This window comes from Streptomyces sp. NPDC001843 (assembly GCF_042891955.1).
Classification (GTDB): domain Bacteria; phylum Actinomycetota; class Actinomycetes; order Streptomycetales; family Streptomycetaceae; genus Streptomyces.
Genome location: NZ_JBIATQ010000005.1, coordinates 1 through 57,671, shown reverse-complemented (window position 1 = coordinate 57,671; position 57,671 = coordinate 1). Strand labels below are relative to the sequence as shown.

Annotated in this window: 48 protein-coding genes (1 of these 48 running past the window's edge); 31 read left to right on the top strand and 17 right to left on the bottom strand. The window is 71.5% G+C overall.

Going from position 1 to position 57,671, the window contains the following annotated elements:
* A protein-coding gene (locus ACFYZQ_RS14460) for an IS701 family transposase (protein ID WP_389146402.1) crosses the window boundary here: on the top strand, window positions 1-780 show its 3' portion. The gene continues 417 nt to the left of window position 1, outside the view; only the last 780 of its 1,197 coding nucleotides appear in the window; its start codon lies off the left edge, out of view; its stop codon occupies window positions 778-780.
* A 178-nt stretch (window positions 781-958) separates the two neighbouring features.
* Here the strand turns inward: ACFYZQ_RS14460 and ACFYZQ_RS14455 are convergent, their stop codons facing one another.
* On the bottom strand, window positions 959-1,264 hold the full coding sequence (locus ACFYZQ_RS14455; RefSeq protein ID WP_389146398.1) for a hypothetical protein: 306 nt from the start codon (window positions 1,262-1,264) through the stop codon (window positions 959-961).
* 92 nt (window positions 1,265-1,356) lie between these two features.
* Between ACFYZQ_RS14455 and ACFYZQ_RS14450 the strand changes: the two genes are divergently transcribed.
* Complete coding sequence (locus tag ACFYZQ_RS14450; protein ID WP_389146396.1) at window positions 1,357-2,175, top strand: rhomboid family intramembrane serine protease; 819 nt, start codon at window positions 1,357-1,359, stop codon at window positions 2,173-2,175.
* A gap of 220 nt (window positions 2,176-2,395) precedes the next feature.
* On the top strand, window positions 2,396-3,010 hold the full coding sequence (locus ACFYZQ_RS14445) for an NADH oxidase (RefSeq protein ID WP_389146393.1): 615 nt from the start codon (window positions 2,396-2,398) through the stop codon (window positions 3,008-3,010).
* A 52-nt stretch (window positions 3,011-3,062) separates the two neighbouring features.
* Here the strand turns inward: ACFYZQ_RS14445 and ACFYZQ_RS14440 are convergent, their stop codons facing one another.
* The 4 genes from ACFYZQ_RS14440 to ACFYZQ_RS14425 all read right to left on the bottom strand — a co-directional run bounded on the left by ACFYZQ_RS14440 (window position 3,063) and on the right by ACFYZQ_RS14425 (window position 7,631).
* The gene (locus tag ACFYZQ_RS14440; protein ID WP_389146391.1) at window positions 3,063-3,674 is read right to left on the bottom strand and encodes a DNA-binding response regulator; all 612 of its coding nucleotides are present in this window, start codon (window positions 3,672-3,674) and stop codon (window positions 3,063-3,065) included.
* A gap of 66 nt (window positions 3,675-3,740) precedes the next feature.
* Window positions 3,741-4,907 (bottom strand): sensor histidine kinase, encoded by a 1,167-nt coding sequence (locus tag ACFYZQ_RS14435; RefSeq protein ID WP_389146388.1) that lies wholly within the window; start codon window positions 4,905-4,907, stop codon window positions 3,741-3,743.
* A gap of 178 nt (window positions 4,908-5,085) precedes the next feature.
* Window positions 5,086-7,404, bottom strand: coding sequence for a TOMM precursor leader peptide-binding protein (locus ACFYZQ_RS14430; RefSeq protein ID WP_389147350.1), 2,319 nt, complete (start codon window positions 7,402-7,404; stop codon window positions 5,086-5,088).
* Between the two features lie 38 nt (window positions 7,405-7,442).
* Window positions 7,443-7,631 (bottom strand): hypothetical protein, encoded by a 189-nt coding sequence (locus ACFYZQ_RS14425; RefSeq protein ID WP_389146385.1) that lies wholly within the window; start codon window positions 7,629-7,631, stop codon window positions 7,443-7,445.
* A 540-nt stretch (window positions 7,632-8,171) separates the two neighbouring features.
* Between ACFYZQ_RS14425 and ACFYZQ_RS14420 the strand changes: the two genes are divergently transcribed.
* The gene (locus ACFYZQ_RS14420) at window positions 8,172-8,525 is read left to right on the top strand and encodes an ArsR/SmtB family transcription factor (RefSeq protein WP_389146383.1); all 354 of its coding nucleotides are present in this window, start codon (window positions 8,172-8,174) and stop codon (window positions 8,523-8,525) included.
* A gap of 268 nt (window positions 8,526-8,793) precedes the next feature.
* On the top strand, window positions 8,794-9,750 hold the full coding sequence (locus ACFYZQ_RS14415; protein ID WP_389146380.1) for an ArsR/SmtB family transcription factor: 957 nt from the start codon (window positions 8,794-8,796) through the stop codon (window positions 9,748-9,750).
* A gap of 255 nt (window positions 9,751-10,005) precedes the next feature.
* Here ACFYZQ_RS14415 and ACFYZQ_RS14410 read toward each other — a convergent pair whose 3' ends face one another.
* Genes ACFYZQ_RS14410 through ACFYZQ_RS14400 form a run of 3 tightly spaced genes read right to left on the bottom strand, consistent with a single transcriptional unit; the run spans window position 10,006 to window position 13,388 of the window.
* A complete protein-coding gene (locus ACFYZQ_RS14410) occupies window positions 10,006-10,527 on the bottom strand; it encodes a flavin reductase family protein (protein ID WP_389146378.1) in 522 nt (173 codons plus the stop codon).
* Entirely contained in the window at window positions 10,524-11,807 is a 1,284-nt protein-coding gene (locus tag ACFYZQ_RS14405; RefSeq protein WP_389146375.1) for a cation:proton antiporter, read from the bottom strand. The genes ACFYZQ_RS14410 and ACFYZQ_RS14405 overlap by 4 nt, the downstream gene beginning before the upstream one ends.
* Before the next feature lie 30 nt (window positions 11,808-11,837).
* Complete coding sequence (locus tag ACFYZQ_RS14400) at window positions 11,838-13,388, bottom strand: tryptophan halogenase family protein (RefSeq protein WP_389146372.1); 1,551 nt, start codon at window positions 13,386-13,388, stop codon at window positions 11,838-11,840.
* Between the two features lie 373 nt (window positions 13,389-13,761).
* On the opposite strand from ACFYZQ_RS14400, the gene ACFYZQ_RS14395 reads away from it, so the two are divergent.
* Both ACFYZQ_RS14395 and ACFYZQ_RS14390 read left to right on the top strand, forming a co-directional pair.
* Entirely contained in the window at window positions 13,762-14,562 is an 801-nt protein-coding gene (locus ACFYZQ_RS14395; protein ID WP_389146370.1) for a BTAD domain-containing putative transcriptional regulator, read from the top strand.
* Between the two features lie 221 nt (window positions 14,563-14,783).
* A complete protein-coding gene (locus tag ACFYZQ_RS14390; RefSeq protein WP_389146367.1) occupies window positions 14,784-15,752 on the top strand; it encodes a LysR family transcriptional regulator in 969 nt (322 codons plus the stop codon).
* A 6-nt stretch (window positions 15,753-15,758) separates the two neighbouring features.
* Here the strand turns inward: ACFYZQ_RS14390 and ACFYZQ_RS14385 are convergent, their stop codons facing one another.
* From ACFYZQ_RS14385 to ACFYZQ_RS14370, 4 genes are read right to left on the bottom strand one after another with little or no spacing between them, the layout of a single operon-like run.
* Window positions 15,759-18,314: an FtsX-like permease family protein gene (locus tag ACFYZQ_RS14385; RefSeq protein ID WP_389146364.1), complete on the bottom strand. Its 2,556-nt coding sequence runs from the start codon at window positions 18,312-18,314 to the stop codon at window positions 15,759-15,761.
* Window positions 18,314-19,105 (bottom strand): ABC transporter ATP-binding protein, encoded by a 792-nt coding sequence (locus tag ACFYZQ_RS14380; RefSeq protein ID WP_389146361.1) that lies wholly within the window; start codon window positions 19,103-19,105, stop codon window positions 18,314-18,316. Before ACFYZQ_RS14380 ends, ACFYZQ_RS14385 begins: the two co-directional genes overlap by 1 nt.
* Window positions 19,106-19,163: 58 nt before the next feature.
* On the bottom strand, window positions 19,164-19,403 hold the full coding sequence (locus tag ACFYZQ_RS14375) for a hypothetical protein (RefSeq protein WP_389146358.1): 240 nt from the start codon (window positions 19,401-19,403) through the stop codon (window positions 19,164-19,166).
* Window positions 19,400-20,122 carry a 4'-phosphopantetheinyl transferase family protein gene (locus ACFYZQ_RS14370; RefSeq protein WP_389146355.1) on the bottom strand — a complete coding sequence of 241 codons (723 nt, stop codon included), beginning with the start codon at window positions 20,120-20,122 and terminating at the stop codon, window positions 19,400-19,402. The genes ACFYZQ_RS14375 and ACFYZQ_RS14370 overlap by 4 nt, the downstream gene beginning before the upstream one ends.
* Window positions 20,123-20,359: 237 nt before the next feature.
* Between ACFYZQ_RS14370 and ACFYZQ_RS14365 the strand changes: the two genes are divergently transcribed.
* From ACFYZQ_RS14365 to trpC, 11 genes are read left to right on the top strand one after another with little or no spacing between them, the layout of a single operon-like run.
* Window positions 20,360-20,620 carry an acyl carrier protein gene (locus tag ACFYZQ_RS14365; RefSeq protein ID WP_389146352.1) on the top strand — a complete coding sequence of 87 codons (261 nt, stop codon included), beginning with the start codon at window positions 20,360-20,362 and terminating at the stop codon, window positions 20,618-20,620.
* Window positions 20,621-20,654: 34 nt separating this feature from the next.
* Window positions 20,655-21,929, top strand: a complete 1,275-nt coding sequence (locus tag ACFYZQ_RS14360; protein WP_389146349.1) for a beta-ketoacyl-[acyl-carrier-protein] synthase family protein — start codon at window positions 20,655-20,657, stop codon at window positions 21,927-21,929.
* Window positions 21,926-22,726 (top strand): alpha/beta fold hydrolase, encoded by an 801-nt coding sequence (locus ACFYZQ_RS14355; protein ID WP_389146346.1) that lies wholly within the window; start codon window positions 21,926-21,928, stop codon window positions 22,724-22,726. Before ACFYZQ_RS14360 ends, ACFYZQ_RS14355 begins: the two co-directional genes overlap by 4 nt.
* A complete protein-coding gene (locus ACFYZQ_RS14350) occupies window positions 22,723-23,688 on the top strand; it encodes a hypothetical protein (protein ID WP_389146343.1) in 966 nt (321 codons plus the stop codon). The genes ACFYZQ_RS14355 and ACFYZQ_RS14350 overlap by 4 nt, the downstream gene beginning before the upstream one ends.
* Window positions 23,685-24,809 carry a beta-ketoacyl synthase N-terminal-like domain-containing protein gene (locus ACFYZQ_RS14345; protein ID WP_389146341.1) on the top strand — a complete coding sequence of 375 codons (1,125 nt, stop codon included), beginning with the start codon at window positions 23,685-23,687 and terminating at the stop codon, window positions 24,807-24,809. The genes ACFYZQ_RS14350 and ACFYZQ_RS14345 overlap by 4 nt, the downstream gene beginning before the upstream one ends.
* A gap of 11 nt (window positions 24,810-24,820) precedes the next feature.
* Window positions 24,821-25,219 carry a 3-hydroxyacyl-ACP dehydratase FabZ family protein gene (locus tag ACFYZQ_RS14340; protein WP_389146339.1) on the top strand — a complete coding sequence of 133 codons (399 nt, stop codon included), beginning with the start codon at window positions 24,821-24,823 and terminating at the stop codon, window positions 25,217-25,219.
* Window positions 25,216-25,725, top strand: a complete 510-nt coding sequence (locus tag ACFYZQ_RS14335) for a 3-hydroxyacyl-ACP dehydratase FabZ family protein (RefSeq protein ID WP_389146337.1) — start codon at window positions 25,216-25,218, stop codon at window positions 25,723-25,725. The genes ACFYZQ_RS14340 and ACFYZQ_RS14335 overlap by 4 nt, the downstream gene beginning before the upstream one ends.
* Window positions 25,722-26,471: a 3-oxoacyl-[acyl-carrier-protein] reductase gene (gene fabG / locus ACFYZQ_RS14330; RefSeq protein WP_389146336.1), complete on the top strand. Its 750-nt coding sequence runs from the start codon at window positions 25,722-25,724 to the stop codon at window positions 26,469-26,471. Before ACFYZQ_RS14335 ends, fabG begins: the two co-directional genes overlap by 4 nt.
* Window position 26,472: 1 nt before the next feature.
* The gene (locus ACFYZQ_RS14325) at window positions 26,473-27,183 is read left to right on the top strand and encodes a 2-hydroxychromene-2-carboxylate isomerase (RefSeq protein ID WP_389146334.1); all 711 of its coding nucleotides are present in this window, start codon (window positions 26,473-26,475) and stop codon (window positions 27,181-27,183) included.
* 17 nt (window positions 27,184-27,200) lie between these two features.
* Window positions 27,201-28,277 (top strand): hypothetical protein, encoded by a 1,077-nt coding sequence (locus ACFYZQ_RS14320; RefSeq protein ID WP_389146332.1) that lies wholly within the window; start codon window positions 27,201-27,203, stop codon window positions 28,275-28,277.
* Between the two features lie 31 nt (window positions 28,278-28,308).
* Complete coding sequence (gene trpC / locus ACFYZQ_RS14315) at window positions 28,309-29,136, top strand: indole-3-glycerol phosphate synthase TrpC (RefSeq protein WP_389146329.1); 828 nt, start codon at window positions 28,309-28,311, stop codon at window positions 29,134-29,136.
* Window positions 29,137-29,341: 205 nt separating this feature from the next.
* On the opposite strand, the gene trpD is transcribed toward trpC, so the two are convergent.
* Entirely contained in the window at window positions 29,342-30,400 is a 1,059-nt protein-coding gene (gene trpD / locus ACFYZQ_RS14310) for an anthranilate phosphoribosyltransferase (RefSeq protein ID WP_389146326.1), read from the bottom strand.
* Between the two features lie 137 nt (window positions 30,401-30,537).
* On the opposite strand from trpD, the gene ACFYZQ_RS14305 reads away from it, so the two are divergent.
* Window positions 30,538-31,926, top strand: a complete 1,389-nt coding sequence (locus tag ACFYZQ_RS14305) for a PLP-dependent aminotransferase family protein (RefSeq protein ID WP_389146323.1) — start codon at window positions 30,538-30,540, stop codon at window positions 31,924-31,926.
* Here ACFYZQ_RS14305 and ACFYZQ_RS14300 read toward each other — a convergent pair.
* Together ACFYZQ_RS14300 and ACFYZQ_RS14295 are read right to left on the bottom strand one after the other, a co-directional pair.
* Window positions 31,904-32,530 (bottom strand): anthranilate synthase component II, encoded by a 627-nt coding sequence (locus ACFYZQ_RS14300; protein ID WP_389146320.1) that lies wholly within the window; start codon window positions 32,528-32,530, stop codon window positions 31,904-31,906. The genes ACFYZQ_RS14305 and ACFYZQ_RS14300 overlap by 23 nt on opposite strands.
* A gap of 31 nt (window positions 32,531-32,561) precedes the next feature.
* Window positions 32,562-34,073: an anthranilate synthase component I family protein gene (locus ACFYZQ_RS14295; RefSeq protein WP_389146317.1), complete on the bottom strand. Its 1,512-nt coding sequence runs from the start codon at window positions 34,071-34,073 to the stop codon at window positions 32,562-32,564.
* 227 nt (window positions 34,074-34,300) lie between these two features.
* On the opposite strand from ACFYZQ_RS14295, the gene ACFYZQ_RS14290 reads away from it, so the two are divergent.
* Window positions 34,301-35,698, top strand: a complete 1,398-nt coding sequence (locus ACFYZQ_RS14290; protein ID WP_389146314.1) for a class II 3-deoxy-7-phosphoheptulonate synthase — start codon at window positions 34,301-34,303, stop codon at window positions 35,696-35,698.
* Here ACFYZQ_RS14290 and ACFYZQ_RS14285 read toward each other — a convergent pair.
* Window positions 35,644-36,315, bottom strand: coding sequence for a thioesterase II family protein (locus ACFYZQ_RS14285; RefSeq protein ID WP_389146312.1), 672 nt, complete (start codon window positions 36,313-36,315; stop codon window positions 35,644-35,646). The genes ACFYZQ_RS14290 and ACFYZQ_RS14285 overlap by 55 nt on opposite strands.
* A 52-nt stretch (window positions 36,316-36,367) precedes the next feature.
* Window positions 36,368-37,075 carry an aspartate/glutamate racemase family protein gene (locus tag ACFYZQ_RS14280; RefSeq protein WP_389146309.1) on the bottom strand — a complete coding sequence of 236 codons (708 nt, stop codon included), beginning with the start codon at window positions 37,073-37,075 and terminating at the stop codon, window positions 36,368-36,370.
* A 234-nt stretch (window positions 37,076-37,309) separates the two neighbouring features.
* On the opposite strand from ACFYZQ_RS14280, the gene ACFYZQ_RS14275 reads away from it, so the two are divergent.
* From ACFYZQ_RS14275 to ACFYZQ_RS14225, 11 genes are all read left to right on the top strand, one after another.
* A complete protein-coding gene (locus tag ACFYZQ_RS14275) occupies window positions 37,310-38,041 on the top strand; it encodes a DUF4097 domain-containing protein (protein WP_389146306.1) in 732 nt (243 codons plus the stop codon).
* A gap of 149 nt (window positions 38,042-38,190) precedes the next feature.
* Complete coding sequence (locus ACFYZQ_RS14270) at window positions 38,191-39,120, top strand: 3-oxoacyl-[acyl-carrier-protein] synthase III C-terminal domain-containing protein (protein ID WP_389146303.1); 930 nt, start codon at window positions 38,191-38,193, stop codon at window positions 39,118-39,120.
* Between the two features lie 17 nt (window positions 39,121-39,137).
* Window positions 39,138-40,523 carry an ATP-grasp domain-containing protein gene (locus ACFYZQ_RS14265; RefSeq protein ID WP_389146301.1) on the top strand — a complete coding sequence of 462 codons (1,386 nt, stop codon included), beginning with the start codon at window positions 39,138-39,140 and terminating at the stop codon, window positions 40,521-40,523.
* The gene (gene lysA, locus ACFYZQ_RS14260) at window positions 40,520-41,818 is read left to right on the top strand and encodes a diaminopimelate decarboxylase (protein ID WP_389146298.1); all 1,299 of its coding nucleotides are present in this window, start codon (window positions 40,520-40,522) and stop codon (window positions 41,816-41,818) included. Before ACFYZQ_RS14265 ends, lysA begins: the two co-directional genes overlap by 4 nt.
* A 30-nt stretch (window positions 41,819-41,848) precedes the next feature.
* Window positions 41,849-42,118 (top strand): acyl carrier protein, encoded by a 270-nt coding sequence (locus tag ACFYZQ_RS14255; protein ID WP_389146295.1) that lies wholly within the window; start codon window positions 41,849-41,851, stop codon window positions 42,116-42,118.
* A gap of 2 nt (window positions 42,119-42,120) precedes the next feature.
* Window positions 42,121-42,993, top strand: a complete 873-nt coding sequence (locus tag ACFYZQ_RS14250) for a hypothetical protein (RefSeq protein WP_389146292.1) — start codon at window positions 42,121-42,123, stop codon at window positions 42,991-42,993.
* Window positions 42,990-43,736, top strand: coding sequence for a hypothetical protein (locus tag ACFYZQ_RS14245; protein ID WP_389146290.1), 747 nt, complete (start codon window positions 42,990-42,992; stop codon window positions 43,734-43,736). Before ACFYZQ_RS14250 ends, ACFYZQ_RS14245 begins: the two co-directional genes overlap by 4 nt.
* Complete coding sequence (locus tag ACFYZQ_RS14240; protein ID WP_389146287.1) at window positions 43,733-44,908, top strand: acyl-CoA dehydrogenase family protein; 1,176 nt, start codon at window positions 43,733-43,735, stop codon at window positions 44,906-44,908. Before ACFYZQ_RS14245 ends, ACFYZQ_RS14240 begins: the two co-directional genes overlap by 4 nt.
* 112 nt (window positions 44,909-45,020) lie before the next feature.
* Window positions 45,021-46,070, top strand: a complete 1,050-nt coding sequence (sbnB, locus tag ACFYZQ_RS14235; RefSeq protein WP_389146284.1) for a 2,3-diaminopropionate biosynthesis protein SbnB — start codon at window positions 45,021-45,023, stop codon at window positions 46,068-46,070.
* A gap of 29 nt (window positions 46,071-46,099) precedes the next feature.
* Window positions 46,100-47,227, top strand: a complete 1,128-nt coding sequence (gene sbnA, locus ACFYZQ_RS14230; protein ID WP_389146282.1) for a 2,3-diaminopropionate biosynthesis protein SbnA — start codon at window positions 46,100-46,102, stop codon at window positions 47,225-47,227.
* Window positions 47,227-57,671, top strand: a 10,445-nt coding sequence (locus ACFYZQ_RS14225; RefSeq protein ID WP_389146279.1) for an amino acid adenylation domain-containing protein, incomplete at its 3' end; no start/stop codon positions are given. The genes sbnA and ACFYZQ_RS14225, both read left to right, overlap by 1 nt.

Genomic DNA, 57,671 nt, shown 5'->3' with positions numbered 1-57,671 from the left:
GCTCTGGTGGACCGGGAGCTCTACCTGCCCAAAGCCTGGACGTCCGATCGTGACCGCTGCCGGGCGGCGAAGATCCCCGACGAACGCGGCTTCGCGACCAAGGGAGAGCTGGCCCGGGACATCGTCCGTCGCTGCCTGGCCGCCGGCCTGCCCGCCAAGTGGATCACCGCAGACGAGGCCTATGGGCAGGACTGGAACTTCCGCCGCCTGCTTGAGCAACTCGACATCGGCTATGTGGTGGCGGTGCCCAAGTCGCAGCAGATCAAATCCCTGGCCGGCATCTGGCGCATCGACCGGCTCATCGAGGAAGCACCCGGTGATGCCTGGCAGCGGCTGTCCTGCGGTGACGGGGCGAAGGGGCCACGGATCTACGACTGGGCCGCGGCCAAGCTGCCTGCCAACATCGTCTTCGACCCCGACCCGCCAACCCACCACCGCTGGGTGATGGCCCGCCGCAGCCTGTCCGACCCCGCTGACCTGGCCTATTACCTCGCTTACGCACCCGTGGGTGTCGAGATCGCCGAGCTGGCCCGGATCGCCGGCTCCCGCTGGGCGATCGAGGAGTGCTTCCAGGCCGCGGAAAATGAGTGCGGCCTGGACGAGTACGAGGTCCGTCGCTATGTCGGCTGGTATCGGCACATCACTCTGGCCATGCTCGCCCATGCCGTCCTGACCGCACTCGCAGCACAGCCCCAGGCCGACGGCGATGCCGCAAAGGGGGCTGCAGAAACGGATCAGCCTCCGTCCCGCTCACCGTGGCAGAGATACGGCGGCTCCTGAACGCTCTCCTGCCCCACCCGCGAGCCGACCGCGATCCCGTCACCCACGCGCTGAAGTGGTCGGCCTGGAGAAGACGCCGCCAGGCGGTCGCCCGCCACTGCCATTACCGAAAACACAGCTCAGGACACGAACCGCTGCTGGAGTACTAGGGCTGCCGGATGATCAGTGTGACGGGCTCTCAGGCCGTACCGCTGATCCTCGGCAGGGAGGTCACTCCGGCGTTGGAGGTCATGTTCGAGCCGGAGGACGACATGGCCGCGGGCTGCTCCCCTGCCGGTTTGGCGTGCGCCGCGGACGCCCGGGTGGAGCGCAGCCGGTGGCTCACCGCCTCGTCCAGTGTGACCGGCCGCTGCATCTGCGCGGCCAGCCGCCCCGCCTCCTGGCCGAGCCGCGCGACGTCCTCCCAGGGGAGCCGCACCACGAGAGAGAGCTCCGCCTCGCCGTCGGGCGTGGCGTGCATGGGAGGAGTAACTCGGTCGTTCATCGCCTGATCCTCACGTCGGTTGAGGAGGGATACGCACACCCGCCCGGCGGCGTTCACCGATTCGTCCGCCGCATCGGGGGCAGTACTTGTGTGTGGTCATCCCCGTCCATGACGTGAACCCCGTGCGCCGCACCCCCTGGGTCACGTACGCGCTCATCGCCGCCAACGTCCTCGTGTTCCTCTTCACCCCCGGCATAGCCGGATCCGTGGCCGGGGGCAGCGACCTGGCCCAGCTGTGCCACCTCCAGGCCTTCATGGACCACTACGCCGCCGTACCCAGAGAGCTCATCCACCATCAGATGCCACGAGTGGTCCCGACGGGGGCCGTGGGCCTCGGCCCGCACGGTCCGGGCTGCGTGGTCGGGCCGCCGCGCTACGACAAGTCCGCGCCGCTGTCGGTGTTCACCGCGATGTTCCTGCACGGCAGCTGGCTGCACCTGCTGGGCAACATGCTGTTCCTGCTGATCTTCGGCAACAACGTCGAGGACCGGATGGGCCACATCCGGTACCTCCTCTTCTACGTCGTGTGCGGCTACGCGGCCGGGTACGGCTTCGCGCTGCTCAACGCCTCCTCCGGCGACCCGCTGATCGGCGCGTCCGGGGCGATCGCGGGGGTCCTGGGCGCCTATCTGGTGCTGTACCCGAAGGCCAGGGTCTGGGTCCTGGTCCCGTTTCTGATCTTCCTGCCGCTGCGGCTGCCCGCCTGGCTGGTGCTGGGCTTCTGGTTCGGGCTGCAGGCGGTGTACTCCTCCGGGCACGGCGTGTCCGGGGCCGGCACGGTGGCGTACGCGGCGCACGTCGTCGGATTCGTCGCCGGCATGCTGATCGCCTTGCCGCTGCGCCCCGGCACCCCGCCGCCACCGGAACCGCGCGGCCTGATCTTCGGACGGCGGGCGAGGCCGAGCTGGTGAGGGCGACCGGCCCGGCTCCCGAGAGGGATCTGGGTGTTCGGACCGCACCGGTCCGGACCGCCCGTACAACACGAGTGGCGCCGGGAATGCGTGAGAAATTCACGACACGCCCGTGAATGCATGGCTACCGTGCGGGGATCTTCGACCGGATACTCGAATGGATCGCCGTATGAAGTCAGGAAACCTCGTGTGGAGTATGGGCGAACCCCGGACAGTGCACTTGTGGTCGCTGAGAGAGGACGTCGCCATCGAACGTGAGGTGGACGGTGGCGGCCTCATTCTGACCGGGCCCTGGGGCAGGGAGCGCATCGCGGACGCGCACCCCGTGCTTCGTGAGGCTCTGTACCGGATGGAGCTCGGGCCCGTTCTCCTGAGCAACGTCGAGCCCACTCCGGACAGCCCCGTGACCAAGGCAAGTGTGTACCTGGTCCTGCTGCCCGCTCTCCAGCGGCTGTCCCATCTGGTGGTGCGCACTCTGGGACTCGTGGACCTGCGGGGACCGCTGCTCTCCGTCTGCCCGGTCACCCGGCCCGCACTGTTCGTACTGCCACGTCTGCCGGCCACCGGCCTGGTCCGATTACCTCAGGGCGTGTCACTCGTGGTGGACGCCCAGGGATTCCTGCTGGAGCGGGTCGGTTCCCAGTACCAGGTGCGGCTGCATCGTCCGGAAGCGGTGTGGGTGGTCGCCATGCTGGCCTTGCCCGTCGCCCCGGAGGCGGTGTCGCGGGCCCTGCCGCTGCCGCGGCCCGTGACGAGGGACATCCTGACGTACCTGGCGGCGGCGGGCATGGTGGTACGGGCCGAGGAGAACGGCATGAAGGGTGCGTTCGGGTGACCGAGCCCTCACCCCGCGGTCCGGCGTCGCCGGGCAGAGCGGCCCGGGGCAGTCACAGCAGCCAGTCGGCGTCGCGCGCGATTTTGATGGCGTCCACACGGTTCCGTGCGTTCAGCTTGGTCACCACGGTGGTGAGGTAATTGCGGACGGTACCCAGAGAAAGTCTGAGCTGTCCCGCTATCTCGATGGGTTCCAGCCCTTCCGCGGCGAGTCGCAGCACCTCCGTCTCCCGTGCGGTGAGAGGGCTCTCCGAACCGTTCCACGCGGAGAGAGCGAGCTGGGAATTGATCACCCGCTGGCCGGCGACCACGCTGCGGACCGCGGCGGCCAATTCGTGCGGCGGTGCGTCCTTCAGCAGATAGCCGGAGACCTGGGCCGCCAGTGCGCGACGAAGCGCTCCTGGGCGCCCGAGGCTGGTGAGGATGAGAGTCCGGCATTCGGGCAGGCGTTCGTGCAGAAACGCCGCGGCGGTCAGACCGTCCATACCGGGAAGGTCGATGTCGATGATGGCGACATCCGGCTGGTGCCGCAGAGCGGCCGACAGGATCTGGTCGCCGCGCTCCAGTTCGCACACCACCTCGAGATCGTCCTCCAGGTTCAGCAGGGCCACCAGTGCTCCACGCACCATGTTCATGTCCTCGGCCAGCAGGATGCTGATCGGCATGATGACTTTCCTCTCTCAGCGGGCCGCGGTGACCGGCGGGCTCACATGTCTCGGTGTCCGGGCGCGTCAGGCGGCCGGGTCCTGGATGGGGAGCTCGCCGTGGCCCGGGGCGGCCAGCCGTCGGCGGGGGCTCGCGGGCGCCTCGGCGGTCAGCCGGAACGTGTCCCCCGGACCGCGTGAGACGGTGAGTCTGCCGGACGCCATCTGCAGCCGCGTTCTGAGGTTGCCGAGGCCACTGCCGCTGTCGGGCGACGTGTCCCGGTAGGCCGGATCCACCCCGTCGTTCACCACGGACAGCCGTACCCATCCGGCCTCTTCGACGGCCTCGATGCTGCAGGAGCCGGCTCTGGAGTGACGCAGCAGATTCGTCACTGCCTCGCGCAGGACGGCGGCCAGCACGGAGTCCACCTGCTGGTCGAGCTCGCTGAGTCCGACGTCGGCCCGTACCTCGACGTCCGCCGCCTGGAGCAGGGACTGCGCCGCACCCAGCTCCTGTTTCAGGGACATGCGGCGCAGCCCGCTGGAGACGGCCCGGACATCCGCGAGTGACTGACGGGAGATCGTGAGGACATCACTCACCTCGTCCATCGCGCGCCGCGGATGAGTAGGAATGAGCCGATGGATGAGCTCTGTCTTCAAGGTGATCGCGGAGAGGCTGTAGCCGAGCAGGTCGTGCAGGTCCCGGGCGAAGCGCAGACGTTCCTTGGTGACGGCCATGCCCGCCAGTTGGCCTCGCGTCTCGTGCAGGGCCTGGACGAGGTCGGCCATGCGGGACAGACCGAAGACGACAAGTCCGGTCAGTAGCGTCGATTGGCAGAGGTACACCGTCTCGTGCACGGACAAGCCCTCGAGCGTCGGTGGGACGAGCATGGTGAGCCCCACGACACCGTATGCGGGCCAGGCCCACCGGCTGGGCAGGAGCAGCAGCAGGGAACCGGCCAGGAAGCCCGCCATGGAGCCCCACTGGGAGTGGAAGACGGTGATCGGCAGATAGGTCAGCAGCGCCTGTGCCGAGAGAGTCAGTATCCGCTGCCGCAGGGGAGCCAGGCGGGCCCCGGGACGGGAGTGCCTCAACTGCAGGAAGAAGATGAGACACACGCAGACGAGCGAGGTGAGCAGCTGCGGAGTGCGGGGTTCCGTTCCCGCGAGGTTGGTGATCGTGACACTGAGATAGCAGATCAGCGCAACCGTGAGGATGGTGCGGGCCAGCCGGGGAGCCGGCAGGTCCTGCATGTCGGGTAAGTGCGGCGCGGCGTCGTCCCCCGAAGGCGCTTCCTGTTGCGATTCTTGCTCGTCGTGCCGTGGCATGGTCGTCCGCCCGTTCCGGCCCTGTCCGTCTCACCCTTCGAACCTCTGCACGTGCGTGCAGAGTTTATGCGCTGCGCGTGAACTCCAGCCACATTAAAGGAAGTCATACGAACAGGGGAATGGAGTTCAGCTCCTCGTAGGGCGTGGGGGCGGGGCGCCTGCCGAGCGCGACTGGCGTGCTGTAGAGCCTTCCTGGGGCGAACCTGGGCCAGAAGTGCCGCAGGCCCGGAACGATCACCTTCACCACGGGGAGTTCCAGATCCGGCCTGGTCTGGTCGAGGACGAGCAGATCCATGCCGCGCTGCCGCACCGCCTCTGTGATCGACACCACGTCGTCACGGAGATCGGCGCTGGGCAGGTAGGTCCAGTCGTCCGGGCCGCGCCGGGGAAGGGCCGGATCGGCTGCCACGTAGGGCTGGTTGGCCACGGTGGAGTGCCTCCACCAGGCGAGCGCGTCCGCGTCGTCGGCCAGGTATCCGGCGCCGTCCTGAGTCACCTCGCTGACGAGTGGCAGCAGTTGGCCCATCTCCGTCAGTGCTCTGCGCAGTGCGATGCGGGGATCGAAGTGCGCGCCGAAGCCGAAGACGATGTCCTCGGCGGCCTTGTCCGCCCGCCGCGACAGGGCCGCCACGACCGGGATGCCGAAGTCCGAGGTGAGATCCAGGGCCCACACCTCACGGCCCAGTCCTTGGCAGCCGTCGAGCAGCCGGCCGATGTACGGCTCTGCGAAGGCGTCGAGGTCGAGGGTCGGCTGCCGGGTGCGGTTGTACCACCACAACGCCACCGCGTCCCTCTCGACCAGTTCCAGAAAGCCCTGGACCAAGGCGTCCTCGGGGCTGCTGCCGGCGGCGTTGCCGTTGGAGTCGGCACACAGGCCGTCCGGTGACGGCTCGTCGCTGAAGTACAGCATCGAGGTGGGCAGCAGCCGGTGTGTCCCCTCGGTGAGCGACCACACCGGCGTCCAGTCGGTGGGCCGGGTCTCGTCGAAGGGCGGCGGGACGTACTGGAGCCGGGAGCCGCGCGCGTTCCAGCAGTCCCGTTCCCGTAACTGACGCACGTCGTAGAGCTGGCTCGCGTTGGGGTGCACGGCGGCCGGCCCCAGTCCCAGGTAGGAGTCGCGGACCACCGGCTCGTCCCCCTGCCTGGTCCCGCTGTAGCGTTCCACCGCCTCGCCCAGCGCGCTCACTCGGGCCTCCGTCTCCGTCAGGCCCTTGCCGCCGCTGAGGCAACGCAGCCCGGCGCGCAGGCCCGCGAGTGTCATGCCGCGCATGGCGAGGTTCTCGCCGGAGAGGAAGGCGTGGACGAACTCAGGGCTGCGCGGGGCGCGGCGTATCTCCTTCACGATTCCGGTGACGGGGTCGACCAGGGATCCGTAGCGCTCCAGCATCCGGGCGGGCGTGAGCGCCCGGTGCCCGTTGAGGTCGTGGTCGGTCTTGGCGCGCGACCGGGGCACGAAAGGGCGGTTGATCCGCCGGGCCACGATTCCCGGATCTCCGCAGGCGGCGCACTGCGGCAGACGCATCACCCGGTGCACCCTGCCTTCCCGTGCGATGGTGTCGAAGACGTGCACGCAGTTCTGTGTGTCGTGACGCAGACCGGCGAGCCACTTGGCGGCCTCGAGCACGGCCAGTTGCACGGTGATCGAGCGGCCTGCCGTCAGGGTGGCCCGTGGGCGGGCCGGCGGTCCGGTCAGACCGAGCGCGCGCCGCAGCGGCTCCTCCGAACGTCGGTGTCCACGCAGTCGGGACGCCAGACAGTTCCAGCAGGGCCCTTCGCGGGGCTGGAACAGCGGGCCGACCCAGCAGGCCGTGGAGCCGACTCCGGCGAGCAGCCAGGGTCTGCCGGACTCGCGGTGTACGGCGTCGACGTCCCGCAGGAACGGAGAGAGGTAGTCGTCGCTCACGACGAGGGTGAGATCCGCCTCCTCGGCGGAGCGCGCGAGACCGAGTCCCGATGAGCGGCAGGCGTCACGCACCTCGTCCGCGTCCATGCCTTCGGCGGCGACGACGTGCACGGAGCTGAGGGCGAGTGCGACCGGGACCCGGGCGCCGTCGAGGCCGGCCAGGTCCCAGTACGCCTCCGCGGCCGGGTCGGGCGGGAGGGAGGTGGCGGGTGGAGCGGTCGGTGCGGGGCGCAGCCGCAGCAGGCCGGATGCGTCGAGCGCCCGGAGAGCCTGGAGGACTTCGTCAGCGGTGAGCGACGCTGTCGCCTCGTGCAGGACGGCGGCCGGACTGCGGCTTCCGTCCAGCAGTGGCACCAGAATCTCCGCGGGGTCCCCCTGGAGTGCGGTGACACCGTGGTGCGAGACCAGGTAGGCGGCCTCTCCCGGCACGACGGTGGCCCGCAGATGGCTCTTGAAACCGATCCGTGCCCCGTCGTCGGGACCGGAGCGGCTTCCGCCGTCCGTCTCTCCCCCGGACATACGCTCCCCAGCGACCATGGTCTCCCCTGCCCGTTGCGCTACTCGAACCGTAAGGGAGCCGGGTGCGTGCTGACGAGGGGAGCGGCGACGATGCAGATGCCGAGAAGGGCGACCTCCTGGTCGGGCATGGCGTCGAGGTTCTCGATCACGAGACCGCGCCCGGCGGGTGTGGTGGCTGCGGCCGCCGATTCGGCGAACCGGGTGCGCGAGGGAACTGAGTTCGTCATGCCTGCCATTCTCCAATCGGGTAAACAGTTCGTTTCGGCAGTGATTCTGCACAGGCCGCGTCTGGCCGAGACAGTGTCGGAATCATTGTACGGACGTGAAATTCTCACATCCGTAGGGATGGTGTCCCAATTTCCAGGTCGCCCGCAAGGGGAATCGTGAACTCCAATTGGATTGGAGAATTCCGGATCAAGTGCGTCGGGCCGGATGAGCGCAGGATGCCGGGGAAGCGAGTAGCCCGGCCCTCGGCGCTCGCGGGGGATTGGACGCGCCGGGGGCCGGGCCACGACAGCGGACGGCACGGAATAAGGGCGCACCGTCCGAGCCCCGGTAAATATTCCGCCGGAAAGCCGCCGCCGCATGCACAACACCGTATGCGGGCGGCTTCCCGCTTGGCAATATGAACTCGTAAGCGCCGGCGGTATGATTTCTTCACCCCCCAGCCGTGAGAATCAGAGATCTCCCATGCACTTGAATCGCATACAGTGGCCGAGGGTGGGAAGGTCTCGCCTGGAAAGTCCGTGAACGTCGGGAGATGGGTCATGACGGGTGAGGAACTCCTTGCTGTTCTCTCTGCCGTCGGGCACCCGCTGCGCCTGAGGATCGTGGCCGAGCTCGCCGAGGGCCGTGTCTACGTCAGCGAGCTAGCCCGGCGTCTGGTGATCTCACGGCCTCTGCTCTACATGCACCTGGAGCGGCTGGAAAGGGCCGGGATCGTGGTGGGGACCCTCGAACTCTCCGAAGCCGGCAAGGCGTTGCGGTACTTCGAACTCGTACCGTTCGACCTGCGCCTGAACGTGCCCGAGATCCTGGCAGCCGTGCATGACCACGGGCCGTCGCTCCAGGGCGGCTGTGTCCTCGCGTCAGAGGGCGGTCAGCAGCGTGTCAGCGGATGACCCGAGGATGAACGCACCCGCCCCGTCCGAGAGGCCGGACAGGCGGTCACCCGTGCGCCGTCCTGAGCACTGTCGTCGACTCCCGAGAGCACACGCCTCGCAGACATGAGCCGTTGACGCGGCGGGCGCGGGGCCCGGCCCTCGGGGCGGACGACAGCAGTCTGACGACAGGACCCAGTGGATTCGTCGGCGCCACGCCTCGTGGCCGGTGCCGTTCCGGAGGACGGGCTTCGTCGCAATTCCGTCGCGGACAACGGGGGCTATCACTGTGCAACGTATTCATTTCTCCACCGCCGACCTGGCGCGTACCCGGCTGCGGATCAGCGCCGGGCCGCTGATCGAGACGGCGTTCGCGGCCGGCCTGCTCGGTCGCGGCGTCAGCTCTCCGTACGCCGGCTGGCGGAAGCAGGTGAGCAGACGGCTGCCGCTCCGCTCGCCCCGGCCGACGCAGGTTCCCGGCGCGGAAGTGGACGACCTGGTCCGCCGGGCGCTTCAGTACGATGCTGCGGAGAACGGGCCGGCCGGGTGGCCCCGGCTGCCGGAGACGGCACCGGGAGCGGACCTGCCGGACGTCTGGCGCGCGGCCGTGGCGCCGTACTGGGGCAACCTGCTCGCCTACCTGGAGGCGGAGTGCGAGGCACGCGGCCGGGCCGTGATGGCGGGCGGCGTGGAACAGCTGCTGTCCACGATGCACCCCCGCATCATCTGGACATCACCGGTGCTGGAGATCCCCGGCGGGCCCGAGGAGGATGTCGTGCTGGGCGGGCGGGGTCTCGTGCTGGCCCCGTCCGTGTTCCTCAACCACCGACCGGGACAGCTCATCGGTCCCCAGGACGACAGCGGTCAGCCGACCCTGGTGGTCGCCGCCCCGCCGCAGGACCATGAGGCGGCCGCGCTGTGGGCGGAGCCCGACGACACCCCCGAGGCACTGGGAGCTCTGGTGGGCCAGACGCGGGCGGCGGCACTTCGGATGCTGCGTGCCGCGTGCACCACTTCCGAACTGGCAGACCGGCTCGGTATCTCACGGGCCGGTGCCAGCCAGCACGCCGCCGTGCTGCGGCAGACGGGCCTGATCACCAGCCGCCGTGTCCGCAACTCGATGCTGCACACGGTGACTCCGCTCGGCGTGGCCCTGCTGAACGGCAGGCTGGCCCGCCCGGCTGTCGCCCAACGGGGCGTCCGGCGCGAGCCGTTGACACGGGACGTCGTGAAGCGCGCTTCCTAGCGCAAGTCCCTCCCCGGCCTTCGGCCGGGAGGTGGCCCCGGCCCCGCGAAGCCCGGCACGCTCCCACAGAGGGGTGCCCCACTCGCCGCGCCGGGGACAAGCCCGGGTACATCCAGTACGAGAGCCCACCCGGCACGCCGAGAGGCGGGACCGGGACCGAGCCGGGCCCGCCCGGCAGCCACCTGGCCACACGGCACGGACGAACCCGCCGGCACATGGATCGTGCGGGCGGGTTCACCGGTTCGGCGCGTGCGGTCAGGCGGCGGACCAGGAGCGGAACTGCCGCAGACCGTACAGGAGCGGTGGGCGGGGCTGCTGCTGGCGGATGTCGCGGGCCTCACCGAAGACGGTGACGTGATCACCCATCTTCTGGGTCAGGGCCACATCGCAGTCGGCGACCGTGTGGGCGTCCCTGACGAGATGCGGTCCGGCCGTGCCAGGGGGCTGCTCCCAGGGCAGCAGCTGGAACCGGCGCGGATCACCGGAGGCGAACAGCTCGGCGGCCTCTCGCGCACCGTCGTGCAGCAGATTCACCGCGAACCTGCCGCTGTCCAGGATCCCCCGCAGGGTGGGGCTGCCGTCGCGCAGGCACACCAGGAGGGTCGGAGGGGCCACGGAGACGCTGCACAGCGAGGAGCAGGTCATCCCGCGCGGTGTGCCGTCGAGGGCCGTGCAGGTGACGATGCACACGCCGGTGGGAAAGCCGCTCATCATCGCCCGGAACCCACCGGGGGTGGTCTGAGGGACGGGAGGAGTCCGTACAGCGGGATCGGTCATCGCGCACCGCTTTCTGTAGGGAGAGGAACCGCCGCCGCACCGCGTGCGTTGTCCTTCCGGTCGAACAGGTCCATGAGCGGACCTGTCATGGCCGTGGTCACCAGTGCCATCGCCGTCAGGGCCAGAGCCAGGGGGGCGGAGAGTATGCCCGCGCTGTAGCCGGCCTGAACCATGATCAGCTCCGTCAGGCCGCGGGTGTTCATGAGGACGGCGATCCGTCCGGCCAGACCGGGCGGCCGGCCGTCGAGGCGGGCACCGATGTAGGAACCGGCGCCCTTGCCGAGGCAGCCGAGCACGACGGTGCCGGCGATCAGTGTCCAGGAGGTGGTTCCGGAGACGTCCTCGAGGAGGTGAATCCCCGAGACCACGAAGAACGTGGGGACGAGTACGCCTCCCGTTCGGGACACGGCCGTGACGGCCCGCGCCCAGGGCGCGGCCTTCTCGCCCGGCACGGCGAAACCGACCAGGGCCGCGCCGAGGACGCTGGTCATGCCGAGTTCCTTCACGGTGAACGCCACCGCCAGGGCCGTCGCACCGAGCAGGACGGCCGCGGCCGCCGGGAAACGTACGCCCAGCCGCCGCGCGGCACCGGTGCGTAGCGTCCACCGCAGGACGGCCACGCACAGCACGCCCACCCCGAGTGCCCGGAGACAGCGCAGCACGTCGGCTGGATCGCCGGACCCGAGGCTGACCGCGGCGGTGAACAGCAGCCAGCCGGCGGCATCGATGACGATCGACGAGGTCAGTGCCAGCCGGCCCGCCGTCGAGTCCGTCATCCCGCGGTCCGCCAGGATCCTGGCGAGCACGGGCACCGCCGTGACGGACATCGCCACCGAGACCATCAGGACGAACGCGGGCAGCGGCGCGTCGCCGCGCGCCGCCGCGTCGTCCGTCAGCTGGACCCAGCCGACCAGCAGCAGACCGGTGAGCAGCGGCGCGACGAGCGCACCCGCGGTCAGCGCCGTCAGATCGCGCCGTCCTGGCCCCACAGGGCCGGACCGGAGCTCGTGGACCAGCCCGACCAGGAAGAACACGAGCCCTGCCTCGGCGACGAGTTCGACGACGTGGAGCACGGGGCCGGGCAGCAGGGCGTCGAAGGTCTTCCGGCCCAGCAGGCCGAGCGCGACCGGCCCGGCCAGCAGGCCCAGTGTCACCTCGCCGATGACCGCCGGCTGACGCAGCAGCCGGGCGGCCGCCCTTCCGGCGCAGGCGATCGCCAGCAGCACGGAGAGGGCCGCCGCGGCATGCGGAAGACGTGGCAACAGGCCGAGGACGTCCATGCGCAGTCAGTCCTTTCCCGCCCGGGCCCGTCAGCCCAGCCGGCTGAAGTAGTCGTAGGCCTTCGGCAGCGTCCTGACCAAACGCTCCGTCTTCTCCCTGATCCGGTCGAACTCCTGGCGTGCGGCGGTGCCGTCGGACAGGGCGAGCGCCGGGGAGGGCGCCAGTTCGATGCCGCCCATGCCCAGCAGGACGCACATGTAGGAGTACGGCGGCAGACCGTGGTAGTGGGGGAAGACCGACTCGGAGTCGGGAAGCGCGACCTTCCAGCGCTCGATGCGCTCGGCGAGCGAGTCCGGGATGGCACGGGTCTTGGTGTCCCGCCAGTACTGTGTGTCCGACCTCTTCGCCGCGACGTAGTGCAGCGTCAGGAACTCCCGTACGCCGTCCATGACGTGCGAGACGGAGCTGTTGTAGAGATCGCGGTGGACCGGGTTCCAGTCCTCGCCCGGGAAGTTCTTGACGAGCTGTTCGATGGCGTGGTGGATGAAGAAGATGCCCGTCGACTCCAGCGGCTCCACGAACCCGCTGGACAGACCGATGGCCACGCAGTTCCTCACCCATGAGTTCCGGCTCCGGCCGACCCGCATCCGGATGTGGTTCGCCTCGGCGTCCGCCGCGGCCGGGCCCACGAACTGCCGCAGTGTGCGCTCGGCCTCCTCCGGGGACAGGTAGTCCTTCGCGTACACGTAACCGGTGCCCACCCGGCCGGTCAGCGGAATCGTCCAGATCCAGCCGGCCTCCTGCGCCGTCGCGGTCGTGCACGGCAGGATGCCGCGCCGCTCCATGTCCATGGGCACCTGCAGGGCGACCGCGCTGTCGTTGGGCAGGGTGTCCTGGTAGGAGACGAACGGTTCCTCCAGGGCCTGGTTGAGCAGCACGCCGCGGAATCCGGTGCAGTCGATGAACAGGTCACCGGCGAGCTCGCCGTGCTCCGCGGTCCGCACCGACGAGATCCAGCCCCGCTCGTCCAACTCGACGTTGCGCACGTCGTCGACGACGTGCCGCACACCGCGCTCCACGGCGTACCGCGTGAGGTACTTGGCCAGCAGCGCGGCCTCGAACTGGTAGGCGTACGGGAACTGCGTCTTGCCCTGGTGCTCGGACATCGTCAGCCCCCGCATCTCCTCCGCGTCCTCGTCGAAGGGCTGGTCCATGAGAACGCCGTCGCGGTTCCGGGGGCTGAGTCCGGCGTCGATGACCGACGCCATGACGAAGCAGTCCTTGTCGAAGCGGTCGGTCGGGCCGTCCTTGAGCCACCAGTCGGTCAGTGGGAAGCCGTTGACCGACCGCATCTGCTCGAAGGGGTGGTAGAAGTAGTGCCCCGGCTCACGCCAGTCCTCGAACCGCACGGCCAGCTTGTACGTGGCGTTGCAGGCCGGCATCCAGTCCTTCTCCTTGAGCCCGAGGAACTCGAAGAAGTGACGGATGTCGCTGAACGTGGCCTCGCCGACGCCGACCGCTCCTATGTGGCCGGACTCGACGAGGGTGATGTCGACGCGGTCGCCGAACGCGGCCTTGAAATACGATGCCGTCATCCAGCCGGCCGTTCCGCCGCCCACGATCACAACTTTGTTGAGCACGGATGACTCCTTCGGTAGGAATTCTTGGGGTGGCGCCACCGAAGAGTGACTCTAGGCAGAACACGAACCGCGCACGAGACCTTTAAGCGTCCGACGAATATTGCAGATGAGGCTTATGGATGCGTTCACCCAGACACGTAATCGATGCGAGTCAGTACCGCGTCAGAGATGCCCGAAATACTGTCGAGCAGATCCCCGGAAGCCCCGGGCAGCAACACGTGTAGGGTTTTCCTGACAGGTGGAAAACCCAGGTGACGGCCGGTGCGAAGCCATACTGAGGCGCTCCGCCGGTAAGGCTCAGATGGTATTTCCCCCGACCGGCGACTTCGAGCATGATGTGCGAAGTCCACGTGTTGACATGGGGGTTCCGACTGTGGAAATCAACGTTCTCGGCCCACTTTTCCTCTCGCAGGAGAGCAAGCGCTACACGATGGCCTCGCAGCGGGCGAGCGTGGTGCTGACGATGCTTGCGCTGTCCCCGGGAGTGCCGGTCACCGCCGACCAGCTGGTGGACGAACTGTGGGCGGAGCAGCCCATGGCCAACGCGCGCAACGCGCTGCAGGCCAATGTCCGCAGGTTGCGCAAGCTGCTCGAGTCGGTGGCGGGGAAGAGCGGGAGCGAACTGCTGCGAACCGTGAGCAACGGGTACGTTCTCGACGCGCCGGCGGGCACGGTGGACGCGCATCGCTTCCTGGACCTGGCGGACGCCGGTGCCGGACTGGCCCAGCGCGATCCCGTACGCGCCATCGACACGCTGGAGGCCGCACTGGGCCTGTGGCGCGGTCCCGCACTGCTGGACACCTGCGACGGGATGCGCTGCCGGATCCAGGCAGCCCACCTCGAAGAACGCCGTATCACCGCCTACGAGGACCTGACCGCGGCCAAGCTGACCGTCGACGCGGCGCGGGTGTCCGTTTCCGAGCTGAGGCAGCTGGCCGTCGAGCACTCCGGCCGGGAGAGACTGAGCGAACTGCTGATGCTGGCGCTCTACCGGGACGGCCGCCAGGCCGAGGCCCTGGAGGTCTTCCACGGGGCACGCCGCCGCCTCGCCGGCGATCTCGGACTGGAGCCCGGACGCGCCCTCCACCATGCCTACCAGGCGATCCTCCGGCAGGACGAGACACTCGGTGAGCCGCGCCGCGCACTGCTCCACTCCGCCCTGGCGATGGGATGAGCCACCACCGCCGCACAGGCACGGGAAACGCCGTGCCGGACATCCCCTCGTAGCCCCCGCCCGCCCCCTGCCCATCGGACCTTCCTCGGCCTCTTTGGTCCTTCCCCGGGACCCGCGGGAATGATATGGACGGAGTCCCTCCCCCCTGTTAGCGTGGCGACGGACCCGGGCCTTTTGCCGGGGCGAACGTCCGGAGGGGCCGGCCGTGAGCGGGGGGATACGTGAACGTCGAGTTACGGCACGCCAGAATCGTGACGGTCATCGATCGCAACGGAAGCATTTCCAAGGCTGCGGTCGAACTGAATCTGCCGCAGTCGAGCCTCACCGCACAATTACGCCGCATCGAAAAGGCGATCGGCGGCGAACTGTTCGTCAGGACCCGTTCCGGAGTGATCCCCACCCGCCTGGGTGAGCGGCTGATACCCATGCTCGCCGGCCTGGTACGGCAGGCCGATCTGATAATTGCCGAAGCAACCGCCCACGCATCCGACGTCTTCCGTTTCGGGAATACCGAATGGACGCCTCCTTCTCTTCGCACGGTCCTGCAGGGCGCATTGCCCGTCGCCGAGGTGCAGACCGAGACGCTCGACCCTGAATCCGCCGTCGAGGCGGTCCGCAACGGCGGGCTCGACGCGGCGCTGGTGACCAGCATGGCTCCGGTGGCGCCGGCCGAAGTCCTCGAACTTCCCCTGGCCAAGACGGTGGTGGTGCGGGAGCCGGTCTGGCTGGCGGTACCGCCGCGGCATCCCTTGGCCGACCGGAGCGTCGTGGGCATGCGGGATCTGGCCGGGCTGAGCTGGGTCCGCTACGCACGCGACCACTGGTTCCACCCCATCGAAAAGCATCTGTTCACCAGGTTCGCGGGCAACGACCCCGAGGTGCTGCACTACGTCGACGGCCACCACGAGGCGATGAACTGGGTGCGGGACGCCGGCGCGGCCGCGTTGACCACACCGACGGGCGCGACCAGCGAGGTGTCCCTGGTGCCGGTCCGGGGCACGGAGAGCACCGAGCTGCTGCTGGTGTGGCGCGGTGACTCGCTCGCCGGTGGCATGCTGCGCAGCCTGGTGGAGACGGTGCGCCGCTACTACTGCGAGTACGCCCGGACGATTCCCAGGTACTGGTCCTGGGTCGTCGAACATCCCGAGGACTTCGCCGAGTTGCGTCCCTTCCTGCCGGCCGCCACCTGAGGGACGTCATGGCGCGGCCGGCGCACCGGCCGGACCGGCGCGCAGGGCGAACCGGACCGGCAACAGCGTGGCCGCGACGGTCAGGGTGCCGACGGAGCCCACGATCGCGAGGTAGATCCACAGCGGGCCGCCGGGGATCCAGGAGCCGTCGAGGGCCAGGCCGAAGGGTGCCAGCGTCGCGGCGGCCACCACGGACCCCAGCACGGTGCCCATCACGCCCACCATCAGCGCCTCGACCGTCATCATCAGCAAGACCTGCCCGGTCGTCGCACCCACGAGGCGTTGCAGCGCGAACTCCCCCCGCCGCTCGGCCGCGGCCACCACGAGGGTGTTGACCAGGGATATCACCGCGTAGCCGATGATGGTCGCGGCGAGCAGGTAATTGATCCAGGCGCCGGTCGAGGTGTCCTCGGCCGCGACGTGCGCCTCGGCGGGGCCGGCCACGCGCAGCCCCGGGTGGGTGTGGCCGAGTGTGCGCAGCGACTCCCGCAGCCGGCCTGCGGACACGCCTTCGTCCGCGGAGACGAGCAGTTGGGGGACGAGCCCGGTCGTGGAGTGCCTCAGCACCAGGTCGGCGGGCAGGAAGGCGGTCCCGGCCCCGGCGTCGGACTCGTAGGAGGCGACGACCTTCACCGTCACCCTGGCGCCGTCGCCGAGTACCACCGCGACGGTGTCGCCCACGCCCTGCCCCGCCTCGTCGGCGAGCGAGGCCGGCAGCGCGATCGTGTCGCCGCGCAGCCGGGCGAAGGAACCGCGCACCGCGGTGACGTCCAGGGTGGAGCCGATGCCCCGCGCGGTCACACCCCGCACGGCCAGCTCGGTGCTGTCGGGGTCCTCACCCTGGTCCTCCCGGGCGACTGTGCCGCCCCGGGAAGCCGGTTCCACGACGAAGGCACCGCCGGGGACGTAGGCGGAGACGCCCCGCACGCCCGGGAGGGCGGCGACCCTGTCGAGCAGGTCCGGGGAGAACCCGCCGGTGGATGAACTCATCACGGCATCGGCTCGGTTGACCGGCGAGGCCGCGTCCCGGGCCGCCTCGTCCTGGGTGACCTGCAGATAGACCAGCGCGGTGGCCAGGCCGGTGGCCAGCATGACCGGAGTGACCGCGCCGGCCGTCCTGACTCGCCGGGCGCGGACACTGTCCGAGGCCAGGCGGCCCGCGAGGCCGGACAGCAGGCGGAGCGGCGGCCGCAGGACGGCGGTGAGCACGCGCGTCAGCCCGGGGCAGACCAGCGCGATCCCGGAGGCCCACAGCATGGCGGACGGCCCGGCGGTGCTGGAGGCGACCGAGCCGTGCATCACGGTCGCGGTGACCACGGCGAGGGCGACGGCGCCGACGAAGCAGAGCAGTGCGCACACCAGGCGGGGCACGCTCAGCCAGTGGCGTTGCAGCGCCGCCTCGGCGAGGGCGGTGGCGGGCCGGACCAGAGCGGCGCGGCGGGAGGCGATGAAGGCCGCGGCCACGGCTGCGAGCAGCGCGGCTCCGGCGGCGGCGACCAGGGGGATCCATCCCGCGCGATAGGCGACCTCGGGGGCCACCACACCCCCGTCGGCGAACCGTTCCAGCAGCAGCCGGCCGGCGGCGCGGCCGGGCACCAGGGCGAGAGCGGTCGCCAGGACGCCGACCAGCAGTGTCTCGGCCACCACCATGCGCCGGATCTGTCCGGGCAGCGATCCGACCGCCCGCAGCAGCGCCATCTCTCGCATGCGCTGCTGAACCAGCACGGCGAGGGTGGAACCGACGACGAACACCACGACCATGACGGCGATCCCACCGAACACGGCGGACATGGAGACCAGCCGCGTCGCACCGTCCAGCACCTGGGGGAACTCAGCGGTGCCGCGATCGTCGCCGGTCACCGCTCGGGCGCCGGTGTCCTTCAGCGCCGGGGCGACCGCCCGCTTCAACTCCTCGGCACCGGTGCCGGGTTCGGGGAACACGGCGACGGCGTCGATCCGCCCGCCCGCACCGAGCAGACGTGCGGCCTCCGTGTCGGTGAAGTACACCGCTGTGCCGGTCCCGGCCGTGGACCGTACGACACCGCTCACCCGTACCGACTCGGTGGCGCCGGCCACCACGAGGCGCAGCCGGTCGCCGGTCCTCAGGCCGAGCCGGCCGGCGAGCCGGGCGTCGAGGGCCGTCTCGTCCGCCCGGCTCGGTGCGGCGCCCTCGGCGAGCGGGGCGCCGGTGATCCTGGCGGAGGACCAGCCGTATCCCGTCAGCCCGTCGCCGCCGGCCGCGGCCCGGTCGCCGTCGAGCGCCGTCGCCGGGAACGACATGTCGGGCAGGGCTCGTGCGACTCCGGGCAGCGCCGCGATCCGCTGCACGAGGGAGGAGGGGATCCGGGCACGCTCCGGCAGTACCTCGCCGTCGTACGTCTGGTCGCCGGTGACCACGACGGGGGCGGCGGCGAACCGCTGGGGAGGCGAGGCGGCACGGATGCCGGTCTCCATGAGGCCCCCGCAGGCCGCGACGATCACGGCACCGAAGAACAGGGCGACGAATGAGGCGAGGAAGCCCACTTTGCGGAACCTCAGGGTCCGCAGAGCCAAGCCGAGCATCAGACGGTTCCTCCGGTGCGTCGGGCGCCGAGGCGCTCGCCCCACGCGCCGAGATGGGTCATGCGTTCGGCGATCGTGTCGGCGGAGGCGGCGTGCAGTTCGTCGACGATCCGCCCGTCGGCGAGGAAGACGACGCGGTCGGCGTGGGAGGCGGCGACGGGATCGTGCGTGACGACGACGACGGTCCGGCCTCCGTCGCGCACCGCCGCGCGCAGCAGCCGCAGCACCTCGAGCGCGGTGCGGGTGTCCAGCGCGCCGGTGGGTTCGTCGCCGAAGACGACGGCCGGGTCGGTGATCAGGGCGCGGGCGATGGCGACGCGCTGTCGCTGGCCTCCGGAGAGTTCGTCCGGCCGGTGCCGGAGCCGGTCGCCGAGGCCGACCTGTTCCAGTACCCGTGCGACCCTGCCGCGTTCGGGTCTGCGGCCGGCCAGGCGCAGCGGCAGGGTGATGTTGTCCTCCACGGTCAGCGCGGGCAGCAGGTTGTAGGACTGGAACACGAAGCCGATGCGCTCGCGGCGCAGCTTCGTGAGCTTGCGTTCACCCATGCCGGAGAGTTCCAGGCCGTCCAGGGTGACCGATCCGGAGGTCGGCCGGTCCAGGCCGGCGGCACACTGCAGCAACGTGGTCTTGCCGGATCCGGACGGTCCCATCACTGCGGTGAAGGTGCCACGGCGGAAACCGATCGACACGTCGTCGAGCGCGACCAGCCCGGTGCGCTCGGTGCCGTAGTTCCGGCGCACCCTGCTCAGCACGACGACGTCGTCGGCGCCGCGCGGCGGTGTGCTGTTCATGAATCGGTCTCCCTGGTCGCGGTGGTGGCGGTCGTCGGCCGGTCGTTCCTGTGTGCGTTCATCCCTCGTCGACGCTGCGCAGCAGGAACTCGACGGCACACAGGCGGTCGGTCATCTCCCTGAGCTCCCCGTGCAGCGACTCCTGCCGGGCCACGGCCTCCTCGGCCAGCAGGCGGTAGCCGGCCATGGCAGCGGCGTCCGTGCGGTGCCGCTGGAGGGTGAAGTAGGCGACTGTGCTCATGCTGATGCCGAGGACCACGATCAGGACGATGAGGATGGCGATGAGCCCGCCGCTCATGTCGTCAGCTCCCTTCGACTCGGGTCGGTGCCTGGGTGGCCGAGCCGCGGAGCCGGTCCGCGACTGGGCGGTGCCGGGCACAGCCGGATGTCGACGGGCGCACCCCACGCCTGCCGGCCGAGCGCCGCGACGGCGAGCACGGCGCGCGGGCCGGCCAGCGGAGCGGCGACGGCCGGCATCGCGGGTTGCGCCCCGTCGGCCGGGCAGTGGAGCGGCTTCAGCCGGTGCACGGGTGCGTACGGAGGCGGCCAGCGCCGCGGCAGCGGTCCGGGGCGCTCCAGGCCGCCCGCGGCGAGGCCGGTGCCGTAGGCCTTGCCCATGGCCTCCTTGTGCGTCCACAGCCAGAAGAACGCCAGGTCGCGCTCTTGATCGGGCTGTGCGCGCAGCCAGTCGGCCTCGGCGTCGCAGTACCACCGGTCGGCCAGGCGCTGCGCGGGCAACGGCCGTGGCACCTCCACGTCGACCCCCACGGGTCCCAGATCCGTGAGCGCCAGCGCGGCGACCCCCCGGCCGTGGCTGAGACTCACCCGTACGCCCTCCCCCAGCCCGCTCAGCAGGGGGCGACCGTCGGGATCGTGCCCCAGGCGGAGTCCGCCCGGCGCCAGCCCGAACACGTGCGTCGCCGCGGTCAGGAGCGCGGCGCGGGACGCGGTGTCGTCCAGTCCCGGCGTGGGAGTGACGACGACCGTGATCCGGCGGGGTGCGAGGCGGGGGTTCAAGCCTTCTCCAGGCGGACGAACGAGCGCGAAGGGGTCGGTCGATCACCTTGACGCGGGCCGGCCGTCGGCGGCCAGGTGTTTCAGTCAGCGCCGAATATCGCAGGACACGGGCCCAGGCCCGGCCCGCCCCCGATGACGAAGCTCGTCGGCGGCGCGAGTCAGCCGTGCGTCAGTTCCGTGTCAGCGCCGCCGAGAAGACTCCCGTCCATCCACTCCGCCACATCACTTGGAGGCGAAATGCCCAGCACGGTCGCCATCACCGCCGAACAGCGCGCCCAGATCAAGGAGATCGTCTGCGAGATCCTCGAGATCGAGCCCGCCGAGGTGACGGACACCAGTCTCTTCAAGGAGGACCACAACGCCGACTCGCTGGGGGCGATCGAGATCCTCTCGTCCCTGGAACGCACCTTCCAGATCGAGATCGACCAGACGGATCTCGTCCGGATGGTGAATCTGGACGGCGTGGTCGACGTCGTCCAGGACGGCCTGTCCAAGTAGCCGCCCGGCACGGATGCCGACAGAGGGGACACCGATGATCAGCGAGCACAGGCGAACGCACCGGGTCGTCGTCACCGGCCTGGGGACGGTGACCAGCATCGGCACCTCGGCCACCGAGTTCCTGTCCGGGCTGCGCACCGGCCGCAGCGGCGTCAAGCCGATCACGGCCTTCGACACGACCGGATACGCGTACGCCAACGGCTGTGAGATCGAGGGCTTCGACCCGTCGGAGTGGATCGAACGCATCGATCCCGGGGAACTGGGCCGGGCCGGTCAGTTCTCCGTGGCCGCGGCCCGGATGGCCGTGTCCGACGCAGCCATGGGCCTGGAAGAGCTCCGTTCCCGCCGTGTGCTCGTCTCCGTCGGCACCACCGACGGCGAGTCGCACGACCTCGACGGCCTGATGGCGAGCCAACTCGACCACGGTCCGGAGCGGTTGGACCCGGTCGTGGCTCGCCGCTCCGCCGCAGGACTGCTCTCCAGCAGCATCGTGCGGGAACTGGAGCTGCACGATGTGGAGGCGGTCACCATTCCCACCGCCTGCGCCGCGGGCAACTACGCCATCGGATCGGGCTTCGACGCCATCCGGTCCGGCGAGGTCGACGTCGCCCTGTCCGGCGGGGCCGACGCGGTGTGCCGCAAGACCTTCACCGGATTCTACCGGCTCGGCACCATCGCGCCCGAGGTGTGCCAGCCCTTCGACGTCGACCGCAAGGGCATTCTCACCGGGGAAGGGGCGGGCATCCTCTTCATGGAAAGTCTGGAATCGGCCCTGGCCCGCGACGCCCGTATCTACGCCGAGATCCTGGGCTACGGCCTCAACTGCGATGCCCACCACCCGGTCGCCCCGGACCAGGACAGTCTCGCCGCCTGTATCGGACTGGCCCACCGCAACGCCGGGGTGAAGCCCGAGGACATCGACTTCATCTCGGCGCACGGCACCGGGACCAAGGCCAACGACGTCACGGAGGCCGGGGCCATCCGCCAGGTGTTCGCCGAGCCGCCGCCGACCGTCTCCATCAAGTCCATGCTCGGCCACACCATGGGCGCCGCCAGCGCCCTCGCCTCAGCCGCCTGCGCCCTGGCCATCACGGAAGGGTTCATCCCGCCCACCATCAACCACCGGGAGACGGACCCGGGCTGCGCGGTGGACCCGGTGCCCAACGAGGCGCGCACCGCCGACGTACGGATCGTGCAGAACAACGCGCTGGCCTTCGCCGGCAACAACGCCGTGGTGATTCTCGGCAGGTACGAGGGCAGGCACGGGGACAAGCACGAAGGCACGTCCGAACAGGACCCGGCCGCATGACAGCCGTGGCACCGCGGCTGCGCCGGCCCGCGACGCAGGACGGCCCGTTGCGGGTCCTGCTGCTGCACGGGCTGGGTGGCAAGCCCTCGGTCTGGGACCCGTTTGCGGCCCGGGCCGACGCGCGGCTGGAACTGTGGGACGTGGAACTGCCCTGGCGGGCCATGGCCGGCAGCGAGAGCTGGGGCTCGCTGCCCCAGCCGGCCCAGTACCTCGTCGACCTGCTCCGGCAGCCGTACGACGCGGTGGTGGCACACTCCTACGCCGCCAACCTGCTCACCGAGGCCGGTGCCGCGGGGTGGATCGAGCCCCGGCCCACCGTTCTGATCAGCCCCTTCTACCGGTCCAGCCCGCAGGACTTCGACTGGTCGGTGATCTCGTACTACCTCAACGACTTCCACCGTGTCTTCGAGGAGGCCCTCGAGGTCGGCGGGACCGGACGGTTCGCCAAGGCGCACCGGGACTGGATGGCCCTGCGGCTGCGCGACCAGATCGGTCCCTACGGCTGGATGCGGTTCTTCGAGTCGTATCTGCGCACGCCCTTCCTGGACCTCGCCGCCGTCCGCTCCCCGCTGCTGGTCCTGTCCGGTGAGCAGGACATCGCGGCGCGGCCGCAGGACGGCCGCACGCTCGCCGCGGCCGTCCCGGGAGCCCGGTTCGAAATGCTCGACGGGTGCCGGCACTTCCCCATGGTGGAGGCGCCCGACCTCGTCACCAGCCTGGTGTGCGACTTCCTCGCCGCAGGCCCCCGTCCGGCGCGGCATGCCGCCGCCCCTCGTTCCCGACTGGAGATGTCATGAGCGTCAGCACCGCCGCCGCCACGGACCGTACGACCCGGCTGCGGATACGGCCCCGCTACGAAGGTTCCAACATCTGCACCTGGATCGGCTTCAAGCACGTCAACTACATGGTGGAGGAGGCCGTCTACGACCACCTCAGGCAGCGTGGCTACCCGGCCGGGGAACTGTACGAGCGCTACGGCCTCGGTGTCGATGTCACCGACATCGACACCAAGATCCTCACCGCCTTCCACATCGACGACGTCGCCACCGCCGAGGTCCGGCCCGCACCCGACAAGGGCGACGGACTGCGCCTCACCGTCGAGATGCTGGTGGAGCGCGGCGGTGAATCCGTGAAGGCAGTCGTGTCGAAGGTCGCCGTGCAGCTGCGTTTCGACCCACGCGGCCACGAGGCCGAGGAGCCGCCCGCCGAGCTCGCCGGGTTCGTCGTCGACCGGCTCGGCGCCGGTGCCGAACCGATCCCGGTGCAGCCGGGGACGGACCCGCTGGAGCAGCTGACCGCCGGCCGCAACGCTTTCGGCTGGGCCTGGCGGATGCCGTACTTCTACTGCCACTTCACCGAGCGCGTGCAGATGTCGGGGTACTTGCGGCAGATGGAGGAGGTCGTCGACCTCTTCCTGGAGGACCGCGGGGTTTCGATCAAGACCCTGCTCGACGAGCAGGACTGGATCCCGGTCGTTCCGCACTCCCGGATCACCGTCCTCGACGAGGCCAGGATGGAGGAGACGCTCTACACCGTCTTCACCGTCGAGAACATCTTCAAGCGCTTCACCTACACGGCGCGCATGGACACGTACGTGCTGCGGGACGGTGTGCTCGTGCCCACCACCACGGGCCGTATCACCCACGGGTGGGCCGTCATCGAGAACCGCGCCGACTGGAGCCTGGTCGACTTCGACGACCGTCTGATCAATGCGCTCAGCGGCAAGGCGGGCAAGGCGGTCGGCCGGGGGACGGCATGACCGCCGCGGGCACCCTGGCCCGCGCGACCGGGCCCACGTCCTCGGCCGCGCCCGCGGACGAACTCGTGTTCTCCGCCTGGTCCGCCGTGTCGCCGTACGGGGTGGGATCCGCCGCGTACGGCGCGGGGATCGGGGCGGCCACGAGCGCGCTCACCGAGGTCGACCACGAGATGTACCCCGGCCCCTACGAACGGGCCGGTCTCGTACCGGACTTCACCGCTGCCGGGGCGCTTGGCAAGAAGGGCACCCGCACCATGGACCGGGTGACCGCGCTCGCCGTGTCCACGTTCGGACAACTGCTGGAGGACTGCGGTCCCCCTCTCGTCGAGCGTCCGGAACGCGTCGCCCTGGTGCTGGGCACCGGCTCCGGAAGCGTCCAGAGCATCATGGACTTCACCCGGGACTCCCTGACGGGGGAGCGTCCGTATCTCGTCGACCCGGCCCGCTTCCCCAATACCGTGATGAACCGCGCGGCGGGCCAGAGCGCGATCTGGCACGGCATCAAGGGCCCCAACACCACCATCGCGGGCGGCTGGCTGACCGGCCTGCTCGTTCTCGGTTACGCCGCCCGGCTGTACCGGGGCGGACACTGTGAGCGTGTGCTGTGCGGGGCCGCCGAGGAGTACTCGGTGCAGCGGGCGTGGCTGGAGTGGCACGCCGCCGACGGCGGCCCGCGTCCGCCGCTCGGCGAGGGCGGGACGGCCTGGCTCCTGGAACCCGCCGCCGCCGCGACGGCGGCGGGCCGCACCCCGCTCGCCCGGCTGCTGGGCACCCGCTTCCGCGCCTACCACCGGCCGGAGGACGCGGGCGAGGCACTGACGCGGTGCGTGCGCGCACTGCTGGACGATGCCGGAGCGGACGGTGCACGCGTCCGCTTCGTCGTGCCCCTCGGCACCGAGGGCGAGGAGGACGCTGTCCGGCAGGCCCTGCCCGTCGGCGCCTCGCCCGAATGGATCCGGTGCAGGCCGCTCCTCGGCGACACCTCCGCCGCCGCGACCGGCTTCCAGACGGCGGCGGTGCTCGCCCTGGCCGGTGAGGGACGGCTGCCGGCCGGAGCGATCGCCCTGGTGACCGGAATCGACCGGGACGGCACGGTCGGCTGCGCACTGCTGAGCGGATGAGGAGGACGACCATGTTACTCGAAGAGGCTCGCGACCCGGCGAAGTCCCGCCCGCAGACGGCGGACGGCCCGCCGGAGGCCGCGTCCGCCGAGGAGGTCGTGCGCGGAAGGGTCAGCGTGCCCCCCGACGACCCGTTCCTCGCGGGCCACTACCCCGGCTTTCCGCTGGTGCCGGGCTTCAGTCTCGTGCAGTACGTGTACGACCTGGCCGCCGGCGCGGGGGCGCCCCGCGACCACCCCGTGGTGGTGCAGAAGGCGCGTTTCCTCAGCCCGGTACGGCCGGGCGAGGAACTGGTCATCGAGGCACGGATCGAGCGGTCCGAGGGCGGCGTCCGGGCGGTCGCGTCCGTGAGCGCGGACGCCCGCCCCGCCGCCGAGATCTCCCTCCACTACCCGCAGGAGAGTGCGTGAACACGACAGCCCGCGTCACGTCGGTCATCCCGCACCGCCCTCCGGCGCTGCTGGTGGACCGCGTGGCGGAGGTGGAACCGGGGCGGCGGCTCGTCGCCCACCAGGCGGTCGGCGTCGCCGGGCCCGGTTTCCCTGGCCGCGACGAGCGGGCGGCACGCGACGAACGGTCTTACCCGATCGGCCTGTTGCTGGAGTCCTGGGCCCAGGCCGCGGTGCTGCTGGCGTGCTGGGAGCGGCCCAACCCGGACGTGCTGGCGGGAAACGTCGCTCTGCTGGCCGGGGTGCGCGACGCGCGCGCGATGGCCCCCGTGCTCCCGGGCTCGCTCCTCGTCCACGAGGTCCGCATGGTCCGGGACCTCGGCGACACCGTCATCACGGCCGGCACCAGCAGCGTGAACGGCCGGGCGGTCCTGAGCGTCGGGCAGCTCACGCTCGCGCTGCGCCCGGCAGCCGCCCTGGCCCCGGCGGCCGGGACAGCCGAAACGACGACCGAGAAGAGGGCATGATGTCCGCAGACAACCCCCGCGTCGCGCTGGTCACGGGAGGCTCACGAGGCATCGGCCGCAGCGTGGTCCAGCGGCTCGCCGCCGACGGTTTCGACGTGGCCTTCTGCTACCGCTCGCGCGAGGAGGAGGCGCAGGCCGTGGCCAAGGAGGCCGAGGCCGCCGGCGCGGCCGTGCTGGCCCGCCGGGTCGACGTGTCCGACCAGTACGACGCCGAGGAGTTCGTACGCGAGACCGAGCGCGAACTCGGGCCCGTCCACGCCGTGGTCTCCTCGGCCGGCATCGTCCGGGACAACCCGTTGATCATGATGAACGGACAGTCCTGGCAGGAGGTGCTGCGCGTCAACCTCGACGGCACCTACCACATCTGCCGCGCGGCGGTGTTCGCGATGCTCAAGCGCAAGGCAGGCACCGTGGTCACCATGTCCTCGGTCGCCGGCGTGTACGGCAACGCCACGCAGACGAACTACTCGGCGTCCAAGGCCGGCATCATCGGCTTCTCCAAGTCCTTGGCCAAGGAAGTGGCGCCGCGGGGCATCCGCGTCAACACCGTGGCCCCGGGGTTCATCGAGACCGACATGACGGCGGCGCTCGGCGAGGACGCCGGCGAGAAGCTGGCCGAGCGCATCCCGCTGGGCCGGTTCGGCCGCGCCGAGGAGGTCGCCGACCTGGTGTCGTTCCTGGTGTCGGAGCGGGCGTCGTACATCACCGGGCAGGTCTTCGGAGTCGACGGCGGCCTGGTGATATGACATGGCGGCCGACAAGACCCCGAGGTTCTACTTCTCGCTGCGCAGTCCTTACTCCTGGCTCGCCTACCGCGAACTGCTGGAGAGTCATCCGGACATCGCCGCCGCCATCGAGTGGCGGCCCTTCTTCGAGCCGGACCCGACCAGCGAACGGATGCTCTCCGAGGCCGGCGGCACCTTCCCGTACACGCCCATGTCCCGCGCCAAGCACCTCTACGTCCTCCAGGACGTCGGGCGCATCGCCAAGTCCCGGGGGCTCCGGCTGACCTGGCCGGTGGACCGGGCGCCGGTGTGGGAGGTCCCGCACCTGGCCTATCTCGTCGCGCTGCGCGAGGGGCGCGGGCCGCAGTACATCGCGGCCGCCTACCGAGCTCGCTGGGAGCAGGGGCAGGACATCTGCGACCGCGGTGTCGTCGCCGGCATCGCGACCGAGATCGGCCTCGACGCGGCGGAGTCGGCCCGCGCGGCCGACGACCCGGAGCTGCGTCGCGCGGGGGTCCGGCTGCTGCTGGACATCTGCGCGGACGACGTATTCGGCGTGCCGTACTTCGTGCACGGCCACAGCCGTTTCTGGGGGCTGGACCGGCTCCCCGACTTCATCACCCACCTGAGGGAGCGCAAGGCCCCCGCCCACGGTATGCCGGAACCGGCCACCGCGGCGGTCGGCCTCGGCCCCCGATCCACCGACGGCGGCCACGCCGGAGGCTGCGGCTGACCTGGAGGACCAGTCTCATGAGAACCAGTCGTACGAATACCGGCGGCGGCCGCCGGGCCGTCCTGGCCGCCCTCACCCTGATGGCCACCACCCTCGCCCCGCTGCCGGCCGCCTACGGCCTCGCCCGCGAGGCCGCCTGCACCTGGCGTGCGGCCCTGCTGCCGGTACCGGCGGATCTGAACGGCGGCGCGGAGATCACAGCCGCGGACAGCGCGGGAGGGTACGCCGGCGACGGCGAGTTCATGATGCCGTGGGGCGGGTCGTCGACCACGGCCCTGCGCTGGAAGGACGGCAAGGTCACCGAGTTCACAGCTCCCACGGATCTGTACGACCCCACCGTGACGGGCGTCAACCGCGACGGGACCGTGGTCGGTGACGGGAACGACCTCGGGGACAGCCACGCCTTCCGCTCCCGCGGCGGCACGTTGGAACGGCTGCCCGAACCGGCCGGGGCCTACCAGTCCTGGGCCACCGGCATCAACGACAACGGTGACATCGTCGGGCACGTGGGCAGGAAGACCACGCAGGGCGGCGTGACCTACCCGGTCTACCAGGCGGTGATCTGGCCGGCCTCCGCGCCCGGCACCGTCGTTCCCCTCTCCGGCGGCCTGCCCGCCACCGGTCAGACCCAGGCGGCCGGCATCGACCAGGACGGAACGGTGGCCGTCGCGTACACCACCAAGGCCACGGATTGGTTCAAAGCCACGGCGCTGTACCTCTGGCGGAACGGCGGCGCCCGGAAGCCGGCCCTGCCGTCGGGCACGGCGGGGTTCGAGGCCACCGGGATCGCGGGCGGGCGGGTGGCGGGTGTCACGTACACGTCGGCCACTTCGGAGGAGCAAGGCGTGCTCTGGGACCAGAACGGCACTCCGCTCCGCCCGACGAACAGCCTGCACGTCAACTCGGTGAACCGTTCGGGGCAGTCCGTCGGCAGGACGAAGGGCGGTTACGGCGTCTGGCAGCTCGGCCAACAGGTCACCACCATGCCGGGGACCCTCGCTCTGACCGTCTCCGCGGACGACGGTGCCGTCGCCGGCTGGAGCCGGCCCGATCCGGGCGGCGACAACCTGCCGACGGTGTGGCGTTGCGGCTGACCGGTTGCGCGTCGGGAGGGAGGTACCGGTGGTGAGCGTGCTGGACGAGATCATCAAGGGCGTGGGCGCCGATCTGGACGAGAGGCGACGCCGGGTGCCCCTGCGGGAGTTGCAGGACCGTGCGGCGGCAGCGCGGCCGGCGCGGGACTGTGTGGCGCTGCTGCGTGGAAAGGGCGGCACGGGGGTGATCGCCGAGGTGAAACGGGCCAGCCCGTCCCGTGGTGCGCTCGCCGCGATCCCCGCCCCGGCCTCCCTCGCGGCCGCGTACGAGGCGGGCGGCGCCCGCGCGGTCAGCGTGCTGACGGAACGGCACAGGTTCGGCGGCACGCTCGCGGACCTGGACGCGGTACGCACCCGCGTGGACGTGCCCGTGCTGCGCAAGGACTTCGTCCTGGACGCCTACCAGTTGTGGGAGGCCCGCGCCCATGGCGCGGACCTCGCACTGCTGATCGTCGCCGCGCTCGACCAGCTGCTGCTGGCCGACCTCGTCGCCCAGGCCGTCGCGATCGGCCTCACACCGCTGGTCGAGGTCCACGACGCGTACGAGGCGGAGCGGGCGGTGGCCGCGGGCGCTCGGGTGATCGGCGTCAACGCCCGTGATCTGCGCACGCTGAAGGTGGACCGGACGACGTTCGCACGCGTCGCACCGCACCTGCCCGGGGACGTCGTGAAGATCGCCGAGTCGGGCGTTCGCGGTCCCCGGGATGTCGCGGAGTACGCCGCGCGGGGAGCGGACGTGGTCCTGGTCGGCGAGTGCCTGGTGACCAGCGGCGACCCGCGCCGGGCGGTCGAGACCCTGACCGCCGCGGGCCGCCGCGGGGTGACGCCGGATCCGGTGGCGTCCCGCCGAGTGGGGTGACCATGCCCTGCGGTGCGCGCGGCCGTGCTCAGCGCCGTCGGGGAGGACACCGGTCGGCTCGCGCGGCTGTCCGCGCCGCTCTCGGATGCCCTGCCGCGCCATGACCGCGGCCCCGGTGGCCGGTGGCCGAGCCGGGCCGAAGCCTGGCGGGGCCGCCGGCGTGTCGCCTGGGGGAACGGAATCCCACCCGGCCCGGCCGTCGCCGTCAGTCCCGCGCCGCGCGCTTGGTGGTGATCGTCGCCCAGCGGTCCAAAGTGGCGGCCGCCGCGCCGGAGTCGATCGCGTCGGCGGCGCGCTCCACGCCCGTGGCGAGGCGCTCGGCGACCGGTCGCGTGGACGGCTCCAGAGCGGCCAGGCCGGCTGCCGTCGACAGCAGCACCGCGTCCCGCACGGGCCCGCGCGCCCCGGCGAGGACGTCGAGGGCGACCCGTGCGTTGCGGACACGGTCGCCGCCCCGCAGGGCACCGGGGGCCGCCGTCGGGATGCCGATGTCCCGCGGGTCGAACCGCTCCGTCCGCACCTCACCGTCGTACACCGACCAGATCGTGGAGGTCGTGGTGACCGTCAGTTCGTCCATCCCGTCATCGCCCCGGAAGACCAGCGCCGACACGCCCCGGCGGGCCAGGACGCCGGCGAGCAGGGGGGCGAGCCGCGGGTCGGCGACGCCCACGGCCTGGGCGGCGGGCGCGGCCGGATTCACCAACGGCCCCAGCGCGTTGAAAACCGTGCGGATGCCGAGCTCCCTGCGCGGCTGGGCCGCGTGCCGCAGCGCGGGATGGAACAGCGGGGCGAAGCAGAAGGTGATGCCGGTCTCCTCGGCCACATCCACGAGCTCGGCCGGCGCGAGTTCCAGCGCGACTCCCAGCTCCTCCAGCACGTCGGCGGAGCCGCAGGCCGAGGAGGCCGACCGGTTGCCGTGCTTGACCACCAGGGCCCCCGTGCCGGCCGCCACGATCGCCGACATCGTGGAGATGTTGACGCTGTCCGACCCGTCTCCGCCAGTGCCCACGATGTCCAGTGCGGCTCCCGGGACGTCCAGGCGCACCGCGTGCCGGTACATGGCACGCACCAGACCCTCGATCTCCTCGACCGTCTCGCCCTTGGCCCGCAGCGCCACCATCAGCCCGGCCAGCCGCACGGGCCCGGCCGTGCCCGACATGACGTGGTCCATCGCCCACTCGGTGTCGGCTGCGGAAAGACTCCGGCCCTTCAGTAACGCATCCAGTAGATCCGGCCAGGTACGAATCAATGGTTCGGCGCTCATGAAATTCTCCTCAGCCCGGAATCCGGAAGGCTTTTCGGGTTTCAGTCTGCTGGCCTTAGGGCGGTCGTTCCAGACCACTGGCCACCGAGGAATACGGTCCAATTCACGGAAGGTCCGAATCTAGGGAGGTAAGGGCCGTGGCGCTGCACATGTCCGTCGAGATCGTCAGGGATTCCGAGTTTTCTCTGACGGCCCAGATACAGCGATTCATCAAGAGGGAGATATCCGAGGGAACCCTGCACCCGGGCACCCGTCTCCCCTCCAGCCGAGCCCTGGCCGACGACCTCGACGTCTCGCGCAGCGTCGTGGTCGAGGCCTACGGGCAACTCGTCGCCGAGGGATACCTGGAGGCCACCCGGGGCGCCGGCACCCGGGTGGTGCCGCATCTGAGCGGGCCGGCCGTCGTACCCGCGCTGCTGGACACCGGCCGTGTGCTCGCGACCCGCTGGGACCTGCGCACCGGGGGCCGCAACCTGCCCGCCTTCCCGCGCCGCGAATGGCTCTCCTGCTACCAGCGCGTCCTCCACTCGGCCTCGCCCGCGGACCACGACTACCCGCCGCTGGCGGGAGAGCCGGCCCTGCGCACCCAGCTCGCCCACTACCTGGGCAGGTCACGCGGGGTGCGCGCGCACCCCGACCTGATCATGGTGGTCGCCGGTTTCGGGCAGGCGCTCGGCCTGCTCTGCACCGTGCTGCCGCGCCACGGCATGGACCGGCTCGCCATCGAGGACCCGGCCCACCCGGGGCAGCGCCGGTTCCTCCGGGAAAGCGGACTGCGGCCGGTGCCGGTGCCGGTCGACGAGGAGGGCATCGACGTGGAGGCGCTGGCCGCGACCGGCGCGCGGGCGGTCCTGGTCACGCCCACTCACCAATTCCCGACCGGGACCACCCTGTCGGCGCGGCGCCGCGAGAAGCTGATCCGCTGGGCCCGGGCCGTCGACGGCTGGGTGATCGAGGACGACTACGACGGCGGCTTGTGGTACGAGCACAGTCCCCGCCCGCTCGCGCTGCAACGCCTCGCCCCCGACCGCGTCGTCTACGCCGGAACGGCCAGCAAGACGCTCGCGCCCGGCCTGCGCCTGGGCTGGCTGGCCGTGCCGGGCGACCTCATGGACCCGCTGTTGCGCGGCCGCGCCCGCCACGATCTGGGCACCGAGACACTCACCCAGCTGGCCTTCGCCGAACTTCTGCACAGCGGGATGTTCGACCGCCATCTGCGCCGTCTCAACGCCCACTGCCGAAGCCGCCGCGAGGCACTGGAGGAGGCGGTCCGCCGCCATCTGCCGGGCGCGGAGGTCATCGGCCGGGCCGCAGGTCACCACGCCTACGTCCGGCTGCCCCGGCACGTCGACGAGGCGGCGCTGGTGGACGCCGCGCTCGACCGGTCGGTGCTGGTACGCGGAGGAGCGCCCTACCACGCCCGCCCGTCACGGGACGCACCCGCGCTGGTGGTCGGACACGCGCACCTGCCGCGATCGGGCGTGGCCGAGGCCATCCGGGAGATCAGTGCGGCCGCCCGCCGGTGAACCCGCCCCTTCCGGGCACCCCTCCCGGCTCCCAGGTGGCGCTCCGGGAGAGGAAGTTGTCCAACATCGTCAGCCCCCCTGTCGTCATGATGCTCTCCGGGTGGAACTGCACGCCTTCGACCGGCAGGGTGCGGTGGCGCAGCCCCATCACATAGCCGTGGTCGACGGCGACCGCGGTGACGGTCAGCTCCTCGGGCAGCGGCTGCGACACGACCAGCGAGTGGTAGCGCGTGGCCTCCAGGGTGTGGCCGAGGCCCTGGAAGATCCCCGCGCCGTCGTGCCGCACCGCGCTGGTCCGGCCGTGCATCACCTGCCCCGCCACCTCGACGCGGCCGCCGAAGGCCAGCGCGATGGCCTGGTGCCCGAGGCACACGCCGAGCAGCGGCACCCGGCCGGCGAAGCGGTGGACCAGCTCGACGTGCCCGGACTCCAAGGGGTGGCCCGGCCCGGGGCCGAGCACCACCGCGTCGGGGCGGCGGGCCACGAGGTCGTCGGGGGTGCGGGTGAGCGACCGTACGACCTCGGTGTGCGCCCCGAGCGTGCGCAGGTACTGGTCGATGATGTGGACGAAGCTGTCGTAGGCGTCGATCAGCAGGACCTTCATGTCCGTCGTCTCCCTGGTGTCCTGGAGGTGTTCACGCCGCCAGCTCGTCACCCGTGAGCGCCCAGTAGGCGGCCCCCATCTTCGCCAGGGTCTCCCGCCATTCGGCCTCCGGATCGGACTGTGCCACCAGGCCCGCCGAGCTCTGCGTGGAATAGACGCCGCCGTCGCACTCGATGGTGCGGATGCACAGCGCCAGTTCGCTCCAGCCGCGCACGTCCACCAGGCCCACGGCACCGGCGTAGGCTCCGCGCCGTTCCCGCTCCAGCCCGTCGATGATCTCCATGGCGCGTACCTTGGGGGCGCCGGTCATGGTGCCGGCCGGGAAGGTCGCCCGTACCGCCTGCCACGGGCCGACCCCGGTCTCCAGCTCCCCAGTGACGGTGGAGACGAGATGGAACACATGGGAGAACGTCTCCACCGCCATCAGCCGTTCGACCGGCTGGACACTCGGGCGGCACACCCGGCCGATGTCGTTGCGGCACAGGTCGACCAGCATGATGTGTTCGGCCTGTTCCTTCTCGCTCTCCCGCAGCTCCTTCACGCGCCGCTGGTTCTCCTCGTCGTCCTGGCAGCGGCGGGCCGTACCCGCGATGGGCCGCATCATGATCTTTTCGCCCTCGATCCGGAAGAACAGCTCCGGGCTGGCGCCGATCAGCCTGCTTCCGGCCCGGGGCAGGAGATACATGTGCGGCGAAGGGTTCCGGCCGCGCAGCCGGCGGTAGACGTCGACGGGTCCCAGGGCGGTGCGCACGTCGATGCGGTGGCCGATCTGGATCTGGTAGATGTCGCCGACCCTGATGTGCTCCAGGCACCGCCCGGCCCACTCCAGGAAGGTCGCCCGGCTGACGCTGTCGCGGATCTCGTCGGGCACCGGTGCCGCGCGTACGGTGGACAGCGGCCCGCCCTCGGGAAGCTGGGCCGCCGCCCACGCCTCCACCGCGATGTCCAGATGTGCGGGCCGCGCGGGGAACGCCGCGCTCTCCGCACTGAGCCGGCGCACCCCGTCCGGCCCGTACCGGACGGTGTCCCGGAACAGGGTCAGGGTGACGTCGGGGCCGTGCGGCTGCTTGCTCCGGGGCGGCAGATCCTCCATGTGCCACGCGGACTCGTAGGCGAACGACGTCAGGAAACCGAAGGTGTAAGCCGTCGGGGGCAACTCGGTGTCGAGCACGAACAGCCGCTGGGCCCTGGCCGCCAGGTCCCACAGTTGGGCGGAGCCGGTCAGCCGCAGCCGGTGCGCGGCTCGCCCGGCGGACGGGGCCGCCCGCAGGCCGAGCTCCTCGGCAGCCGCGACCAGAGCCCGTACCACCCGTGGGACGCCGTCGATCTCGACGTGGCCCTCGAATCCGCGGATCTCCGCGAGCCGGCCCGCCCCCACGACGGCCGAACGCCGCTGCTCCGGCCCGGCCCCGCTGAGGTCCTCGAAGAGGAAGACCTCCTCGGGCCCCAGTGCCTCGCACAGGCCGGTGTAGAGATCGAGCGGGTCGTGCGACGGCAGCTCGTCGGCAACGACGCGCACGCCGATGGATTCCTTTCCCGTCATGGTGAACTCCCGTTGAATTCCGAAACCGGCCTTCGGGCCCGGTCGGGCCATTCTCTTTCCGTCAGAAAACAACGTCGGGACCGGGCGTGCCAGACCAATTCCCGTGCGCGGATACGGACCACTTCCGAATGCCTTGACCCGGGGCCGCCCCATGGAGTGAGCTGTTCGAAGTTCTCACCCGCCTACTGAAAAGGCGACGACGAAACGCAGGGGAAGGGAGCCGCACCATGGACAGTGAACCCGGAGAATCCTGGCGGGCGCGTTTCGCCGCCCAGCAACCTGAATGGCCCGACGGGCGGGAGGTGAGCTCCGTGGCACGGTGGCTGGCCGATGCACCGCCGCTGGTCCTCGCAGCCGAGTGCGACCGGCTGCGCCGCAGGATGGCTGCGGTGGCCCGGGGCGAGGCCATCCTCCTACAGGGCGGCGACTGCGCGGAGACCTTCGCAGCCGCGACCTCCCAGGGGGTGCGCGGCAAGCTCAGGACGCTGCTGCAGATGGCCGTCGTCCTCACCCACGCCACGGCGCTGCCGGTCGTCAAGATGGGCCGGATGGCCGGCCAGTACGCCAAGCCGCGTTCAAGCCCCGAGGAGCGACAGGACGGCCGTACCCTCCCGTCCTATCGTGGTGACGCGGTCAACGGAGCCGAGTTCACCGCGCAGGCCCGCAGGCCCGACCCGTGGCGGATGCGGCGGATGTACGAGGCGTCCGCGACGACCCTCAACCTGGTCCGCGCGCTCACCACGGGAGGCTTCGCCGACCTGCGCCAGGTGCACGCGTGGAACCAGGGATTCGTCGCCGGTTCAGCGGCCGGCCGGCGCTACGAGCGGCTCGCGGACGAGATCGACCGCACGCTCGCCTTCATGCAGGCGTGCGGGGCCGACCTGGGCGAACTGACGAGCGCGGAGTTCTTCGTCGGCCACGAGGGCCTGCTCCTCGACTACGAGGCGGCCCTCACGCGGGTGGATCCGGGCAGCGGCCGCTCCTACGCCACCAGTGGCCATCTGCTGTGGATCGGCGAGCGGACCCGGGACCTGGACGGCGCACACGTCGAGTACTTCTCCCGCATCGCCAATCCCATCGCCGTCAAACTCGGTCCCACCACCACGCCCGACACCGTGCTCGGCCTCATCGACCGTCTCGATCCCGCCCGTGAACCCGGCCGGCTGACACTGGTGGTCCGCGCCGGCGCCGACCGCGTCCGCGACGTGCTGCCCACCCTGGTGGAGAAGGTGACCGCCGAAGGGGCTCAGGTCTGCTGGGTCAGCGATCCCATGCACGGCAACACCTTCACCGCGCCGAGCGGCCACAAGACGCGCCGCTTCGACGCGATCCTCGACGAGGTCCGCGGCTTCGTGGAAGTGCACCAGGCGCTGGGTACCCACCCCGGTGGGGTCCACGTCGAACTCACCGGCGACGACGTCACCGAGTGCGTGGGAGGCGGCAACGAAGTGCGCACCGAGGACCTGCCCCACCGCTACGAGACGGCCTGTGACCCGCGGCTCAACCACACCCAGTCCCTCGACCTCGCCTTCCTCCTCGCCGAGATGTACCGGGAGCGCTCCGCGTCCTGCTACCCCCGGCAGTCGTCCCTGAGCACGTCGAACGGCGGGCTCGAGGCCAGGTAGAAGTGGTCGCCGGGCACCGTCCGCATCCGGAAGGCCCCTCGGGTCGACACCTGCCAGGCAGCCGCCTGCGCCGGGGTCACCCGGGGGTCGGCCTCCCCGACCAGCGCGGTGACGGGGCAGGACAGGGGTGCACGGTCCGGCTGCACGTACGCGCCCAGCATGGCGAAGTCGGCGGTGACGACGGGCAGCATCAACTCGCGGAAGCCGGGGTCGTCCAGCAGTTCCGGTGCGGTGCCGCCCAGTTCGGTCAGTGTTCTGCGGACGGCTTCCGCACCGGTCGGCGCGGCGGGCCGTGGCAACTGCGGCGCCCGCGCGCCCGACACGAAGAGACGGTCCACCGCGGTACCGTGGTGCTCCAGGTCCGCGCCCGTCTCGTAGGCCACGAGCGCGCCCATGCTGTGCCCGAAGAGGGCGATGCACCGGCCGTCGTCCGACGCCTGTATCTCCTGGGCGATCTGACGTGCCATCAGGCACAGGTCGCGGGCCCACTCCTCGCCGAAGCGCTCGCCGCGTCCCGGGTAACAAACGGTGTGCACTTCGACATCGGCCAGTGCCCCGCTCCAGTCGCGGAAGAACAGCGGCGAGCCGCCGGCGTGCGGGAAGCAAAACAGCCGCACCGGGGCCCACGCGCGTGGTCGGGTACAACGGGTCCAGAGCATGGGGCTCCCCTCAGTACAGCGCGGCGACGCAGGCGCGGGACAGTGCGTGCAGGCTGGACACCATGGTCTGCGCGGGCAGCCCGGCGTGCCGGTGCGCGAGAGGGAGTTCCGTGCAGGCGGCCAGCACCGGAAGGGACCGCCGCCGCCACAGAGACTCCACGGCGTCCCGGAACATGCCGGACGCGGCGTCGCTCCGCCCGGCCTTCACCTGGACGGCGGCCTCGTGGACGAGTTCCTGCTCCGCCTCATCCGGGACGTGCAGCGGATACCCGCGCACGGCCGCCCGTTTCTGGTAGAGGCCGCTGGCCACGGTTCCGGTGGTGGCGGTGAGCCAGCCGCCTTCGGGACTCACCCGTGCCGCCTCGTCCAGGGTGGCGTCGACGATGTCGACGACCGGGGCGGGGAGTTCGGAGGCGATGTCGTCGAGCAGCGCGTGGGCGGTGTTGCAGGGAATCGCCAGCAGGTCGGCCCCCCAGCCGGCCAGCGTGAAGAGATCTTCGCGTATGCGCAGTGCCGCCTCGGTGTCGTCGCCGAGGATCGCGGCCGTACGGTCGGGGATGCCGGGGTCGGAGAGCATGACGATCCTGGGATGCTCCTGGTCCCGGGCGGCCGGCACGTCGGCGGCCAGCAGCCGGAGGAATTCCGCCGTCGCCGCGGGCCCCATGCCGCCGAGCACGCCCAGTGTCCTGTCCGGGGGCCGGGTCGTCGCCGCAGTCATGGGTCGATGCTGGCCCGGCCCGCTGACAGGGCGCTGACGTGCGACTGACGGCCTGTCGGTGCGACCACCGCCAGGCCGTCGGGGAGTGCGGACAGCCCTCGGCCGAACCGGGGGTTTGCCCCATGGTGGCGCGGTTGGCGTTGCGATAGCGTCAAGACCTGTTGGGCCTCGAGCGCCCTTGACCAGCACTTACTTCAGGCCTGTTCAGGCAACTCTCCAGACTGGGGGACTTTCATGCGTCACCAACTTCGCGGCCTCGGGATCTTCGCGGCGGCCGGGCTCACTCTCGGCGGACTCGCCGCGTGCGGTCTGGTGAAAGGCAAGACCTTCGAGGACGACAGCACACTGTCGGGGAAGATCACCTCGGTACGGCTGGAGAACGGCTCGGGGGGTGTCACCGTCAATGGCACCGAAGGCGGCGAGAAGCTGTCCTTACACCGCGAGGTCGAGTACCGGGGCGACAAGCCCGACGGCGCCACACACCGGATCGAGGACGGCGTTCTCGTCCTCGACGGCTGCGGCAGCCACTGCTCGGTCAACTACACCGTCGACGTGCCGGCCGGCGTCCCGGTCAGCGGTGACGTGTCCAGCGGCGCGATCCACCTGTCCAAGGTCGGCTCGGTGAAGGTGACGACCAGTTCCGGCCGCGTCGAGATGAACGGGGTGTCGGGAACGGTCGAGGTGAAGACCTCAAACGGCCGGATCACCGGCGAGGGCATCAAGGGCACACGGATCAAGGCCCAGACCTCCAACGGAGCGATCAACCTGACGCCGACCACGCCGCTGAACGTGCAGGCCAAGACGTCCAACGGCGACATCACGCTGACGATGCCCCAGGCCGGCTACCACGTGACAGCGGATACGCACAACGGTGACAAGAACATCGACGTGACCAACGACCCGTCGGGTCGGTACGAGCTGGGACTGCAGACCAGCAACGGCGACATCACCGTCAAGAACTCCTGACCCACGCCCCTCAGCGCCTGACCCGGGGCCGCGCTCGGCCGGCCGCGGGAGGGCACCGGTGAGCGATCAGGGATCAGCGGGGTGTCAGCCCGCTGTCAGCGCCTCGGACGAGTCTTGAGTGGCTCCGACCACTCAAGGAGGCCCGGCGCATGACCTCGCTAGAAGCGGTGTCGAGTTACCTGCCACCCACCATTTCCGTCGAAGAGCTGCGCCAACCGCTGGGACTGACGGACCAGCAGGTGCGCAGGTTCACCAGGCTCTACGGCCTGGAGCGGATCTGCCAGGCGCCCGACCAGTCCGAGGCCGAGCTGCTGCTGGCGGCGGCCGGGAAGCTGGAGGCCCTCGCGGGTCAGGAAGACCGTGTGCGCTACGTGGTGCGCGCCAAGGGGCTGCGCACCACAGCGCCGTATCCCGTCAGCCCCCTCCAGCAGGTGCGCGAGGCGCTCGGCCTGCGCCACGCGACCGCGTTCTCCGTGGCCGACCACGGCTGCGCCACCGGACTGCTCGCCCTCGACGTGGCCGGCACCCTGCTGGACGCCGACCCCGACCCCGACGCGCTCGCGCTGGTGCTGGCCGGCGACAAGACGTTCACCCCGTTCTCCCAGTGGGTCGAGGACGTCTCCATCATGGGCGAGGGCATGACAGCCCTGCTCGTCAGCGCGAACGGCCCCCGGGACCGGGTGCTCGGCTACGAGGCCCGCATCATCGGCCGCGACGACGGCGTGATCGACCTGGACCCCGAGGGGGCCAGGGAGGCCAAGCGCATCTACCAGGACGTCATGTCCGAGGTCATCCACGGCGCGCTCGACGCCGCCGGACTCGGCATCGCCGACCTCGACCTCGTACTGCCGCACAACGTCAACCGCGTCTCGTGGACCGTCGCGGCGAGCCACCTGGGCATCCCCCGGGAGCGCATCTTTCTGGACAACATCGCGAAGACCGGACACTGCTTCTGTGCCGACCCCTTCGTCAACTACCAGTCCGCACGCGAACTCGGCCTGCTCGGGCCCGGAGACACCTATCTGATGACCTCCGCGGGACTGGGCCAGTCGTTCGCCGCGACGGTGCTCCAACACTGACACCGAGAGGACGACACATGAGCGGCAACCGCCCCGGCTTCCGCGCGCGGCTCGCGACGGCACTCACCGGCTCGCCGGACACCCCCCTGCTGTTCCTCGGCAACTTCGAGGTGGAGCAGCAATGGGCACGCGGCGAACACACACTGCCTCGGCTGTCGGCCGCGACGGCCAACGCCGTGGTCAACCACATGGACGAGTTCGCCCTGCTCATGGGCGGCGGATCCGACCACGTGGTGCTCAAGACCCGGCCGGACGACGACTACCTGGCCTTCCTCGACGGCCTCGGGGTGGAGCTGCCCAGGATCCACGTGGCCGGCCACCAGGACCCCCAGCGGACGGTGACCGAGGACGCCCTCGACGACCCGGCGCTCATCAAGGCCCTCTCCGGCCTGGCCGCCGACGGCTGCCGCATCACCGCGCACGGCATCTCCCAGCACGAACAGCGGCTGGCGGCGGCGACCGGACTGCCGCTCGCGGGACCGGACCCGGTGACGTGCAAGGCGGTCAACAGCAAGGTCTACAGCCGGCGGGTCGCCGACGAGCTCGGGTTGCGCCAGCCCAGGGGCTGGGCGTGCGAGACGCTCACCCAACTCGCGGACGCCTTCGCCGCCGCCACGGACGACACCGGCGCACGCCACGTGGTGAAGGAGGCGTTCGGCGTCTCCGGCAAGGGCATCGCCGTGCTGGAGAGCCGGCGTCGCTCCGACCGGATCCTCGGCATGCTGCGCAAGCAGGCGGAACGGTCCGGCAACGAGGCCGTCGCGTTCGTCGTCGAGGAGTGGGTGGCGAAACAGGCCGACCTGAACTACCAGTTCACGGTCTCCCGCGATGGGAGCGTGCATTTCGACTTCGTCAAGGAACAGCTCACCGAGGGCGGTGTCCACAAAGGGCACCGGATGCCCGCCCGCCTGTCGGCCGCGCAGCAGCACGTCGTACGCGACGCCGCCGACCGGCTCGGCAAGCGCCTGGCCGCCGACGGCTTCTTCGGCGTGGTCGGCGTGGACGCCATGGTCGACCCTGCGGGTGAGCTGTACCCGGTCGTGGAGATCAACGCCCGCAACAACATGTCGACCTACCAGGTCGGCTTGCAGGAGCGGTTCGTCACGGCCGGCCGGATCGCCGTCGCCCGCCACTACCCGCTGCGGCTCACCTCGCCCCTGCCGTTCGAGGAGACCCGGCGCCTGCTCGACGGGCTCCTGTTCGACACCTCCCGCGGCACCGGCCTCCTGGTCAACAACTACGCCACGGTCAACGCGGCCTTCCCCGACGGCGGGGAGCCGGCCGCGGGCACCGTCGACGGCCGTCTGTACGGGGTCGCCGTGGCGGACTCGGACGCCGGGATCGACGCGCTCGACGCGGAGATCACCGCTCGGCTCGCGACACGAAAGGACAAGGCGGCATGACCACGGAACCCGACGTCCAGGGGATCCCCCTCGTCGAGCTCGCGCAGACGTACGGCACCCCGATGTACCTGTACGACGGGGACGCGCTGGAGGGCCGCATGCGCGAGCTGCGCGAGGCCTTCGACCCCCGGCTGGAGATCTTCTTCTCGCTCAAGGCCAACCCCAACATCGCCATCTGCGCCTTGCTGCACGCTCACGGCGCACGCGCCGAGGTCTCCTCCCTGACCGAGTTGCTCACCGCGCGCCGGGCCGGGGTCGCCCCCGAGGACATCCTCTTCCTCGGGCCGGGCAAGAGCCGCGAGGAACTGGCCGCCTGTCTGGACGAGGACGTGGCCGCCGTCGTGTGCGAGTCGTTCCAGGAGCTCGCATCGATCGACGAGCTGGCCCGGGAACGCGGACGGCGTGCGCGCGTCGTCCTGCGCGTCAACCCGGCGTTCTCGGTGAAGGGCTCGGGCCTCACCATGGGCGGCAAACCGCGCCAGTTCGGCATCGACGAGGCCCAGTTGCTGGCCGACACCCGTCTCGCCCAGCGTTTCCCGCACGTCCGGCTGATCGGCGTACAGGTCTACATGGGCACCCGTATCCTCAGCGAGCGGTCCGTCGTCGACAACTCCGCGCGCATCTTCGAGCTCGCGGAACGCCTGTCGACCGCGCTCGGCTTCGAACTGGAACTCGTGGACATCGGCGGCGGGCTCGGGGTCGCCTACTTCGACGGCGAGCGCGACCTCGACCTGTCCCTGCTGGCGTCGGGGCTCAACCCGGTCGTGGCCGGCTTCGCCGACCGGCATCCGCACACCCGGCTGGTGATGGAACTCGGCAGGTACCTCACCGCCGAGGCCGGCACCTATGTGGTGCGTGTCCGGTACGTGAAGACCTCGCTCGGGGAGCGCTTCGCCGTCACCGACGGCGGCACCCACCACCACATGGCGGCGGTCGGGATCGGCTCCTTCGTGAAGCGGAACTTCCCGATGCGCCTGCTCAGCGGCTCCGCCGAGGCGACCGGCACGGAGCACTGGAACGTCACCGGGCCGCTGTGCACCCCGAACGACACGCTGGCGAAGAAGGCAGAACTGCCTCCGGTCCGCCCGGGCGACCTGCTCGGGGTGGACCGCTCGGGCGCCTACGGACCCACCGCCTCCCCCGTGCACTTCCTCAGCCACGGGTATCCCGCCGAAGTGCTCGTGGTCGACGGCCGCGCACATCTCATCCGTGAGCGCGACCGCCCCGACGACCTGCTGAGCAAGCAGCGGCTGCCGGAAGCCGTACTGACCGCGCGAGCCACCGCCTCCAACTGACCTGGAACACCACTGGAAGGACCGCCGACCATGACCGGACTGACCGCCACCGCCCGCGACCGGATCGTCACCGAGATCTCCGCGGCCCTCGGCGACGTCCTCGACTACGACCTGCCGGAGCTGACCGAGGACTCCCGGCTCTTCGACGAGCTCGGACTCGACTCGACGGGTGTCTTCGAGATGCTGATGCGGCTGGAGGAGTCGCTGGACATCGAGTTCGACACGGACTCACTGGAAATGGCGCACTTCGCGAGCGTGCGCTCCCTGGCCGATTTCATCGCCTCGGAAATGGGTGCCTGAGGATGACCGTGCAGTCCGCCCAGGCCCACGCCGGGGCGAGTCACTCCGGCGTGCTCCCGCTGCGGCTGGCCGGGGCCACACACCGCACGTTCCCCGAGGGGACGGCGCGGATCGACGATCCGTTCTCCCGGCGGCACTTCGCCGACCTGACCGCCCTGTACGGTGTCGTGCACCGCCCCGACGTCGCGGAACGGGGCTCGGGGAACACGTTCGCCGGCATGGCCGCGGCCCTGCTGGCCGACCTGGCCCCTGAGCCCACGGAGATCGACCTCGCCGTGGTCGCCCACGCCACCCCCGACCTCGACTGCCGGCTCGCCGCGGTCACCTGCCTGTCCGAGGTCATCCCCGGCCGGCCGCGGGTGTTCACCGTCGCGGACTGCGGTTCAGCCGCGCCCTTCGTCGCCCTGGAGCTGGCCGGCCGGTACGTCCGGCGCCACGGGTACCGCTCCGCCGCAGTGTTCGTCCTCGACCAGGCGACCCTGCCGTACGAGACCGGGCAATACCTCGCCGGCGACGCGGGAGCCGCCCTGCTGCTCACCGCCGACGGAGCGGCCGGGGAACTGTCGTTGCGCCGCACGTCCGGCGTGGCGTCGCAGGACGTGCGGGACCTGGTCCGGGACCTGCTGGACGACCTCGGCTGCGGCCCGGCGGCCCCGGTCGTCCTCGGCCCCGCCGTCGACGCCGCCCGCGACCTTCCCGGGCACACCGGGCGCCTGGTGCGGGCACCGGCCGGACTGCCGGCGTCGGGCGCGCTGTCCGTGCTGGCCGGCGAGGCACGGCGGATGCCGCACGACGACGACCGCCTCGCCCTCGTGGACCACGATCCGCAGACCGGCGAACTCAGCGTGTGCCTCCTGGACCGGAGAACGGTATGACCGTGCCCACGCGGGACGCCGCGCCCCCGTACGGCGGCGCCAGGACGCACGGCGGCGTCAGTCCACCCGGCGGCGCGGAGCTGATGGAACGCTGTCACCGTGCGGCCCGGCACGAGGGCCTCGCCCCGGCACTGGACGTGCTCTCCTCCGCCGTCCTACCGGGCCTGCTGCCGTGCGGCCCGGGCGGGCACGCCGTCGTCGCCGCATCGACCTACGCGCGGGCCGGGGCGGTCTGGACCGACGGGGTGCGCCACCCCCGCAGGCCCCACCTGGAGACGCCACTGGCCGAGGCCGACCTGCCGGGCGGCCCGGTCGTGATGCTGCGGGTCCCGCCACCCGAGGCCGCCGACGCCGACGCCGACCAGGAGGAACGCGCCGTCCTCGCCCTGGGGCTGGTGTGGCTGCGCCTAGGGCTCTCGGAGGCGTTGCGCGCGGCATGCGTCGGCCGTCTCGCGCGTCGGCGTTCCGGTGACGCGACCCTGCTGCAACAGCAGTTGGTGAAGGGAACGGTCGCCGACGTCCTGGTCGAACAACTGGAGATCCGTGCCGTCGTGACCGGGGCCGCGTCCGCCGACCTCGACCTGCCGATGCTGCACCACCTGCAACGGCGGATCACCGCGGCCGATCGCGAACAGGTCCGGCTGCTGGGCGCCTCGGGCTACCTCACCGACAGCCCCGGCATGACCGCCTACGTCTCGGAGCTGCTGGCCGAGGCCCACGCGGCGCACGAGGAGGGAACGTGAGCCACGTGGACCCCCGCCTGGCGGCCCTGCGGGGCCAGATGCGCGAGTGGGGCGCGGACCTGCGTCCGCTCGCCCTGGAGATCGACCGCGACCCGGAAGCCGTGCGCCACCACTTCGGCCTGCCCGCCGTACGCCACCTCGCGACGATGGGCATCCCCGCCGAGTACGGCCACGAGCCCGAGAAGATCGACGGGTACCGCTTCCACGGCGTATCGGCCCTGGAACGCGCCATCGTCATGGAGGAGTTGGCCTGCGCCGACGTCGGCACCCTGGTCGCCGCTCCCGGCCCGCTCCTCGCCGGAGTCGCCGTCGGCCTCTTCGCGGACGAGCAGCAGAAACGGTGGTTCTACGGCCGTATGCTCAGCGAGCCGCTGTGGACCTGCTTCGCCCTGACGGAGCCGGACGGCGGCTCGGACGCCGCGGCGCTGCGCAGCACCCTCACGCCGACCGCGGACGGCGCCCTGCTGAGCGGGGAGAAACGCTACGTCGGCAACGCCTCGCGCGCCCAGCTCGGCGTGGTGTTCGCCCGCAGCGGGCCGGGTCCGCTCGGCATCACCGCCGTGCTGGTCGACACCGCCGTGCCCGGGTTCCGCGCCGAGCCGCTCGACATGATCGGACTGCGCGGGGCCCGGATCAGCTCCATCGAGATGGACTGCGTACCGGTGCCGCAGGAGCGCTTCCTCGGCCGGCACCTTCCCTCGACCCGGCGCGGTGTGTGGGCGTTCGTCCAGACCTTCAACATGCTGCGCCCCGGCGTCGCCGCCATCGCGGTCGGCATCGCCCGCGCCGCCGTCGAGTACGTCACCACTCATCGCCGTACGCTGCGCACGGCGGAGCGCGAGAAACTCGCCGACCTGGGCCGCCGCGTCGACGCGGCACGGCACCTGGTGCACCACGCCGCCGCCGCCGTCGACGCCCGCGGCACCGACGGCCACCTGGCCTCGGCCGCCAAGCTGCGGACCGCCCGCCTGGCCGAGGAGGCCACCATGGCGGCCTGCGCGTTCTTCGGGCCGGGCGCACGCCTGGACCATCCGCTGCTGGACAAGCTCGCCCGCGATGCCCGAGCGATGGAATTCCTCGAAGGCACCGCCAACATGCAGAAGCTCAACCTTTTCCAGGGACTGCTCGGCGGAAAGGTCGAGCGCACCCGGCCGCCCGTCGCCGCGCGCTGAAACGCGCGGGTGCGTCAGCGGCGGATCAGCCCGCCGTCAGGACACGGCGGAAACATGAACTCATCGTTCTCGGTCGATCCGAGCACGTCATTGTCTGAAGAGGTGGACATTCATGGTGAAGCCGTCTCCGGCTTTCGCAGTGATCCCCGGCGCGCAGGTCCATGCCGCCCTATCCGGCCGCGAGAAACAGGTCGTGGAGATCGTCGAGGACGCCTACCGGCTCCACGGCACGGGACGGACCGTCAATCCGCCCTCCTATTTCCTGCGCTTTCCCGACCGGCCCGACGCGCGCATCATCGCGCTGCCCGCCTCCTGCGGCGGGGACATCGGTGTGGACGGCATCAAGTGGATATCCAGTTTCCCGGCCAACATCCGGTCCGGACTGCCACGCGCCTCCGCCGCGCTCCTGCTGAACGACCCCGCGACGGGTTATCCGTTCGCCTGCATGGAGGGGTCGATCATCAGCGCGGTCAGGACGGCCGCGTCCGCCGCGCTCGCCGCGGACTGGCTGTCGCGCGACCGGCCCCGTCCGCGCCGGCTCGGCATCGTGGGGACGGGTCTCATCGCCCGCTATCTCCACACCTTCCTGGCCGCCACGGGCTGGGATTTCGACGAGGTGGGCGTCCACGACCTGCGGGCCGAGTACGCGCACGAATTCCGCTCCTGCCTGGAGCGATCCGGCGAGACGGCTCCCATCACCGTCCACGACGACCCCGAGGACCTGCTGCGCTCCTGTGACCTCGTGCTCTTCGCCACCGTCGCCGGCCGGCCGCACGTCACCGATCCCGAGTTGTTCGCACACCGGCCGCTCGTCCTGCACATATCGCTGCGCGACCTCTCCCCCGAGATCATCCTGCGGTCGGCCAACATCGTCGACGACATCGAGCACTGCCTGAAGGCCGACACCTCGGTCCACCTCGCCGAACAGCACTCGGGCGGCCGGCAATTCATCACCGGCACCCTGTACGACGTCATGACCGGGACGTTACGCCCCGACCCCTCGGTGCCCCTGGTCTTCTCCCCCTTCGGACTCGGCGTCCTGGACCTCGCGGTCGCCAAGTACGTCCACGATCTGATCCACGACGCCGGCGAACTCCGCGTCGTCGACGGTTTCTTCCACGAACTGGACCGCTACGGACAGCGGCAGACCACAGCCGACTGAGCACCTGGGGATCGGGCGGGAGTAGACGCATGCCAGTCATCACGACGCCGCAGGAGTTCGACGTCGACGACCTTTTCGTCGACGTCCGGCGGATCACCGGGCATCCGCTGTATCTGAAATGTGAGGGATTCAATTTCGCGGGCTCGGTCAAACTGCGGGCCGCGAACGAGATGGTGGATTCCGCTGAGCGCACCGGAGTGCTGCGCCCGGGCATGACCATCGTCGAGAGCTCGTCCGGAAACCTGGGCGTGGCCCTCAGCCTCGTCGCCGTCAGCCGGGGCTACGGCTTCGTCTGCGTCACCGACTCACGCTGTACGCAGGCCTCCCGACGGCTGATGCAGCGGCTGGGCGCCGAGGTCCGGATCGTCTCCCGCCCCCATCCGCAGCGGGGACTGCTCGGTGCGCGCCTGGAGCTGGTGAACCGGCTGTGCGCGGAGCACGACGACTTCCACTGGCTGAACCAGTACGCAAACGACGGCAACTGGACCGCGCACTACCAGACGACCGGGCCGCAGATCGCCAAGGCCTTCCCCGACCTCGACGTGCTCTTCGTCGGGGCGGGCACCACCGGGACGCTGATGGGATGCGCCCGTTTCTTCCATGAGAACAACCCGTCGGTGACCATAGTCGCCATCGACGCCGTCGGTTCGGTCAACTTCGGTGGCGAGCCGGCCCCCCGCTTCATCCCCGGCCTCGGCACCAGCGTCCGGCCGGCCCTGCTGGACGACTCCTTCGTCGACGACGTCGTGATCGTGCCCGAGACCGACACCGTCCGCGCCTGCCGGGCTCTGCTGCGCGAGGGCTTCCTGCTCGGCGGTTCGACCGGGACGGTGCTCAGCGGCGCCGTCCGCTGGCTGCGCGAGAACCGTCCCGGCGGTGACCTGACCGCGGTCGCCATCGCGCCGGACCTCGGTGAGCGCTATCTGGACACCGTCTACGACGACGCGTGGGTGCAGGACGTCTACGGCGCCGGCGTACTCGCCAACGCCACGACCGCCCCCGCCACGACCGGCTCCGCCGCGCCCGTCTCCGAGCCGCTCGGCCACGGCGGCCCCGTCCCGGACCGCGGCGCACCGGCCCTCCCCCACCCCGACCCGACCCCGGACACCCCCGCCGATCCCGCCACGGTCGGCCCGACCTCCTCTGGGAGCCTGTGATGACTTCGACGCCGGGCGCCGCACTGGCGCTGACCGCGGGCCAGTTGGAGATCTGGCTCGACGTGAGGGACGTGGGCCGGAGCAACGCCCACAACTCCGCCGGGTACCTCGACATCCGTGGCCCGCTCGACGCGAAGCGCTTCCGGACCGCGCTGGGCCGCCTCGTCGACGAGGCCGAGTGCCTGCGGGCCCGCTTCACCGACAGCGACGGCGAGCCGCACCAGTACATCGAGCCGCTCGCCGAGCCGCCACTGGCCGAGATCGACGTGCGGGCCGCGGCGGACCCCGCCGCCGCCGCCCTCACGTGGATGCGTGAGGACCTCGCCGTCCCTCTCGGGCTCGACGACTTCCCGCTGATGCGCAGCGCGCTGCTCACCGTCGCCCCGGACCGCGCCTTCTTCTACCTGTGCGTGCACCACCTGCTGTGTGACGGCTTCAGTCAGACCGTCCTGTGGCGCCGGCTCGCCGAACTGTACGCGGCGGGCCCGGACGGCACCGCCGCCGACGGGGCGCTGCCGCCGCTGAGTGAACTGGTCGACGCCGAGACGGCCTACCGCGAGTCCGGACGCGCCCGGCGCGACGCCGAGTTCTGGCAGCACCGCTTCCCCGAGCAGCCGGAACCGGTCACCCTGTCCCGTCGGGAGCCCACGGCCGGCCTGCCCAGCGGGTTCCTGCGCCGCTCCGCCGTCCTGTCCGCGCGGGCCGCGCGGCAGCTGCGGGAGAGCGCGCGCCGGTCGGAGGTCACCTGGCCCACCGTGGCCATGGCCGCCGTCGCCGTGTACACCCAGCGGACGGCGGGCACCGAGGAGGTCCTGCTCACCCTGCCGGCCACCGCCCGGTTGAGCGCCCGGCAGCGGGCCGTGCCCGGCATGATGGCCAACTACCTGCCCCTGCGGGTGCCCGTGCGGCCCACCCTGACCAAGGCGGAGCTGCTGCGGCTCACCTCCCGTGAACTCGCGCAGGCCCTGCGGCACCAGCGCCACCGGGTCAGCGCCATCCGCCGCGACATGGGCCTGCGCAGCGACGACCGCCGTCCGTTCGGACCGTTCGTCAACCTGCTGCCCCAGCAGACCGGACTGGACCTCGGCCCGTGCACGGCGCAGGTGCACAACCTGTCCACCGGACTCGTCGACGACGTGATGGTCACCCTCGTAGAGGCTCCCGGCGGTGGCATCGAGATCCACCTCAACGGCAACCCGGACCGTTACACGGAGGCCGAGACCGAACAGCACCTCGCCCGGCTCACCGCGTTCGTCGAGCGGTTCGCCGCGGCCGGCGGCGAGCAGCGCGTCGGCGGCCTGGACGTGCCCGGGGACGGCACCCGGGAGGAGGACGCGGCTTGGCTGCGCACCGCCACCGGCCCCGAGCGCACTGCGGACTTCACGTGCGTCGTCGAGCGGATCCGTGAGCAGGCCGTCCGGCGTCCCGACGCGGTGGCCGTCGCGGAGGACGGCGCCCGTACCACGTACGCATCCCTCGTGGGCCGTGCCTCGGCGCTCTCCCGTTCCGTCCCCGCCACCGGTCTCGTCGGTGTACTCGCCGCTCCCGGCGCCGGGTTCGTGGCCTCGGTACTCGCCGTCATCGGCGCCGGCGCCGCCTACGTGCCGCTGGACCCCAACGCCCCCGTCGCCAGGACCGCCGCCCTGCTCACCGACAACGGCATAGGCTGCCTGATCGCCGACGCTCCGCACCGGGCCCTGGCGGAGGAGGCCGCCGCGGCCACCGCTCACCCCGTGCGGATCGTGACTCCCGAGAGCGGCGAGGACCCGGCTGACGGGCTGGCGCCGCTCGTCGGCGCTCCGCAGGACCTGGCCTACGTGATCTTCACCTCCGGCTCCACGGGCCGCCCCAAGGGCGCCATGGTGCACCGGGCGGGCATGGTGAACCACCTGCTCGCCAAGGTCGACGACCTGGCGCTGACCGAGCGGGACACGCTCGTGCAGAACGCCCCCGTCACCTTCGACATCTCCGTCTGGCAGATGCTCGCCCCGCTCGTCGTCGGCGGCCGGGTGCGTGTCGTCGGCCGGGACACCGCCGCCGATCCCGGCCTGCTGTTCCCGCTGGCCGCGGCCGAGGACGTGACCGTGCTGGAGGTCGTCCCGTCCCTGCTGCGCGCGGCACTCGACGCCTGGGACCTCGCCGGCAGCGACGTGGATCTGCCCGCCCTGCGCAGGCTGATCGTGACCGGTGAGGCCCTGCCCGCCGACCTGTGCCGGCGCTGGCTCGCCCGCTGCCCGGCAACCCCCCTCGTCAACGCCTACGGGCCCACCGAGTGCTCCGACGACGTGACCCACGCGCACATCCGCCACACCCCGGCCGCCGACGGGCCCGTCCCGATCGGCACCCCCGTGCGCAACACCCGCCTGTACGTGCTCGGCGACGACCTGCGACCCGTGCCGCACGGCACACCGGGCGAACTGTACGTCGCGGGCACCGGCGTCGGCCGGGGCTACCTCGCCGATCCGGCCCGCACGGCGGGCACCTTCGTCGCCGATCCGTTCGGTGGTGCGGGCTCCCGGATGTACCGCACCGGCGACCGCGTGCGCTGGAACGAGAGCGGTGAACTGGTTTTCCTGGAGCGCAGGGACCACCAGGTGAAGATCCGCGGCCACCGCATCGAGCTCGGCGAGATCGAGCACGCCCTGCGCCGCCACCAGGGTGTGGCCGACGCCGTGGTCACGGTGACCGCCGACACCTCCGGCGGCAGACATCTCACGGGCTACTGCGTCCCACGCGAGGGCACCGGCCCCGACGCCGCCCAGGTCCGCGCGCACCTGGCGGCGACGCTCCCGGAGTACATGGTGCCGGCGCACCTGATGCTCCTGGAGTCGCTCCCGCTCACCGCGCACGGCAAGGTCGACCGCAAGGCGCTGCCGCTGCCGCACACCGGCCGCGGGGTCCCCGCGCAGTCGCCCGGCGCGCCGCGGTCCCGGGGCGAGGAGATCCTGTGCGCCGTCTTCGCGGAGATCCTCGGCGTGCCCGGCGCCGGTGTCGACGACAACTTCTTCGAACTGGGCGGTGACAGCATCACCGCCATCCAGGTGGTCGGCCACGCCCGCAAGGCCGGCCTGGCCGTCACCCCGCTGCTGATCCGCAAGCACGGCACCCCGCGGGCCATCGCCGCCGCCGCTCCGGCCGACGGGCCCGCCCGTCCGGTCGTCGGCCAGGACGGCACCGGCGAGATCGAACTCGGCCCCATCGCCCACCAGTTGCGCGAGGACCTGGCCGCTCTTGACGAACGCTCCCGGGAGTACAGCCAGTACGTCGTCCTCGTCACCCCCGCCGGCCTGAGCCTCGACGCCCTGCGCGGCGCGGTCGACGCCCTTCTCGACCGGCACGCCGCGCTGCGCACGCGGCTCACGGTGCCCGCCGAGGGACTGTGGTCACTGGAGGCGCTGCCGCCGGGGGCGGTACGCGCCGCCGACGTGGTGCACCGCGTCGACGTCTCCCATCTCGCCGACGACCCGGAGGCCACGGCCGCCGCCGTCCGCGAGCAGACCGGCCTCGCCCGTGGCCGGCTCTCCCCGGACACCGGCTCCGTGACCCAGCTGGTCCTGCTGGACGCCGGACCGGGCCGGACCGGTCGCCTGGTGTGGCTCACCCACCATCTGTGCGTGGACGGCGTTTCCTGGCGTGTCCTCGTCTCCGACCTCGCCGCCGCCGTCGCGGGCGACGCCCCCGCCCCAGTCCCCACCTCCTACCGCGAGTGGACGAAGCTGCTGGGCGAACAGGCCCGCACCGCTGACCGGGTGGCCGAGTTCCCGCTGTGGTCCGAACAGCTCAGCGGCGGCACACCGCCCCTCGGCGACCGCGCGCTGGACCCGCTCCGCGACGTCTACGGCACCGCGCACCGGCTGCGCCTGGAACTGGACACCGACACCACGGCCGCCCTGCTGTCCTGCGTCCGCGGTGTCTACGACGGTGAGATCAACGACCTGATGCTCACCGCCCTCGGCATCGCGGTCGCCGACTGGCGTCGCCGCCGCGTCGGGGACGACACGCCCACGACCCTGGTCGAAATGGAGGGTCACGGCCGGGAGCAGTTCGCCGACGACGTCGACATCTCCCGCACGGTCGGCTGGTTCACCAGCGTCTACCCCGTGCTGCTCGGGCTCGGCGAAACGGTGGACTGGGACGATCTCTGGGCCGGTGGCGACAGTGTCGGCACCGCGGTCCGCGAGGTGCAGCGGCGGTTGCGCGTGCTGCCCGACCACGGCCTCGGCTTCGGCCTGCTGCGCCACCTCAACCCGCAGACGCTCTCGGCGCTCGCCCGCCGAGGTGTGCCCGAGATCGGCTTCAACTACCTCGGACGCTTCCGGACCGACGCCCCGAGCGGCGACTGGTCACTGGTGACCGAGGACGCCGTCGTCGGCACCGGCGTCCACCCCCGTATGCCGCTGCGGCACGTCCTCGCCGTCACCCCGGTCACCGAGGACCGCGCGGACGGTCCGTACCTGGTCGCGGACTGGATCTGGGCGGCGGACCTGTTCGCGGACGCCGACGCCGAGGACATCGCGCGCACCTGGTTCCGCGCGCTGGAGACCCTTGTCCGGCACGCCGAGGAGCGCGGGCCCCGCGACGAAGTGCTGCCCCTGTCCCCGCTGCAGAAGGGCCTGCTCGTCCAGGCCGAACTCGACCGGCACGGCACGGACACCTATCTGCTGCAGGTCGTCCTCGACGTCGAGGGCCCGTTCGACGCCGTCACGTTCCGCGCCGCGGCCGACGCGTTGCTGGCCCGGCACCCGGGGTTGCGTGTGTGCTTCCCCGAGGCGCCGCCGGAGGAGGAGCCCGTGCAGGCCGTGGCGGGCCACGTCGGCACGCCGTGGACCGAAGTCGACCTCACCGGGCCGGCCGACGAGGCCGAGCGGGAGGCCGAGACGGCCCGGCTGACCGACGCCGACTGGGAGCGCGGCTTCGACCTGACGACCGCTCCGCTCCTGCGCTTCACCGCGATCCGGCTCCCCGGGGAGCGGGTACGGCTGCTGTGGACCCTGCACCACCTCGTGGCGGACGGCTGGTCGATGGGCGTCCTGGCCCGCGAACTGTTCACCCTCTACGCGGCCGGCGCCGACGCCTCCGTGCTGCCGCCCGCGCCGTCCTACCGCGACTACTTCGCCTGGCTCGCGGTCCAGGACACGGAGGCGGCCCGCACCGCCTGGCGCACCGCGCTGGACGGGGTCACCGAGCCCACCCGCCTGTCCACCGTGGAACGGCCCGGCGCCTCCCTGCTCCCCGAGTCGATCTCGTACGAGCTGCCAGAGGACCTGACCGCGCAGCTCACGTCCTGGGCCCGCGGGCAGAACGTCACCCTGAACACGGTGCTCCAGGCATGCTGGGCGGTCGTCCTCGGCCGCCGTACCGGACGTTCCGACGTCGTGTTCGGCGCGGTGAGCTCGGCCCGGCCACCGGAACTCCCCGGCGTCGAGGGCATGGTGGGGCTCTTCCTGAACATGCTGCCGGTGCGTGCGGAACTCGACCCGGCCGAGCCGTTCGCCGACCTGGTGCAGCGCCTCTACGCCCAGCAGAACGACCTGCTGGAACACCACCACCTCGGGCTGTCCGAGGTACAGCAACTCGCGGGCCTCGGTGACCTGTTCGATACCGTGTTCAGCTTCCAGAACCAGCCCCGGGCCGACCTGGCCGAGCTCAACGCGCTCGTCCCCCACCTGCGTCTGGGCAACGGCACCACCCGGCTGGCCGCCGAGCGCGGTCTCGCGGTCCTGGTGTACCCGGGCCGCCGGCTGACGGTGAACGTCCAGTACCGTCCCAGCGCTCACGAGCGCCACGCCGTCGAGGAGACACTCGACCACCTGGCGGACGTCATACGGACCCTGCTCGCCCGGCCCCGGACGCCCGTCGGACGGCTGGCCCTGCACGCATCCGCCGCACAGGACCGCGTCGTGCGCGAGTGGGGCGGCCGTGCCTCGGACGCCCCGGGGACCGTCGTCCCCGCCCTGTTCCAGGCACGGGTGGCCGAGGATCCGCAGGCCGTGGCCGTCGTGTCGGGGGACACCGAGGTGACTTACGGCGAGCTGGACGACCGGGCCAACCGGCTGGCCCGCCTGCTGCTGGCCCGCGGCGCGGGACCGGAGCGGATCGTCGCCCTGGCCCTGCCGGACCCGGTGGAGATGACGGCGGCCGTGCTCGCCGTGCTCAAGGCGGGTGCCGCCTACCTGCCGATCGACCCGAAGTATCCGGCCGACCGCATCGCCTTCATGCTCTCCGACAGCGCTCCCTCGACCCTGGTGACCACCGAGGAGCTGGCGGCGCGGCTGCCCGGGGGCGGTTGCGACGTCGTGGTCCTCGACGAGCCCGGGACCGCCGGGGCACTCGCCGGCCTGCCCGGTCACGCACCCGAGGACACCGACCGGCCCAGGGCGCTGCGGCCCCGGCACCCCGCCTACGTCATCTACACCTCCGGCTCGACCGGGCGGCCCAAGGGCGTCATGGTCGACCACGCGGGCTTCGCCGCCATGGTGGCCAGTCTCATCAAGAAGTTCGGTGCCGACTCCGGTACCCGCGTCCTGAAGTTCGCCTCGTTCAGCTTCGACGCGTCGGTGTGGGAGCTGAGCCTCTCCCTGCTCGCCGGCGGCACCCTGGTCGTGGCCGACGAGGAGTGCCGGGTTCCGGGCAGGCCGCTGGTCGACCTGCTGCACCGGCAGCGGGTCAACCTCGCCGGGCTCCCGCCGGTCGTCGTCGGCGCCCTGCCCGAGGGCACCCGGCTGCCCGACGACCTCACCCTGGTCGTCGCCGGCGAGGCCTGCCCGCCGCACGTCGTGGAGCGTTGGTCGGGCCAGGTGAGGATGTTCAACGGCTACGGGCCCACCGAGGCCGTGCTCGCCTCCACGGTCAGCGACCCGCTGCACGGCACCGGACACCCGCCCATCGGCCGGCCCACCGCGGCCCACCGCGTCTACGTCCTGGACGACGCCCTGCGCCCGGCACCGCCCGGCGTGGTCGGCGAACTCTACGTCGGCGGCAACCTCGCCCGCGGCTATCTGCACCGGCCCGGACTGACCGCGAAACGGTTCGTGGCCGACCCGTACGGGCCCACGGGTGCCCGCATGTACCGCACGGGCGACCTGGCCTGCTGGCACCCCGACGGACAGCTGCACTACGCCGGCCGGGCCGACGACCAGGTACAGCTGCGCGGCTTCCGTATCGAACTCGGTGAGATCGAGTCCGAACTCGTCGCCCAGCCGGAGGTGCGTCAGGCGGCCGCAGTCGTACACGGCGCACCCGGCCGGGAAGACCGCCTGGTCGCCTATGTCGTACCTGTGACGCCCGGTGGAGCGGATGGGACGGTGCTCCGGGAGCGCGTCGCCCGGGCGCTGCCCGAGTACATGGTGCCCGCCGTGATCGTGAGCCTCGACGAACTCCCCCTCACCCCGCAGGGGAAGCTGGACCGCAGGGCGCTGCCCGACCCGGAGGAGGCCCGCACACGCCGCGGCCGGGCCCCCCGCACCCCGGTCGAGGAGATCCTCTGCGGCATCTTCGCCGACGTCCTCCAGATGCCCGAGGTCGGCGTCGACGACGACTTCTTCGAGCTGGGCGGCCACTCCCTGCTCGCCACCAGGGTGGTGAGCCGCGCCCGGTCGGCGCTCCTTGCCGAACTGCCGATCCGTGCTCTGTTCGAGGAGCGCACCGTGGCCGGTGTCGCCGCACACCTCGGCACCGGTGACACCGTGCGCCCCGCACTGCGCAGGGCCCCGCGCGACGGCGCCTCCGGGCACCTGCCGCTGTCCTTCACCCAGACCCGGCTGTGGTTCCTCAACCGGCTCGAGCAGGGCTCCGCCGCCTACAACGTTTCCTTCGCGGTGCGGTTGTCGGGTGAGCTGGACGTGGCGGCGCTGGACGCGGCGCTGGCGGATGTGGTGGGGCGGCACGAGAGTCTGCGGACGGTGTTCCCGGACGTGGACGGGGAGCCGCGGCAGGTGGTGCTGGACGCGGGTGAGGTGTGGCGCGGCCTGGACGTGCGGGAGGTCGCCGCCGAAGAGGTGGCGTCCGCGTCGGCCGCGCAGGCCGGGCGTGGCTTCGATCTGACCGCCGAGATCCCCGTCCGCGCGTACCTGTACCGCACCGCACCGCAGCAACACCTCCTCCAGCTCGTCGTGCACCACATCGCCTGGGACGGCTGGTCGGTCGCACCCCTCGTCCGTGACGTGTCGCGGGCGTACGCGGCGCGGTGTGCGGGTGATGCGCCGCGATGGGCGGCGTTGCCGGTGCAATACGCCGATTTCGCGGTGTGGCAGCGGGAGTTGCTGGGCGACGAGACGGATGGAGCCAGCGTGGTGGCACGTCAGCTCGAGTTCTGGCGCGAGCGGCTGGCGGGACTGCCGGAGGAGCTGGCGCTGCCGTTCGACCGGTCGCGGCCGGCGGTGATGTCCCATCGCGGCGGGACGGTTCCCTTCCGGCTGGGCGCACGGGCGCACGGGGCCCTGGTGCGGCTGGCACGGGAGTCGGGTGCCTCGGTGTTCATGGTGCTGCAGGCCGCCCTGGCCGCGCTGCTGTCGCGGTTGGGCGCCGGAGAGGACGTCCCGATCGGCTCCCCGGTGGCGGGCAGGCTGGACGACGCCCTGGACGAGCTGGTGGGCTGCTTCATGAACACCCTGGTGCTGCGGACCGACGTGTCGGGCGACCCGTCCTTCCGCGAACTCCTCGACCGCACCCGAGAGACTGCCCTGGCGGCGTACGCCCATCAGGACATGCCGTTCGAGCGGCTGGTCGAGGTCCTGGACCCGGTGCGTTCGATGGGCCGCAATCCCCTGTTCCAGGTCATGCTCGTACTGCAGAACAACGAGCAGGCTCAGCTCCAACTCCCCGGTGTGCAGGCGGTGTTCGAGCCACCCGCGGTCGATTCGGTGAAGTTCGACCTGAACTTCTTCGCCGTCGAGCAGCACGCCGAGGACGGCGCTCCCGGCGGTCTCGAGGGGTTCCTGGAGTTCAGCGCGGACGTGTTCGAGGAGTCGACGGCGGCCTCGGTCGCCGGGCGCCTGGTGCGGCTGCTGGAGCAGGTGGCGGACGATCCCGACGTGCCGGTGGGCCGGATCGAGGTGCTGTCCGACGACGAACGCCACCGCATCCTCGTCGAGTGGAGCGGCGCCTCGGGTGGTGACCCCCTGACCGACGTGCCGGCCCTCTTCGAGGCGCAGGTCGCGCGGACGCCGGAGGCGGTCGCGGTGGTCTGCGGTGACACGGAGCTGACGTACCGGGAGGTGAACGCGCGGGCCAACCGGCTGGCACGGTATCTGATCGGGCTGGGCGTGGGCCCGGAGCGGCTGGTGGCGCTGGCGCTGCCGCGCTCCGAGCAGATGGTGGTGGCCCTGCTGGCGGTGCTCAAGTCCGGCGCCGCCTACCTCCCCGTCGACCTGGCCTATCCGGCGGAGCGCATCGCGCTCATGCTCGGCGACGCCCAGCCGGCGCTCCTGGTGACCGACACCGCGACCGCCGGGGCCGTGCCCGGCACGGGCGTGCCCCGGCTGCTGCTGGACGACACCGGGGACGGACGGCCCTGGGCGCAACTGTCCGACGCCGGGGTCACCGATGCGGAGCGCGGCGCCCGGCTGCTGCCGGAGCACCCCGCCTTCGTCATCTACACCTCCGGCTCCACAGGCCGGCCCAAGGGCGTCACCGGACTGCACCGGGCGCTGGTGAACCGGCTCACCTGGTTCGCGGAGGAGTTCCCGGAGCAGCGCACGGCGGCCGTCCTCGCCAAGTCGCCGGTCAGCGTCATCGACGGCATCACCGAACTGCTGGGCCCGCTGCTGTCCGGCGGATCGACGGTCCTGGTCGACGCCGACACGGCCCGCAGCGTCCCCGGACTCGCGGACGCCGTGGTCCGGCACGGCATCGCGCGGCTCACCGTCGTACCCAGCCTGCTGCAAGCCTTCATCGACAGCGGCGAACTGCCCCGCATGTCCGGTTGCTCGGTGTGGATCTGCAGCGGGGAGCAGCTCCCCGCCGCCACCCTCGCCCGGTTCCGGGAGTGCCTGCCCTCCGCACGGCTCGTCAACTTCTACGGCGCCTCGGAGGTCGGCGCGGTCGCGACCCACGGCGACGACCACGACGTCACCCTCGGCACGGCCACGCTCATCGGTCGTCCGATCTGGAACACGGGTGTGTTCGTGCTGGACGGGGGGTTGCGTCCGGTGCCGGTGGGCGTCGCGGGCGAACTGTACCTGTCGGGAGCGGGAGTGGCCCGCGGCTACGTGGACCGGCCCGGGCTGACCGCAGCACGCTTCGTGGCCAGCCCCTTCGGACCGGCCGGAGCACGCATGTACCGCACCGGTGACGTCGTGCGATGGACCCCGGACGGCCGGCTGGTGTTCCTGGGCCGCGCCGACGAACAGGTGAAGGTACGCGGCTTCCGGGTGGAACCGGGCGAGGTGGAAGCAGCCCTGCTGGCACACCCCTCGGTACAACGGGCGGTCGTGGTCGCCCGCAC

Coding starts and splice junctions, on each gene's coding strand:
- ACFYZQ_RS14245 (WP_389146290.1), top strand. CDS start 42,990: ATGACCGTGCCCACGCGGGACGCCGCGCCCCCGTACGGCGGCGCCAGG.
- ACFYZQ_RS14255 (WP_389146295.1), top strand. CDS start 41,849: ATGACCGGACTGACCGCCACCGCCCGCGACCGGATCGTCACCGAGATC.
- ACFYZQ_RS14425 (WP_389146385.1), bottom strand. CDS start 7,631: ATGACGAACTCAGTTCCCTCGCGCACCCGGTTCGCCGAATCGGCGGCC.
- lysA (WP_389146298.1), top strand. CDS start 40,520: ATGACCACGGAACCCGACGTCCAGGGGATCCCCCTCGTCGAGCTCGCG.
- ACFYZQ_RS14265 (WP_389146301.1), top strand. CDS start 39,138: ATGAGCGGCAACCGCCCCGGCTTCCGCGCGCGGCTCGCGACGGCACTC.
- ACFYZQ_RS14340 (WP_389146339.1), top strand. CDS start 24,821: ATGTTACTCGAAGAGGCTCGCGACCCGGCGAAGTCCCGCCCGCAGACG.
- ACFYZQ_RS14250 (WP_389146292.1), top strand. CDS start 42,121: ATGACCGTGCAGTCCGCCCAGGCCCACGCCGGGGCGAGTCACTCCGGC.
- ACFYZQ_RS14420 (WP_389146383.1), top strand. CDS start 8,172: ATGACGGGTGAGGAACTCCTTGCTGTTCTCTCTGCCGTCGGGCACCCG.
- ACFYZQ_RS14295 (WP_389146317.1), bottom strand. CDS start 34,073: ATGACGGGAAAGGAATCCATCGGCGTGCGCGTCGTTGCCGACGAGCTG.
- sbnB (WP_389146284.1), top strand. CDS start 45,021: ATGGTGAAGCCGTCTCCGGCTTTCGCAGTGATCCCCGGCGCGCAGGTC.
- ACFYZQ_RS14440 (WP_389146391.1), bottom strand. CDS start 3,674: ATGCCGATCAGCATCCTGCTGGCCGAGGACATGAACATGGTGCGTGGA.
- ACFYZQ_RS14360 (WP_389146349.1), top strand. CDS start 20,655: ATGATCAGCGAGCACAGGCGAACGCACCGGGTCGTCGTCACCGGCCTG.
- ACFYZQ_RS14410 (WP_389146378.1), bottom strand. CDS start 10,527: ATGACCGATCCCGCTGTACGGACTCCTCCCGTCCCTCAGACCACCCCC.
- ACFYZQ_RS14325 (WP_389146334.1), top strand. CDS start 26,473: ATGGCGGCCGACAAGACCCCGAGGTTCTACTTCTCGCTGCGCAGTCCT.
- ACFYZQ_RS14375 (WP_389146358.1), bottom strand. CDS start 19,403: ATGAGCGGCGGGCTCATCGCCATCCTCATCGTCCTGATCGTGGTCCTC.
- trpD (WP_389146326.1), bottom strand. CDS start 30,400: ATGAGCGCCGAACCATTGATTCGTACCTGGCCGGATCTACTGGATGCG.
- ACFYZQ_RS14435 (WP_389146388.1), bottom strand. CDS start 4,907: ATGCAGGACCTGCCGGCTCCCCGGCTGGCCCGCACCATCCTCACGGTT.
- ACFYZQ_RS14280 (WP_389146309.1), bottom strand. CDS start 37,075: ATGACTGCGGCGACGACCCGGCCCCCGGACAGGACACTGGGCGTGCTC.
- ACFYZQ_RS14320 (WP_389146332.1), top strand. CDS start 27,201: ATGAGAACCAGTCGTACGAATACCGGCGGCGGCCGCCGGGCCGTCCTG.
- ACFYZQ_RS14405 (WP_389146375.1), bottom strand. CDS start 11,807: ATGGACGTCCTCGGCCTGTTGCCACGTCTTCCGCATGCCGCGGCGGCC.
- ACFYZQ_RS14345 (WP_389146341.1), top strand. CDS start 23,685: ATGACCGCCGCGGGCACCCTGGCCCGCGCGACCGGGCCCACGTCCTCG.
- ACFYZQ_RS14275 (WP_389146306.1), top strand. CDS start 37,310: ATGCGTCACCAACTTCGCGGCCTCGGGATCTTCGCGGCGGCCGGGCTC.
- ACFYZQ_RS14300 (WP_389146320.1), bottom strand. CDS start 32,530: ATGAAGGTCCTGCTGATCGACGCCTACGACAGCTTCGTCCACATCATC.
- ACFYZQ_RS14290 (WP_389146314.1), top strand. CDS start 34,301: ATGGACAGTGAACCCGGAGAATCCTGGCGGGCGCGTTTCGCCGCCCAG.
- ACFYZQ_RS14350 (WP_389146343.1), top strand. CDS start 22,723: ATGAGCGTCAGCACCGCCGCCGCCACGGACCGTACGACCCGGCTGCGG.
- sbnA (WP_389146282.1), top strand. CDS start 46,100: ATGCCAGTCATCACGACGCCGCAGGAGTTCGACGTCGACGACCTTTTC.
- ACFYZQ_RS14270 (WP_389146303.1), top strand. CDS start 38,191: ATGACCTCGCTAGAAGCGGTGTCGAGTTACCTGCCACCCACCATTTCC.
- ACFYZQ_RS14430 (WP_389147350.1), bottom strand. CDS start 7,404: ATGTCCGGGGGAGAGACGGACGGCGGAAGCCGCTCCGGTCCCGACGAC.
- fabG (WP_389146336.1), top strand. CDS start 25,722: ATGATGTCCGCAGACAACCCCCGCGTCGCGCTGGTCACGGGAGGCTCA.
- ACFYZQ_RS14355 (WP_389146346.1), top strand. CDS start 21,926: ATGACAGCCGTGGCACCGCGGCTGCGCCGGCCCGCGACGCAGGACGGC.
- ACFYZQ_RS14380 (WP_389146361.1), bottom strand. CDS start 19,105: ATGAACAGCACACCGCCGCGCGGCGCCGACGACGTCGTCGTGCTGAGC.
- ACFYZQ_RS14385 (WP_389146364.1), bottom strand. CDS start 18,314: ATGCTCGGCTTGGCTCTGCGGACCCTGAGGTTCCGCAAAGTGGGCTTC.
- ACFYZQ_RS14365 (WP_389146352.1), top strand. CDS start 20,360: ATGCCCAGCACGGTCGCCATCACCGCCGAACAGCGCGCCCAGATCAAG.
- ACFYZQ_RS14455 (WP_389146398.1), bottom strand. CDS start 1,264: ATGAACGACCGAGTTACTCCTCCCATGCACGCCACGCCCGACGGCGAG.